Source organism: Blautia sp. OF03-13 (assembly GCF_003460685.1).
GTDB classification, from domain to species: Bacteria; Bacillota; Clostridia; order Lachnospirales; family Lachnospiraceae; genus Fusicatenibacter; species Fusicatenibacter saccharivorans.
Map to the genome: position 1 here is coordinate 173,015 of NZ_QTVR01000001.1, position 57,671 is coordinate 230,685.

Annotated in this window: 42 protein-coding genes and 7 pseudogenes (2 of these 49 running past the window's edge); 12 read left to right on the forward strand and 37 right to left on the reverse strand. The window is 48.6% G+C overall.

Features of this window, described 5'->3' with window-relative positions:
* A pseudogene (locus DXA55_RS19080) lies at nt 1–113 on the reverse strand (DUF6783 domain-containing protein) (its annotated part extends 7 nt beyond the left edge of the window); the annotation flags it as partial.
* Here DXA55_RS19080 and DXA55_RS19085 point away from each other — a divergent pair.
* A pseudogene (locus DXA55_RS19085) lies at nt 81–266 on the forward strand (DUF6783 domain-containing protein). The pseudogenes DXA55_RS19080 and DXA55_RS19085 overlap by 33 nt on opposite strands.
* A 140-nt stretch (nt 267–406) precedes the next feature.
* Here DXA55_RS19085 and DXA55_RS17445 read toward each other — a convergent pair.
* From DXA55_RS17445 to DXA55_RS00850, 10 genes and pseudogenes are all read right to left on the reverse strand, one after another.
* Complete coding sequence (locus tag DXA55_RS17445) at nt 407–616, reverse strand: hypothetical protein (RefSeq protein ID WP_242998324.1); 210 nt, start codon at nt 614–616, stop codon at nt 407–409.
* Nucleotides 574–1,431, reverse strand: a complete 858-nt coding sequence (locus DXA55_RS00815; RefSeq protein WP_242998325.1) for a U32 family peptidase — start codon at nt 1,429–1,431, stop codon at nt 574–576. The genes DXA55_RS17445 and DXA55_RS00815 overlap by 43 nt, the downstream gene beginning before the upstream one ends.
* Nucleotides 1,432–1,455: 24 nt before the next feature.
* On the reverse strand, nt 1,456–3,720 hold the full coding sequence (locus tag DXA55_RS00820; RefSeq protein WP_117812806.1) for a S8 family peptidase: 2,265 nt from the start codon (nt 3,718–3,720) through the stop codon (nt 1,456–1,458).
* Entirely contained in the window at nt 3,713–4,540 is an 828-nt protein-coding gene (locus DXA55_RS00825; RefSeq protein WP_278308995.1) for an ATP-binding protein, read from the reverse strand. Before DXA55_RS00825 ends, DXA55_RS00820 begins: the two co-directional genes overlap by 8 nt.
* A 14-nt stretch (nt 4,541–4,554) precedes the next feature.
* On the reverse strand, nt 4,555–4,761 hold the full coding sequence (locus DXA55_RS18020) for a hypothetical protein (protein WP_278308996.1): 207 nt from the start codon (nt 4,759–4,761) through the stop codon (nt 4,555–4,557).
* A gap of 117 nt (nt 4,762–4,878) precedes the next feature.
* Nucleotides 4,879–6,042: pseudogene (locus tag DXA55_RS00830) on the reverse strand (PD-(D/E)XK nuclease domain-containing protein); the annotation flags it as partial.
* A complete protein-coding gene (locus tag DXA55_RS00835) occupies nt 6,035–6,415 on the reverse strand; it encodes a hypothetical protein (RefSeq protein ID WP_199605731.1) in 381 nt (126 codons plus the stop codon). The pseudogene DXA55_RS00830 and the gene DXA55_RS00835, both read right to left, overlap by 8 nt.
* A gap of 306 nt (nt 6,416–6,721) precedes the next feature.
* Nucleotides 6,722–8,116, reverse strand: coding sequence for a hypothetical protein (locus DXA55_RS00840; protein ID WP_117812807.1), 1,395 nt, complete (start codon nt 8,114–8,116; stop codon nt 6,722–6,724).
* Nucleotides 8,117–8,421: 305 nt separating this feature from the next.
* Nucleotides 8,422–11,796 (reverse strand): TRAP transporter large permease subunit, encoded by a 3,375-nt coding sequence (locus tag DXA55_RS00845; RefSeq protein WP_117812808.1) that lies wholly within the window; start codon nt 11,794–11,796, stop codon nt 8,422–8,424.
* A complete protein-coding gene (locus tag DXA55_RS00850) occupies nt 11,793–12,293 on the reverse strand; it encodes a TRAP transporter small permease (RefSeq protein WP_117812851.1) in 501 nt (166 codons plus the stop codon). Before DXA55_RS00850 ends, DXA55_RS00845 begins: the two co-directional genes overlap by 4 nt.
* Before the next feature lie 684 nt (nt 12,294–12,977).
* Here DXA55_RS00850 and miaB point away from each other — a divergent pair.
* Nucleotides 12,978–14,417 (forward strand): tRNA (N6-isopentenyl adenosine(37)-C2)-methylthiotransferase MiaB, encoded by a 1,440-nt coding sequence (gene miaB / locus DXA55_RS00855; RefSeq protein ID WP_117812852.1) that lies wholly within the window; start codon nt 12,978–12,980, stop codon nt 14,415–14,417.
* Nucleotides 14,418–14,493: 76 nt separating this feature from the next.
* On the opposite strand, the gene DXA55_RS00860 is transcribed toward miaB, so the two are convergent.
* Nucleotides 14,494–15,795, reverse strand: a complete 1,302-nt coding sequence (locus DXA55_RS00860) for an MATE family efflux transporter (RefSeq protein ID WP_158565002.1) — start codon at nt 15,793–15,795, stop codon at nt 14,494–14,496.
* A 172-nt stretch (nt 15,796–15,967) separates the two neighbouring features.
* Here DXA55_RS00860 and DXA55_RS00865 point away from each other — a divergent pair, with 172 nt between their 5' ends.
* The gene (locus tag DXA55_RS00865) at nt 15,968–16,843 is read left to right on the forward strand and encodes an AraC family transcriptional regulator (protein WP_117812810.1); all 876 of its coding nucleotides are present in this window, start codon (nt 15,968–15,970) and stop codon (nt 16,841–16,843) included.
* Nucleotides 16,844–16,935: 92 nt separating this feature from the next.
* Here the strand turns inward: DXA55_RS00865 and DXA55_RS00870 are convergent, their stop codons facing one another.
* Nucleotides 16,936–19,665: a beta-mannosidase gene (locus DXA55_RS00870; RefSeq protein ID WP_158565003.1), complete on the reverse strand. Its 2,730-nt coding sequence runs from the start codon at nt 19,663–19,665 to the stop codon at nt 16,936–16,938.
* Nucleotides 19,666–19,952: 287 nt separating this feature from the next.
* On the opposite strand from DXA55_RS00870, the gene DXA55_RS00875 reads away from it, so the two are divergent.
* Nucleotides 19,953–21,740: an aminopeptidase P family protein gene (locus tag DXA55_RS00875; RefSeq protein WP_117812853.1), complete on the forward strand. Its 1,788-nt coding sequence runs from the start codon at nt 19,953–19,955 to the stop codon at nt 21,738–21,740.
* Nucleotides 21,741–21,819: 79 nt separating this feature from the next.
* Here the strand turns inward: DXA55_RS00875 and DXA55_RS00880 are convergent, their stop codons facing one another.
* The 16 genes and pseudogenes from DXA55_RS00880 to DXA55_RS00950 form a co-directional block, all read right to left on the reverse strand.
* Complete coding sequence (locus tag DXA55_RS00880; RefSeq protein ID WP_055217779.1) at nt 21,820–22,563, reverse strand: amino acid ABC transporter ATP-binding protein; 744 nt, start codon at nt 22,561–22,563, stop codon at nt 21,820–21,822.
* The gene (locus tag DXA55_RS00885) at nt 22,553–23,242 is read right to left on the reverse strand and encodes an amino acid ABC transporter permease (RefSeq protein WP_055217777.1); all 690 of its coding nucleotides are present in this window, start codon (nt 23,240–23,242) and stop codon (nt 22,553–22,555) included. The genes DXA55_RS00880 and DXA55_RS00885 overlap by 11 nt, the downstream gene beginning before the upstream one ends.
* Before the next feature lie 94 nt (nt 23,243–23,336).
* Nucleotides 23,337–24,137, reverse strand: a complete 801-nt coding sequence (locus tag DXA55_RS00890) for a transporter substrate-binding domain-containing protein (protein WP_306665737.1) — start codon at nt 24,135–24,137, stop codon at nt 23,337–23,339.
* 491 nt (nt 24,138–24,628) lie between these two features.
* Complete coding sequence (locus tag DXA55_RS16985; protein ID WP_158565004.1) at nt 24,629–24,778, reverse strand: hypothetical protein; 150 nt, start codon at nt 24,776–24,778, stop codon at nt 24,629–24,631.
* A 114-nt stretch (nt 24,779–24,892) separates the two neighbouring features.
* On the reverse strand, nt 24,893–25,105 hold the full coding sequence (locus DXA55_RS00900) for a DUF378 domain-containing protein (protein WP_055228257.1): 213 nt from the start codon (nt 25,103–25,105) through the stop codon (nt 24,893–24,895).
* 163 nt (nt 25,106–25,268) lie between these two features.
* Nucleotides 25,269–26,705, reverse strand: a complete 1,437-nt coding sequence (gatB, locus tag DXA55_RS00905; RefSeq protein WP_055217758.1) for an Asp-tRNA(Asn)/Glu-tRNA(Gln) amidotransferase subunit GatB — start codon at nt 26,703–26,705, stop codon at nt 25,269–25,271.
* 15 nt (nt 26,706–26,720) lie between these two features.
* The gene (gene gatA / locus DXA55_RS00910) at nt 26,721–28,181 is read right to left on the reverse strand and encodes an Asp-tRNA(Asn)/Glu-tRNA(Gln) amidotransferase subunit GatA (RefSeq protein WP_117812813.1); all 1,461 of its coding nucleotides are present in this window, start codon (nt 28,179–28,181) and stop codon (nt 26,721–26,723) included.
* 15 nt (nt 28,182–28,196) lie between these two features.
* Entirely contained in the window at nt 28,197–28,490 is a 294-nt protein-coding gene (gatC, locus tag DXA55_RS00915) for an Asp-tRNA(Asn)/Glu-tRNA(Gln) amidotransferase subunit GatC (RefSeq protein ID WP_022462350.1), read from the reverse strand.
* Between the two features lie 39 nt (nt 28,491–28,529).
* Nucleotides 28,530–29,858, reverse strand: a complete 1,329-nt coding sequence (aspS, locus tag DXA55_RS00920; RefSeq protein WP_117812814.1) for an aspartate--tRNA(Asn) ligase — start codon at nt 29,856–29,858, stop codon at nt 28,530–28,532.
* A gap of 194 nt (nt 29,859–30,052) precedes the next feature.
* On the reverse strand, nt 30,053–30,202 hold the full coding sequence (locus tag DXA55_RS16990; RefSeq protein WP_158555021.1) for a hypothetical protein: 150 nt from the start codon (nt 30,200–30,202) through the stop codon (nt 30,053–30,055).
* A gap of 166 nt (nt 30,203–30,368) precedes the next feature.
* Nucleotides 30,369–31,583, reverse strand: a complete 1,215-nt coding sequence (locus tag DXA55_RS00925; protein ID WP_055265995.1) for an LL-diaminopimelate aminotransferase — start codon at nt 31,581–31,583, stop codon at nt 30,369–30,371.
* A 27-nt stretch (nt 31,584–31,610) separates the two neighbouring features.
* Entirely contained in the window at nt 31,611–32,159 is a 549-nt protein-coding gene (locus DXA55_RS00930) for an ANTAR domain-containing response regulator (RefSeq protein WP_022462354.1), read from the reverse strand.
* Nucleotides 32,160–32,182: 23 nt separating this feature from the next.
* On the reverse strand, nt 32,183–33,514 hold the full coding sequence (glnA, locus tag DXA55_RS00935; protein ID WP_117761554.1) for a type I glutamate--ammonia ligase: 1,332 nt from the start codon (nt 33,512–33,514) through the stop codon (nt 32,183–32,185).
* Nucleotides 33,515–33,653: 139 nt separating this feature from the next.
* Complete coding sequence (locus tag DXA55_RS00940) at nt 33,654–35,138, reverse strand: glutamate synthase subunit beta (RefSeq protein WP_022462356.1); 1,485 nt, start codon at nt 35,136–35,138, stop codon at nt 33,654–33,656.
* Nucleotides 35,139–35,152: 14 nt separating this feature from the next.
* Nucleotides 35,153–39,666, reverse strand: a pseudogene (gene gltB / locus DXA55_RS19090) (glutamate synthase large subunit).
* 253 nt (nt 39,667–39,919) lie between these two features.
* Nucleotides 39,920–41,530 carry a CTP synthase gene (locus tag DXA55_RS00950; RefSeq protein WP_022462358.1) on the reverse strand — a complete coding sequence of 537 codons (1,611 nt, stop codon included), beginning with the start codon at nt 41,528–41,530 and terminating at the stop codon, nt 39,920–39,922.
* Nucleotides 41,531–41,993: 463 nt separating this feature from the next.
* Here DXA55_RS00950 and purF point away from each other — a divergent pair, with 463 nt between their 5' ends.
* The 4 genes from purF to DXA55_RS00970 all read left to right on the forward strand — a co-directional run bounded on the left by purF (nt 41,994) and on the right by DXA55_RS00970 (nt 46,017).
* Nucleotides 41,994–43,430, forward strand: coding sequence for an amidophosphoribosyltransferase (purF, locus tag DXA55_RS00955; protein ID WP_055228249.1), 1,437 nt, complete (start codon nt 41,994–41,996; stop codon nt 43,428–43,430).
* A 120-nt stretch (nt 43,431–43,550) separates the two neighbouring features.
* Nucleotides 43,551–45,251 (forward strand): S8 family peptidase, encoded by a 1,701-nt coding sequence (locus tag DXA55_RS00960; protein ID WP_158565005.1) that lies wholly within the window; start codon nt 43,551–43,553, stop codon nt 45,249–45,251.
* A gap of 146 nt (nt 45,252–45,397) precedes the next feature.
* A complete protein-coding gene (locus tag DXA55_RS00965) occupies nt 45,398–45,640 on the forward strand; it encodes a helix-turn-helix transcriptional regulator (RefSeq protein WP_022462361.1) in 243 nt (80 codons plus the stop codon).
* Nucleotides 45,641–45,732: 92 nt separating this feature from the next.
* Nucleotides 45,733–46,017, forward strand: a complete 285-nt coding sequence (locus DXA55_RS00970) for a hypothetical protein (RefSeq protein ID WP_055228247.1) — start codon at nt 45,733–45,735, stop codon at nt 46,015–46,017.
* Between the two features lie 88 nt (nt 46,018–46,105).
* On the opposite strand, the gene DXA55_RS17210 is transcribed toward DXA55_RS00970, so the two are convergent.
* Complete coding sequence (locus tag DXA55_RS17210) at nt 46,106–46,255, reverse strand: hypothetical protein (RefSeq protein ID WP_172680771.1); 150 nt, start codon at nt 46,253–46,255, stop codon at nt 46,106–46,108.
* Nucleotides 46,256–46,392: 137 nt separating this feature from the next.
* Here DXA55_RS17210 and DXA55_RS00980 point away from each other — a divergent pair, with 137 nt between their 5' ends.
* Together DXA55_RS00980 and DXA55_RS00985 are read left to right on the forward strand one after the other, a co-directional pair.
* Nucleotides 46,393–46,755 (forward strand): hypothetical protein, encoded by a 363-nt coding sequence (locus DXA55_RS00980; protein ID WP_055217741.1) that lies wholly within the window; start codon nt 46,393–46,395, stop codon nt 46,753–46,755.
* The gene (locus DXA55_RS00985; protein WP_022461427.1) at nt 46,752–47,051 is read left to right on the forward strand and encodes a hypothetical protein; all 300 of its coding nucleotides are present in this window, start codon (nt 46,752–46,754) and stop codon (nt 47,049–47,051) included. Before DXA55_RS00980 ends, DXA55_RS00985 begins: the two co-directional genes overlap by 4 nt.
* Before the next feature lie 76 nt (nt 47,052–47,127).
* Here the strand turns inward: DXA55_RS00985 and pgsA are convergent, their stop codons facing one another.
* Genes pgsA through DXA55_RS01010 form a run of 5 tightly spaced genes read right to left on the reverse strand, consistent with a single transcriptional unit; the run spans nt 47,128 to nt 50,167 of the window.
* Nucleotides 47,128–47,664 (reverse strand): CDP-diacylglycerol--glycerol-3-phosphate 3-phosphatidyltransferase, encoded by a 537-nt coding sequence (gene pgsA / locus DXA55_RS00990; protein WP_055228244.1) that lies wholly within the window; start codon nt 47,662–47,664, stop codon nt 47,128–47,130.
* Nucleotides 47,661–48,986, reverse strand: coding sequence for a 30S ribosomal protein S12 methylthiotransferase RimO (rimO, locus tag DXA55_RS00995; RefSeq protein WP_055217739.1), 1,326 nt, complete (start codon nt 48,984–48,986; stop codon nt 47,661–47,663). The genes pgsA and rimO overlap by 4 nt, the downstream gene beginning before the upstream one ends.
* A 1-nt stretch (nt 48,987) precedes the next feature.
* Nucleotides 48,988–49,266 (reverse strand): DNA-directed RNA polymerase subunit omega, encoded by a 279-nt coding sequence (gene rpoZ / locus DXA55_RS01000; RefSeq protein ID WP_022461424.1) that lies wholly within the window; start codon nt 49,264–49,266, stop codon nt 48,988–48,990.
* 15 nt (nt 49,267–49,281) lie between these two features.
* Entirely contained in the window at nt 49,282–49,896 is a 615-nt protein-coding gene (gmk, locus tag DXA55_RS01005) for a guanylate kinase (RefSeq protein WP_022461423.1), read from the reverse strand.
* Nucleotides 49,889–50,167, reverse strand: a complete 279-nt coding sequence (locus DXA55_RS01010; RefSeq protein WP_055218332.1) for a DUF370 domain-containing protein — start codon at nt 50,165–50,167, stop codon at nt 49,889–49,891. The genes gmk and DXA55_RS01010 overlap by 8 nt, the downstream gene beginning before the upstream one ends.
* Before the next feature lie 151 nt (nt 50,168–50,318).
* Between DXA55_RS01010 and DXA55_RS01015 the strand changes: the two are divergent.
* Nucleotides 50,319–52,060 (forward strand): annotated as a pseudogene (locus DXA55_RS01015) (Rqc2 family fibronectin-binding protein).
* A 215-nt stretch (nt 52,061–52,275) separates the two neighbouring features.
* A pseudogene (locus DXA55_RS19095) lies at nt 52,276–54,743 on the forward strand (cation-translocating P-type ATPase).
* 89 nt (nt 54,744–54,832) lie between these two features.
* Here the strand turns inward: DXA55_RS19095 and DXA55_RS01025 are convergent.
* Complete coding sequence (locus DXA55_RS01025) at nt 54,833–55,396, reverse strand: TIGR01440 family protein (protein ID WP_117812816.1); 564 nt, start codon at nt 55,394–55,396, stop codon at nt 54,833–54,835.
* A gap of 94 nt (nt 55,397–55,490) precedes the next feature.
* Nucleotides 55,491–57,671 (reverse strand): annotated as a pseudogene (gene leuS / locus DXA55_RS19100) (leucine--tRNA ligase) (it continues 222 nt past the right edge of the window).

Genomic DNA, 57,671 nt, shown 5'->3' on the forward strand with positions numbered 1-57,671 from the left:
AAGTTTGTGTGCAAAGCGCTAGAGTGTGTTTGAAAAAGGCTTTTCGTAGTCTGCATGTTCCAATTTGTGGGAGATTTTGTCTGAATGAAGGAGGCGTAGCGGGCTACGGCGACTGAATGAGGGCAAAATATACCGCAAAGCGGGGCGTGCAGGCTGCGGAAATGGTTTTTCAAACACACTCTAGTTTTTCAATCAGAAAAAGAGTTTGCTGCACGCGATCGCAATCGAAGCTACGGCCACGATCCGTTTCAGCAGCGTCTGGTTGATTTTCGTCGCATTTCGTAATTATTATAAATAATCACGCAGAAGACGATTCATCATTATGTCAATTATTAAAGCGTGCTGGGAAAACATTTCTCATTACGTTCTCCACTATCTCTTTAGATTCAGAAAGAATTGACATATTTTATCTGGCATAGCACATGTGACTGCATCCATTTGGAAAAAGCTCTGCTTTCATCGCTCGGATATATTCTTCTTCCGTAGAAGAATCCTCCAGAATCTCCAGTGTGCGGCGCAGATTTCGGATATCACGCTCCATAAAATCAGTATAATTTCCCCGGCCTACCAGCTTCAGATGAGTGATTCCGGCATCGGAAAGCGTTTTAATGTACACAGGCCGCAGCCGGTTGCGCCACAGAGGTAACCATCTTCCGATACAGGATTCGTCAGTTCTGATGCAGAATCCCATTCGGATATAGAAATATTTTCTCCCGGACGATTTTTTTCTTGTTTTTCTAATTTAGATTCTGAAAACGACATCGGTTTCTTCCAGTAAGGAACCCGGCAAAGATATCCCATTTCATCGCAGTGCAGGGAATTGCAGAAAGCACCACTGAACTGGCACAGTTCATTCAAAGCAAATGCCTCGAACTCCGTTGGATAAGTCCATTCTTTTCGAGCGGCTTCTTTCTGCGCAGTTATATGCCGAATCACTGCACGCATTTCCGAGATCGTATTTTTGCGCTGGAAAATGATCCTCTTCGGGTATTCTTTCGCAAAAACCTCTGTCATCGCAGAATTCACCGTTCCCAAATCCCCGCTCAGATGCACCTCACAGTCGATCTTTTCTTTTCGCAGGTACACAAGCAGCGCGGGATCCGCAAGAATATAACTGTCAAACCCTATGCTGCGGCACTGTTGGATGATCTGCGTGATTTCTTCATACTGCTCCGGCCGGTAATACAGTGAATTAAACGTCAAATGCACCGGCTTCTGATATTTCTGCACCATATTAGCCAGAATTTCCAGTTCACTGAACGATCCGATTTGTACATTATAGTTTAAGACCTCTCTCCGATTCAGCGGCAGAACCGTTCCGTATTTTTCTGACCAGGAAAACGGAACGTAACCGCAGAACAGCTCGTCTGCTCCAGCGCGGACGTAACGGGGATAGTCATCAATAGAGCCTAGGCCTGCTGTGATTTTCATAAGTTAAATCCTTTCGCTTGCGCCTCATTCAAATTCAATCTCTTCCTCCGCCTTAGCATACAAATCCAGCTGATTTTCAATATCAAGTCTCTGAACCAGCCAACCTCTTGCAAGACACATCTTCACAAAATCGTCTATACGATTTACTCCATTCATCTCTTTTAACGTTACAACCACACCAAACGGAAGAGAATCTTTTCTTTTCTGCAAGCGTTCTTTCGTATTAATCTTAAGTCCCCATAACCCAGAATCATAAGCCTTTCGGGGAACCCTTTTTTCTTTTATTTCTTCACTGATATGTTTCACATTATCCCATTTGCGATACATTTTTCTTGCATCTTCTTCGTACAAAGTAATCTGTTTCTCTTCAGACTGTCGATTGTCATCAATTGCTTTAATCATGGTTGACCCTCTTTTGGCAACAACTCTGCCAAAATGAATATCCATTTCTGTACTCGTATAGTCAACACCCTGTTTGCGATCGCACTGTGGAAAATATGCCAGGGTAGCTCTTGCATAAAACGGGTGCGCATGATCTACAACAGGCACTGGCAGATTATAAGTATAAGTTTCATATTCCTCCGATGCCCCTGTCATAATGAAACGTATTTCATCATCCGGTGTTTTTAAAACCTCATTAATATGCTTTGGCACAACACCATATCCGATTCTATGTGAAATATCATCTCTTCGATTCCATCCGGCAGCTGCATCAATCAGCAATGCTTTCGCCACTTCCCGGCTTAATCCCATAATATGAATCAAATATGCCAGTTTACGTGAAATCCATGGCGCTGCAAATGAAGTTCCCGCTACGTATGCTGCTCCCATATCGTCTTTGCATACCACCATTTTATCTGTATAGACCGTTCCATCACCACCATAATAACTGACATCCGGTTTATGAAAAAACGACAGAACAGGTCCAATCCTGGTATAAGAAGCAGAATTTCCTGCAAAATCCACAGCATTAACCACCATAGAATTCAGGGAATCTGCCGGAGATCCAATTCTCATATTCTTTTTGGTAACTCCTGCCGGAATATTTGTACCTGCTACCACAAAAATAACATCATATTCACTCTGAATACGATCCAGCTCTGCAGCCTCCGGCGAAATAAAATTTGGTTTGATTTCAAGCTTTGACCCCAGCGATAAATTCCAGATTTTAATATCTCGATTAGACGCAACAATATTTCGGATCATTTTCAGAACAGTAAAAGAACTAAATCCGTTATTTGTTGCCACGCCAAAATGTCTTACACGAAATCTGCCACAGCCATCCGCAAGCTCCGGGTTTCCCTGTGGACCATCTACGATAATATAGCTGACAGCTGTTCCGTGTTCATAATCTTTCCTGGACAGAGGAATATTAGGATCCAAAAGATTTTTATATTCAACCCACTCGTGAAAATACACTTTTTCATTGAACTGTGTATCTATCACACCTATGACCGGTTCGTTCTGTGGATGTGGGATTAATAATCCGGCCTCCTCTTCCATATCCTCATACGCATCTAACACATCGTCTCTTGAAATCTCAGAGAAGTCTGTAACTCCCATAGCGATCAGATACGACGCATTGTTATATAGCAATTTAACTTCGTCTGGATTCAGTCTTAAAGTAGTTCCGTCTATGATGCGATCATCTACAATATCAATTCCGAATTTTGAAAGAAGTCTTTTTGTATCCACCCCTGTCTGATAGATGGTAATGATTGCTTCTTCTGTTATTTCCTCTGTTGCTCTGTCAATATCAAATCGTTCCACATAAAAGCCGTCAACCACGGTTTTCAGAAAACTGGTTTTGGGTACTTCATTAAAATGATATTTTTCACCTAATTCTTCTATTACTTCACTAGGAACAGAACCTTTATAATACTGTTCTATGATGGACGCTGTCTTTTTTAAAACATCGATAGATTTTTCAATTGCCTGCAAGGAAACAAAATGCGTAAAAACATGTTTTTGCACTTCATTTCCTTTTTGATCTGGCTCCCAGACAAATTTGGCCCCTCGAATTGATTCTGTCGGCGATTTTCCATTTTCTGACAGTAGAATTTTCAACCGGTTGCTTTTGGCAACAATATGCTTATAATGTACACTTACCAGGGCACCACGAATATCCTTGTTTTCCGTCCAATATACAAGTATTCTTTCCAGCTGCTTTTCCAACTCACGTAAATGTGATGCAGAAACACTTTTCCCTTTTGGAAGCTTAGGTGATCCCGGTCTGGAACGATTTGATCTTTGTTCGAATCTTCCTTTTAACTGTAAAATACTATTCATCCCTTACACCTTCTTTTAAATCACGAGCCACGCTGCTTTTGGAACGTCCAACCAATATTTCCATTTCTCTCACTGTGAATTTCTGACTCTGCAGTTTTTTCAGATCGTCTGGTTTTTCATTACATACTGCATAGTATAACCGTCTAAAATAATCCATGCCGTCTTTCGGATTACTAAAGGCAACCGACGTCCTGATCAAATTTTTCAGTTCGCCTGGATATGGTAATTTGGACATCAATTTCATAATTTTCCGAAACAGGCGAATATCTCTATTTGCAAGTTTCAGCTTATCCAGATAACGATCCAGCATTTGCTCAGCAATAGAAAGAAGATCTTCCTGCGAATAGCGGTTAAAATCAATCACAGAATCAAACCTTCTTATCAATGCCCTGTCAAAATACTGGTAAAGATTTGTTGTTGCAATCAAAACAACATCTTCATTCATTCGGTCAAACTCTTTTAACATTGTTGATGTAGCCCGCCCCATTTCTCTTAAATCGTTTTGGTTCGTGCGATCCAATGCCAATGCATCGATTTCGTCAAATAGAACAATCACCTTATCCGGTTGAGCAAATTGGTTGATTTCTTTAAATAACATAGACAGATTCTTCTGTGTCTGACCAAGCTTACTATCTATAACAGAAGAAAAATCCACCATAAAAATCTCTCTGTTTAAGATTCTTGCCAATTGTTTTACTGCTTCCGTTTTTCCTGTTCCAGGCGCTCCCTGAAAAAGGAACTTATTAATTCCAATGTGATGATCAATTGCATTAACTATCCCTATTAAATCACCTGTAATTTCATCCGGAAGTAATAACATATCCGTATTCGCTTCTATTTTTCAAAAAAAGGAGAAACATTCTCTGATACCTGCGGCACAAACGTATTAGCATTTGATAATAATGACATAATATACTCAGCCAGTTGATAATCGCCGGATGCATCAAAATCCTTTGCTATTTCATAAGCTTCACTGCGAAAACCAACATCATTTTTTTCGGTATAATACTTAATTAAACTTATAACACTTTTCTTCTTCATACTATGCACCCCATTTTTATTCGCTGTCCTTTTTATATCACGTTGGGACAATTTTGTCAATATTGGGACAGTTTATCTTTTGTAACAAAAAAGCAGCCCCCATAGGCTACTTTTTGTTTATAGATTTTTAACCACCACTTTACACCGTTTCCTACAGAATGCAATTCCATACGCAAGAATGTCATTTCGTCCATCTTCGCGAAGTTCTGTATCGTATCTGCGATCCTCGATCTGTTCCAGCGCTCTTTCACACGCCTGATCGAGATCATTCAGAGAACGGACGTATTTCAATTCCACTATGATTCCCGCATCCGGATTTTTCGGTTTGAGCAGAATATCCGCAAAACCATCTCCGGATTCTCTGTTTGATTTCACAACCCAGCCAGAATAGTTCTTCAAAATGCCAAGCAAAATGCCGTGATAAAAAATTTCTTTTTCTTCGTTCCGTGCCTTTGTATCGAAAACACGGATCGTTTCTCCGAGAAACATCGTCAGTTCCTGCTGGATCGTCTCCGCCTCTCCTTCCAGAAATCTCTGATTGATTTTATCTGTAGATGCTCTGTTGTTCGCAACGATCTGATTAAACCATTCACGGATCTGCTGAACAAAAACTTCGCGGATTTCCTGATTCGGAATGATCAGCTTGTACACGCCATTGTCAGCTTTTCCAAGCCGTGTGAGATATCCGGTTGTGAAAAGCACACTCCATATGTTGTCGATGCTGTTATCAATTTTGTCATACGTCAAATCCGAACGAATTCTCTTTTCAACTGCATTTCCCGCAATCAACTGTTCGATTTCGTCTTTTGTCGTGATATCAGCCTGTTCAATAAAGCGTTTCACAAGATCATTTCCGCTGCTGTTGATCCAATAGGACTTAGGCTGTACATTTGGATCACTCAATAAATCGTCCACATAGTTAATCACATCCCAGGGACAATAGATATCTGCGCCGCCGAAATGATAACCGTCATACCACTCTTTCACTTTCTCGAAATGTTCCTGCAGATTGTAATTTGCAAGAAGTTTTTTTACCTCTTCATTCGTAAAGCCGAACTCTTCATCATAGCGAACGTCGTCTGCTGCATAAACTTTGAAGTTGTTCAATCCTGTAAAGATACTTTCTTTGGAAACCCGGAGACATCCTGTCAGTACAGCAAATTGCAGATCATCATTCGTCTTCAGCGCCTGTCCGAACAATCCACGAATCAGTGAAACCATTTCTTTATAGTATCCATGCTGAAACGCTTTGTCGAGAGGAACATCGTACTCATCAATCAAAAACGGTTGCATGTTTATACCAGCCAACTACATACGTTTCTTTTTCTATTGCATCCGGATACAATGCACAATATACGACAAGCACATCATCCACCGAAGTTTCCTCATTCATGCCCTCACAGTCATAAATCTTCTCAATTCTTAACTGATTTCGAGTTTCTTTATTGGTTGACTTTGTCTCCACAAAGCCAAGACAATATTCCCCTTTCGGATATCCGGATTCTTCTGTAAGCGGTATTGCTTCAAAATTGTATTTTTCATGTGCGTCAAGAGTTTCTTTTACATAGGAACCTCCATTTTGCGGTTCGTCTTTTCCCCATACAATTCCTTTATAATAATTCATCCATGCAATATTGCAAAATAGTATTCTCATAGGTATTAACCTTCTTCTTTGGAAAATAGATTCAAATCAGCATAAAAGAGACCCCACTCTCGCAAATGAAGCCTCATAAAATTTGATACATTCGTATTATACCGTTGCGTTCTCCATCATTTTCTGAAGCTGATCAACCGTCATTTTGGCATCAACTGCAGCACACTCAATTTTCCCATGTGCATACACCTCCTCAAAAATATTTCAGAGAAGTCTGCACCCTTCCTGTTGTTTTTCAACTTATCATGAATGGGCAGTTCTATCAAGTTGGAAATATGAACTGCGAACATGCTTCTTAAGATGTCACTATAACAAATTCACTACAATCCGGTCTATCCCACGCAGCCCATACATTTTCCCTATCGTCTCTGGATCCTGCAAAACGGTCAAATTCATTCCAAACAGTGAATTATATCTCCCAATCATCCGCAGATGCTCCGGATATAAAAACGCCTGTTTTTCGCAAAACCTCGGGCATTCCCGCACCGGCATCTGCGCGCTGCAGCTTCCTTTGGTGCACGCTGCGTACAGTGGACAGTACTGCGAGGTATTGGTCTGATAAAAGGGAAGATGCATACTGTTTTTTCCTTCCGGGAACTTCCCGGTACCGGTATTGCCGCAGCTCTCCCATTCATACCGCTCGATCTGGAATTCTGCTTTCAAATATTTACGGTAAAATGCCGCGTGGACGCTGTTTTTCTCAAATAGTGTGCGGTCTCCCAGCTTGTAGGCCATCCTGGGATCTTTTTTTCGCTTATTAAGCAGAATGCCTAGACAGATGGAAAACACAGGAAAATGAGCGGCCAGATGAGCGGTTCCCCAGTCATTTACAACAAGCTCAACGGCTTTATTCTTTCGTTCGCACCATTCAGCGAGACGCTGCAGCCGCTGCTGTGTTTCCGACAGATTTTCTTCCAGCAAAAATGGAAACGTAAGCGTAATTGAAAACGACTCCCGGCAGGCTTTATCCATCAGTGCGAACAGTTCCTCTTCCGTTGGTGCCAGATGCGGGCAGAAAGCATTTCCTATATAGAGCCGATCCGGGTGAAAAACCGGCGGATCTGCAATCTGGTTTCTCCGAAAATAAGCATCAAAAAACACCGCACTTTCCATCGAAAGATACGCCTTATACCATTCCGGCCGGTCCAGTTCGAGCGCCAGCTCAATCGGCTGCCCGGATCCGGCAGCACTATTTTGCAATGCCACAAAGGTTTCCTTCGTAATTCCGGAAAACCATACTTTTTTCTGCTCTTCCAGACTTTCCAGATGAAACGCGTCCTGCTCCGCAGGATATCCTGTCATCTCTTCTGCAAGCGCGGCATCATCGTCCTCCATTTTCCAGCGAATATACTGGCTGTATTGCAGGGCAAGGCGCTGTACCGCATTTTGATAATCTTCCTGTTCCGTGGCGAAGGTATAAACAACATCAAAATCTTCCTCTTTTTCCTGCAGAAAAGTCACATCACGAAGAAAAATCCGCTGGTAGGATGCCGTTTTCTGATCGTAAAATGCCAGTTCCCACGGTGCGTTTTTCTGCTCAACTGTGGCCGGTGCCGCAATGCGGGTCTGAAAGCCATATTCCGAAATTGCCGTGATCCGCACTTCCTTATCTCCCCAGTATCCCGCCAGGATTCCGAACGGCAGCATGGAAATCCATGGCCATTGATCAATTTCTGTTTCACATTGCTTTTTTTGTTTCATGTATTCAAATCTCCCATTTCCCGATATATTCCAGATAAAAAAATATTTCAATTACGATTTAGTATACCTGTTTTTCATTCAAACGCAATCCCGAAATACGATTCAAAAGCACAAGCATAATCTGCGATATCCTTTCCAAAATGCAATTCCCAATTATAGTAGAAAAAAATCCATCCATACCCAGGCGCAGTCTCATCAGAGACCTCCCAGTTATAGATGGATTTTTATTTTCTACCATATGTAGTCTGGCTGCATTATTTTTCCATCAGACCCGGCAAAGCCTGTAGAAACATCTGCGAACCTGCCTATTTTGTAAACGTCTCAATCAGCTCTTTGGCATCATCATATCCCTGTCCTTCCAGTTCTTTCTGATACCACTCGTCCACGCCGTCTACCGCCTGTTTGAAGGAATCGATGTCCATATCCTCAGAATTGGTAATGGTAACACCATTTTCATTCTGCCAGCGGTTCATGATTTCATCATCACCGGCGCGGTTGATTTCACGCTCGTACTGTGTTGCCAGACGTCCGCACTCATCGATCACTTCCTGCTGCTCCGGTGTCATGCTGTCGTAAATATCTCCGTTGATGCAGAAGAACAGACAGTCATAAATTGCATTCCACATCGAGCAGTACGGCTGTACTTCCTGTACGCTTGCTGCATCGATAGCCGGAAGCGGATTTTCCTGGCCTTCTACGGTTTTCTGCTGCAGGGCCGTGTAGGTCTCGGACCAGTTCATGTTGGTGGCATCGGCGCCCCAGCGTTTGTAACATTCCATCAGCAGGTTGCTTCCTGCCACACGGATTTTCAGGTTTTTCATGTCATCGACGGTTTTTACTTCCTGCTTGCTGTTGGTCAGCTGACGGAAACCGTTCTCAGCGATTCCCATGCAGTGCAGGCCGTACTCATCAAGGATCTCTTTTAATTTTTCGCCTGCCTCGCCGTCCAGTTTGGCATCCGCATCTTCTACGGAATCAAACAGGAACGGAAGGGATACGACGTTAAATCTCGGGTCAAAGGCAGAGTAAATCAGGTTGCTGTGCATTGAAATCTGTACCGGATCTCCATCGATCAGTGCCTGGATACCCTCGGACTGGTTTCCGTTGGTCAGCTGGTCTGCGGCATATACGTTGACTTTGATCTTGCCGCCGGTTGCTTTTTCAATCAGCTCACCGAACTTCCGGCCGCCTTCTGCCCAGGTACTGGTTTCTGTCGTGGAGCAGGTGAAGTTCCAGGTCTGCTCCGGCCAGTCGAGATCGCTTCTGTCTTCTACATCGTAGGTGCTTGCAGAAGATGTATCTTTCTTTGTAAAGGCTTCAATCAGATCTTTGGCATCGTCATAACCTGCGCTTTCCAGTTCCTTCTGATACCACTCATCCACGCCATCTACCGCCTGTTTAAAGGAATCGATGTCCATATCTTCGTATTTTGTGATCTTGACACCGTTCTCGTTCTGCCAGCGGTTCATGATCTCATCGTCACCGGCACGGTTGATCGCACGTTCGTAATCGACGGCTTTCTGTCCGGCCTCATCGACAACTTTCTGCTGTTCTGGAGTCAGATTGTTATAGATATCTCCGTTAATGCAGAAGAACAGGCAGTCATAAATCGCATTCCACATCGAGCAGTACGGCTGTACTTCCTGTACGCTGGCTGCGTCGATAGCCGGCAGCGGATTCTCCTGGCCTTCTACGGTTTTCTGCTGCAGGGCGGTGTAGGTCTCGGACCAGTTCATGTTGGTCGCATCGGCGCCCCAGCGTTTGTAGCACTCCATCAGCAGGTTACTTCCTGCTACACGGATTTTCAGGTTTTTCATATCATCGACGGTTTTTACTTCCTGCTTGCTGTTGGTCAGCTGGCGGAAACCGTTCTCGGCGATTCCCATGCAGTGCAGGCCGTACTCATCGAGGATTGCTTTTAATTTTTTGCCTGCCTCGCCGTCCAGTTTGGCATCCGCATCTTCTACCGAATCAAACAGGAACGGAAGAGATACGACGTTAAATCTCGGGTCAAACGCAGAGTAAATCAGGTTGCTGTGCATCGAAATCTGTACCGGGTCTCCGTTCATCAGTGCCTGGATTCCCTCAGACTGGTTTCCGTTGGTCAGCTGGTCTGCGGCGTATACATTGACTTTGATCTTGCCGCCGGTTGCTTTTTCCATGAGCTCGCCGAACTTGCGTCCGCCTTCTGCCCAGGTACTGTTCTCGGTGGTGGAGCAGGTAAAGTTCCAGGTCTGCTCTTCCCATCCAAGGTCACTGTAATCAGCGATATCATTGTAATCCTCATTGCCGGAGGAATTTCCTGCTGTGCTGCCATCCGCACCATCGCCACTGGAAGTATCGGAATTCGTTGCTGCAGCTACCGTTCCGGTATAAGCTCCGTCTTTTGCCAGTGCTTTTGGAAGGAACGTAGAAATCTGCGGAACATACGTAATCAGAAGCAGAACTGCTACCGATGCTGCGATCATTGGCATAACGGCTTTGGAAATCTGCTGAATGGTAACTTCCATTCCTTTTTTCAGTTTTACGGAAATGGCAACAAACAGGTTGACACCAACCGGCGGAGTTACCTGTCCGATGGCCAGGTTGACGGTTGCCACGATACCGAATGCTACCAGGTCATAGCCAAGGGCTTTGCAGACCGGAAGCATAATCGGGATGAAAATGTACATCGCAGAGTTTGCATCGATAAAGCATCCTGCAATCAGGAAAATGATATTGACAATCAGAAGGAATACAAACTGGTTATGAGCAACGCTTCCAAGAAGATCCGATGCTGCCTGCGCAATACCAAACTTTGTGCAGACAAAGGAGAACAGAGAAGCACTTGCGACGATCAGCATAATTCCACCGGTTGTTTTGGCAGAATCTACCATCAGATCCCACAGGTCTTTCAGTTTGATCTCTTTATAAATAAAGATTCCGACAAACAGACCGTATACAACGGAAACGGCAGCTGCCTCGGTCGGGGTGAAAACACTTCCATAGATACCGCCAAGGATGATGACCGGCATTAAGAATCCCCAGAAAGCATCTTTAAAGGCATCCCATCTTTCTTTGGCTGTTGCTTTTTTCTGGGTCGGCTGAATGTTGTGTTTCTTTGCCTCCAGAAGAACAACGATGACAAGGGCCACACCCATCAGAATACCAGGAACGATACCTGCTGTGAACATATCGGCAATGGATACGCCTGTGATGGATGCATAAACAACGAATGCAATACTCGGCGGTATGACGATCGCAATCGAACTTGCCGTCGCCATCAGGGCTGTGGAAAACGGAGCAGAAAATCCGCCTCGCTCAATCATGGCAGGGATCAGAACCATACCAAGTGCTGCTACGGTTGCCGGACCGGAACCGGAAATCGCGCCAAAGAAGCAGGCTACGATAACGCATACGATCGCGATACCGCCCTTTTTATGGCCGACGCAGGTGTCGACGAAACGAATCAGTCGTTTGGAAATGCCCGCTTTTGCCATAATGTTTCCGGACAGTACAAAGAACGGAATGGCAAGGAGCAAAAATTTACTGATACCGGAATACATATTGGTTGCTACGATGGTCAGGGATGTACCGGAGTACAGGATCGCGCAGATCGAAGACAGACCAAGGCAGATGCCAATCGGGATACCAAGGATCAGAAAAACAAAGAATGAAAGAAAAAGAATTGCACTGATCATTTTTTCTGTCCCTCCTCTTTTGCTTTTACGAATGTATCAATCAGATATTCGATCATGTGCAGCGTCATGCAGGCTGCGCCGATCGGTACGAAAGACCAGAAAATCCATTCCGGCCAGTTTAAAACGAACGTTCTCTTTCCGTTGGCAAGCTGGGTCAGAACCTTGTCCATGCCGTATTTAAACAGGACTGCGGTAAATGCAACACTGAAAGCTGTGTTGACCACCAGCAGAATTCTTCTCGCTTTTTCTGAAAGACGGTCCGGCAGTAAAGAAAGATTGACCAGCTCTCCGTCACGGGCAGCGAGCGCTGCTGCGAGAAGTGTAATCAGGACAAATACCGCAACAACGAGTTCCTCGGTAAATGACCAGGATTGATGCAGAATCTTACGGGACAGGACATTTCCGACCGTAAGCACAACAATCAGGATCGTGGACAGCACAAGAATCAATTTCTCGACAAATGCCACGCCGTTCATGATTTTTTTGTACACTTTCATATGTTTCCTCCCTTTTCCTGTCTGCGCGTGTTTTGCAGCAGGATTTGTTTCTTGCCAGGCTGTATTACCGGTATTTCTGCATAAAAAAAGCCGCCCCACGATAACCAGGGACGGACCATATTTTTTCCGCAAACCACCCTTGTCTCTCCTTTGAAACAAGTACGAATACACGCACAAGCATACGCGGTTTCTGTAACGGGAAACTCCCGTGAAAACCTACTGGAATCCTGTCTTTATCTTAATGAAACAATAAAAACAGTTCTTTGGGTTTCCCTTCTCCGAGATGATGTTCAATCCGGACACGCTGCTGTCTCGCACCTTCTCCGACAGCTCTCTGCAAACGCTTTTTCCGCATTTACTTTTTCTCTTCCCAGAATTTATCTTACACGATGGCTGTAATTTTAGCGCGATTTTTGTCATTTGTCAAGAATTGGTTCTGAAATTTTGTTATAATTTTGAAAAACCGTAAAATTTTCGGTTTGGTGTTCTGTTTCGATTGCAGCACCTTTTTTTCTTGCTATTTTCCCACAGATACGATAAAATAACAGACAGATAAGATCCGATGCGACGGGTCTTTTTTCTCGGCATTCTGCCACGATTTTTACTACCCAGAAAAGAGGAACAGCAACTATGAAAATAGATCTTAGAACGATTCCGGATGCAGAGGTTTCCGGCATCGACCTGATGGACGTTGATATCACACTCCCGGCTCCGGAAGCAGAACCGCAGCGCCAGTATTACTTTATGGCGCTCTTAAAACAGCAGCTCGTCCCAGAACGCGCGAAAAAAAACGGCAAAGAATTCCTGACTGCCTGTATCACAACATTCGGATGCCAGATGAACGCCCGCGATTCTGAAAAGCTCGAGGGAATCCTGGAAACCGTCGGCTACCACATTGTGGAGACCGAGGATGCTGACTTTGTCGTTTACAATACCTGTACCGTCCGTGAAAACGCCAATCTTCGCGTCTACGGCCGTCTCGGACAGCTTGGCAAATACAAAAAGAAAAATCCGGGCATGATCATCTCCCTCTGCGGATGCATGATGCAGGAGCCGCTCGTTGTCGAAAAGCTCAAAAAAAGCTATCATTTCGTTAACCTGATTTTCGGAACCCACAATATCTACCGCTTCGCTGAATACCTTGTCCGTTGTATGACCGAGGACCGCATGGTGATCGATATCTGGAAAGATACCGACAAGATCGTGGAAAATCTTCCGGTTGACCGGAAATATCCGTTCAAATCCGGTGTCAATATCATGTTCGGTTGCAACAACTTCTGCAGCTACTGTATCGTACCGTATGTGCGCGGCCGCGAGCGCAGCCGGAAGCCGGAGGAAATCGTTGCAGAGATCAAACGCCTCGTTGCAGACGGCGTTGTGGAGATCATGCTGCTCGGTCAGAACGTCAACTCTTACGGAAAGAATCTTGAGGAGCCGATGACGTTTGCCCAGCTTCTGCGCGAGGTTAATAAAATCGAAGGGCTGAAACGCATCCGTTTCATGACCTCCCACCCGAAGGATCTCTCTGAGGAGCTGATCGATGCGATGCGCGACTGCGAAAAGGTCTGCCTCCATCTTCATCTCCCGCTCCAGTCCGGAAGCAGCCGCATCTTAAAGCTGATGAACCGCCGCTACACGAAAGAGCAGTATCTTGACCTTGTTGACCGCATCCGCGCGAAAGTACCGGATGTCTCCCTGACAACCGATATCATCGTCGGTTTCCCTGGCGAGACAGAGGAAGATTTTCTCGAAACGATGGATGTGGTACGTAAGGTCCGCTACGACAGCGCCTTTACCTTCCAGTATTCCCGAAGAACAGGAACACCGGCTGCCGCTATGGAGGATCAGATTCCGGTCGATGTTGTGAAGGACCGTTTCGACCGTCTTCTTGCTGAAGTACAGGAAATCTCCCGTGAGGTAACGGCAAGACATACCCACACAGTTCAAGAAGTTCTCGTCGAGAGCATCAATGAACAGGATCCGTCCCTTGTGACCGGCCGTATGAGTAACAATACGCTCGTTCATTTCAAAGGTGATGCTTCCCTGATCGGCACGCTGCAGAATGTATATCTGGATGAGTGCCGCGGTTTCTATTACATGGGAACACCGGTGGAAAACAACTAAATCTTTCAAAAACAAAAATCCCGGATTTTCGGTTCCTGCTTTTACGGCAGGTATCCAGAATCCGGGATTTTTATTTTTACTTCGAAACACCTTTTGACAGCCGCACTTGATACACCAGATACGTAACCATCAGCATCGCTCCCGCGCCAATCCATGCGGAAATCTCAGCGAATGCGACACCGCGGAACGCAAAGTGCGGAACCGCAATCTGAACGATGCCGACACGCATCACAACTTCAACAACACCGGAAATCATCGGCAGTACCGTTTTTCCCATGCCCTGGCAGGCGTTTCGGAATACGAAAAGCCATCCAAGCGGAAACAATGCGATTCCGGTGAGCGGAAGAAAGATACAGGTGTAGGAAATGACGGTCGGATCGTTCAGCATCAGAGATGCCAGGAATTTCGGCGCGAAAATTTCCAGCGCCGCAAACGGCAGATTGACTAGACTCGACAGGATCACACCGGCCCATACGCCGCTCTTGATTCTGTCATACTTCTTTGCTCCATAGTTCTGTCCGGTAAAGGTCAGAAGCGCCAGTCCGACGGTCACACCCGGCTGCTCAAACAGACCGCAGACCTTCATGCATGCCGCATACGCAGCCACATAGGCGGTTCCCATCTGGTTGACAAAGACCTGAAGCACCATTCCTCCGATGGCAGTAACAGAATTCATCACTGCAACCGGAAGACCTTTTCCGGTCAGCGCGGCAAGAATTTTTCCATCCGCTTTCCAGTCCCCCTTCTGTGGAAGCAACTCCGGTGCACGGAGGATGTGCCAGAAGCAGTACAGCGCGGAAATCGCCTGCGCCAGAACCGTGGCAAGTGCTGCTCCAAATACACCCATGTGAAGCGGAAACACAAAGAGAAGATCCAGCACAATATTGGCAATGGCAGAAAGCACCATGGAGACGAGCGGAACCTTGCTGTTTCCGACCGAGCGGAGCAGTGTCATCACAAAGTTATTGAAAATCGTGATGGTGCTTCCGGCCAGGATTGTTCCGAAATACACGAGAGTATCCGTCATCATATCCTCCGGCGTCTGCAGAAAGATAAACAGCCGCCGCATCAGAAGCAGGCTGAACGTTGTGATCACGATTCCGATGGCAAGGCAGATATAGACCGACATGGCAATCTCTTTCCGCAGCTTTTTTGTATCGTTTGCACCAAAAGAATGTGAAATACAGATGCCAAGGCCACCCGTCAGTCCGACGGCAAAGCCGATAATCAGAAAATGAACGGAGCCTGTGTTTCCAACTGCGGCAAGCGCCGTATCTCCGATTCCTTTTCCGACAACCATGGAATCCACGAAGCTGTAAAGCTGTTGGAACAGATTTCCGATCAGAATGGGCAGGAAAAACTGAAAAATCAGTTTCATGCTGTTCCCTCTTGTCATATCATTTGTTGTGTTCTGCATGGTATTTTTTCTATCCTGTCCTTTCTCTTTTAGAATTTCCTGTTTCTTTATTGATTCCCCCTCGTCTTGTCAAGACCGCAAAATGCGGCTATAATAGAGCATAACTTAGACGAAAGGTTTTTACATCACTGGCATGAACAATTTATACGAATACATCGATCCAATTGCTTCCCCCTATGAGGCATTTCTTTCTGACAGCACCCGCGATCTCCTGCCGATTCCGGCGCACTGGCATTATTATGTAGAACTTCTCTACGTCCGCAAAGGCGAAATCGAAGTTTCCCTTGACAATGTCGTATCCACCTGCACGAAGGGCGCTGTCATTCTTTTTCCGCCCAAATGCGTCCACTCCATCGCTCTTGCGAGAGGTTCTTCTCCAGTTCAGTACGATGTGATCAAATTCGATCCCAATCTTCTGCCGTCCTGCAAAACGGATGAAATCGATCTGCGCGCCATGCTGCATGGGATTCACGCCTACCGCTGTCCCTGTATCTTTTCTCCGGAAGAGGCGGCCCAAATGAATCTTTTTCCGCTTTTTTCCGATATTCTTTCCGAATATCAGAATAAAGAATTCGGTTATTCGATGGTATTAACTGCCGATCTTCGGAAAATCGTCACCAAATTTGCGCGGATCTGGCAGAAAAATGGTGATTTCTTTCTAGCTCCTGGCGTTCATCCTTCTTATGAAATCAGGTTTGACCTGATTTCCGAATACATCGATTCCCACTACTTTGAGGAGCTGACCGTAGAAAAACTGGCCGCGATGTGCAATATGTCGCACTCCACCTTTTCCATGAATTTCTACCGCCGGTACAATATGACCTGCAAGGAATACATTACAGCAACCCGGATCAATGCAGCCGAAAATATGCTTTTGTTTTCCAGCCACGACATCTCGTTTATCGCGCGGGAGGTCGGTTATACGGACTGCAGTTACTTTATCCGCTGCTACAAAAAACTGAAAGGCGTCACGCCGAAGCAGGCACGAAAACTCCAGCTTGGACGGTAACGATCATCTGTTTTCGAATTTTTTCATAGAAAGAACGCACAGGCATTTGCTGCACGCTCTTTCTTTTTTATGTATTTCTTTAAACTTTTTCCCTATCTCTCTGCAGTCTCATAAACGCTTCTTACGCGGTATGCGCCCGATACGCCGGTTCCCTCTGCGGTGAAGTCTGCGGTCGGCAGAATGCGGAAGGTCTTTGTTCCGGCTTCCATATCCACAAAGTTATCGTCCAGACGAAGCACACCGTTCTCAGTCTCTACGCTGACAGATTTTGCAAAGTTCTCTGCGGTTACGGTTACGGTATCGCCGTCTACTGATACAGAAAGCTTCGGATCTGCAAAATGGTAATGCTTCGGTGCACAGAACAGAGTTGATCCGGAAGATACTACGTTTCCATCAACAACCAGCTCATAGGTCAGATGAACTTCCAGCGGATCCTGATCGTTGAAATCAAGATGCGGCATCCACTGTCCGCCGTAAGCCGGTGCATTCACCTCGAAAGCCCCCTCTTTGACTACGGAAGAATCCGGACGGCACAGGGACCATTTTACGGTTCCGACGATCGGCTCACCGGTCTCATTGGCAACATGAAGGTCTGCACTGACATCAATCGGATGCGGCAGTGTGTTGACAAACGGTTTCTGATCGATCTCTCCGTGCTCCTCGCAGGAAAGCAGGACCGGTGCAAACATCTTCTTCTCTGCGTACTGCAGGGCTTTCCAGTTTCCATAGTAGTCCACGCTTGCCCAGGATGCTACCGGCCAGATATCGTTCAGCTGCCATACAACAGCACCCATGCAGGTACCGCGGAAGCGGCGGAAATGCTCAACGCCGTAACGGATCGCATCGGCCTGAAGAAGCTGTGAGCAGTACAGAAGCTCGTCAAAGTTCTTCGGATACAGGTATGTCTGTGAAATGTAGTTCAGGATCTTTCCGTTGGCAGCCGTATTTCTCTGGTGCATTTCCATGACACGGGAGAAGATGTTGCGGTCGCCGTCTTCGGTAAACCGTTTTACAGTCTGCAGTGCCGGGAAGGACTGGAATCCGAACTCGGACAGGAAACGGTAATGGTGGGAACGATAAGCGGTGAACGGCTCGCTTCCGTGCCATACACCCCAGTAATGGGTATCGCCGACGTTCTCTGCATTGCTGTTTTCGTAATTTCCGCCTGAAGACGGGGATGACGGCCAGTAGAATTTCTCCGGATCCTCTTCTTTGACGATTTTCGGAATGATGTACTCATACAGATGGATGTAATCATACGTCTGTTTCTTAGATTTCTGCCATGCCAGCGTTTCGTACTGGGTTTCCATCTCGTTGTTTCCGCACCATAGAGCAATACTTGCATGGGAACGGAGTCTGCGCATATTCTGACGGATCTCCGCGGAGATATTCTCTTCGAAGTCATCTGTCAGCTCGTAGGATGCGCAGGCAAACATAAAGTCATGCCAGATGAGGAGTCCTCTCTCATCGCAGACATCATAGAAAAAGTCATCGAGGAAGTATCCGCCTCCCCATACACGCAAGGAGTTAAAGTTTGCCTCCTGTGCGGATTTCAGCAGCAGATCGGTACGCTCTCTCGTCTGACGGGTTAAGATATTGTCCTCCGGAATGTAGTCAGCGCCCATCGCGAAGATCTGCAGTCCGTTGATTTCATACGCAAAGTTACGGCCCTTTACGGTCTTTGCAGGTTTATCGGTGATGATGATTTTTTTCTCACCGTTGGTCATGATCATGTTGTCGCCGTCATCGTAATCCGGTGACTGGCCGGTCATGTGCTCATCAAAGACTTCATCTTCCATCACGTCAGTATTTACGGTGATGGTACGAAGACCCATCTTCTTCTCCCAGGTATCCAGGATATCGTCTGCAACGAGCTCTACCTTTACCTGATACAGTGCCTGTGCACCATAGCCGTTCGGCCACCACAGCTCCGGATTTTCTACGGTAAGGGAAGCCTGTACATGATTGCTGCGAAGATCACAGGTAAGTCCGGTCAGATTCTTTGCCGGTGCAGAATTGGTCAGCGGATCCATTGTGCCGCTTTCTACGGTCAGAACGGTTTTTCCATCCGGGGAAGTAACGGTCATTACGATCTTTACTTTACCGTCGGTTACACCCGGCATCCACTCGATTTCAGCATCTGCGGTCAGGCGGACGAAGTCAACCACATTTCCATGAACGTTTTTTCCAGTTACATGATGCTCCTGTCCTACAAATACCTGTGCCAGACGGGCAGTTTTTACTGCGAGAACAGAAGCCTCACGGAACAGTCCTGCATCTGGAAGACGCGGACCCCAGTCCCAGCCGTACATGCAGGCTGCTTTACGAATATGCGGGAATCCCGGCATTGCATCGGATGCTGATCCAACCGGGCATTTTGCTTCTTCTTCTGCGATGAATTTTGTCGGGGAATGCAGAACCACTTTTACCTGATATACGGTATCGGCTGCATCACCTGCAACAAGATCGGTAATATCATACTCCCAGACACGGTTCATGTTGTCTGCGGAGCCGATTTTCTCTCCGTTCAGATAAACATCTGCGATGGTATCAATTCCGTCGAAGTGTAAAAACAGACGGTCCGCTTTTCTGTCTTCCTCACTGATCACGATCGTTGTCTCGTATGCGAAATCGTTCTCCATCAATTTCAGTGCATCGAGCTCATTGTCACGATAAAATGGATCCGGGATCAGGCCTTTCTCCAAAAGGGTGCCGTAAACGGTAGACGGTACCTTCGTTTCAATTGGAGTTTTCGGAATATCGTAAACATTTTTTCCGAGGACAGTTAATGTCCAGTTGTCTTTCAGACATATTGTATGCATTACAGTATGTCCCCCTTTCTTCATAGTTTCTGCTTTTTCGCGTAGTTTCGCCACGCTTTTCACTTTATTTTTATCTTACTGCTTTTTTAACCAAAATGGTACAAAAAAGCTCTTGAAAAATAGGAAAAATCTCCAAATGCGAAACGATTTTAGAAAATTTCGGAAACAGTGAGACAAATTCTCAATCATCACTTTGACAGATCTGGAAAATGTGATAGAATAAAAATGTCGGCATCCTGAAAAAAATGCCGGCAGTATTTTTCGAAAAGAAAGATGAGGAAAAAATTATGATACCAGAAAGATTAGCTGCTCTCCGCGAAAAAATGAGAGCATACGGCGTGGACGCTTATCTGGTTCCGACCGCCGATTATCATGAATCCGAATATGTAGGAACTTACTTTAAAGCAAGAACGTATATTACCGGTTTTACCGGTTCTGCCGGAACTGCTGTGATTACGCAGGACGAAGCGTGCCTCTGGACCGATGGCCGCTACTTCGTACAGGCAGCCAAAGAACTTGCCGGAACCGGCGTTACCTTAATGAAAATGGGCCAGGAAGGCGTTCCGACGGTAGAGGAATACCTGGCGGCAAATACAAAAGAGGGCATGACCATTGGTTTTGACGGCCGCGTTGTCAATGAAATGCTCGGCGAAGCACTGGAGAAAACACTTCCGGAGCGTTTTCTTTCCTATCGAAGCGACCTGATCGGTGAGATCTGGTCGGACCGCCCGGCACTTTCCGCAGAACCCGTGTGGATCCTTGATGCAAAATATACCGGTGAATCCGCTGCGGAGCGTCTTGCAAAAGTACGCGAAAAGATGAAAGAGAACGGTGCCGAAGTGCATATTCTGACTGCACTGGATGATATCGCCTGGATGCTGAATATCCGTGGAAACGATATTCCATGCAACCCGGTTGTCCTCTCCTATCTCGTACTGACAGAAACCGAGAGTCATCTGTTCATTCAGGAAGAAACCTTAAATGAGAAAGTAAAACAGTATCTTGCTGATCTTGACATTTCCCTTCATCCATACGATGCTGTTTATGATTTTGTTTCCGGCATCACAGGAAAAACCATTCTTCTGGAGAAAGCCAAAGTCAACTACACGATCTGCCAGAGTGTCATGGGCAGCAATACGATTGTCAATGTCATGAACCCGGCTTCTTCTTTAAAAGCAGTCAAAACACCGATTGAGATGGAAAACATCCGAAAAGCCCACATCAAAGACGGCGTTGCCGTTACCCGTTTCGTATACTGGTTAAAGAAGAATATCGGTAAGATCCCAATGAATGAGGTTTCCGTTGCTGAAAAACTGGAATCCTTCCGGAAGGAGCAGGAAGGCTTTATTGAGCCAAGCTTCGGAACGATTTCCGCTTACGGCCCGAATGCTGCTATGTGCCATTATCAGGCAACGAAAGACGATTTCTCTATTCTGCAGCCAAAAGGCATGTACCTGGTGGACTCCGGCGGACAGTATTATGAGGGAACGACCGATATTACCAGAACAATCGTAGTTGGACCGCTGACCGAGGAAGAAAAAGAACATTTCACCATCACTGCGATGGGAACCCTTCGTCTTGGAAATGCAAAATTCCTCCACGGCTGCATCGGTATCAACCTTGATTACCTTGCAAGACAGGCATTCTGGGAGAGAGGTCTTGACTTCAATCACGGAACCGGCCACGGCGTCGGCTATCTTTTAAATGTCCATGAGCGTCCAAACGGTTTCCGCTGGAAAATGGTTCCGGAGCGCATGGAAAATGCCGTTCTCGAGGAAGGTATGCTGACCTCCGACGAACCAGGTATCTATATTGAAGGAAGCCACGGTATCCGTACCGAGAACCTGATGCTCTGCCGCAAAGCAGAAAAGAACATGTATGGCCAGTTCATGCGCTTTGAGTTCGTTACCATGGTTCCGATCGACCTCGACGGTATCGATACGCAGTATATGACGGAGAAAGATGTCGAGCTGCTGAATAATTACCACAAAGAAGTGTATGAGAAGATTTCTCCTTATCTGGAAGGGGACGAAAAAGAGTGGCTGAAAGAAGCTACCCGCCCGATTTCCAAATAAGTTCTTTCTATAACATCAAAAAACCGATGTTCTGTGCGTGTTATTTTCACAGAACATCGGTTTTTCTCATTTCTTTTCCTTATAATACTTTCGATAAAAATTCTCTCAGGCGCGGGTGCTGCGGATTTGCGAAGAATTCCTGCGGCGTATTCTCCTCCTGAATATTTCCCTCGTTGATAAAGACGACGCGGGTTGCCACCTCTCTGGCAAAACCCATCTCGTGTGTAACAACGACCATGGTCATGCCCGATTCGGCAAGCTCTTTCATAATTTCCAGAACCTCTCCTACCATCTCCGGATCGAGTGCAGAAGTCGGTTCGTCAAACAGCATGACATCCGGATTCATCGCAAGGGCGCGCGCGATGGCGATTCGCTGCTTCTGTCCGCCGGAAAGGCTTCCCGGATAGGCATCTGCTTTGTCCGGCAGTCCGACACGGGTCAGAAGCTCCATCGCTTTTTTCTCTGCTTCTTCCGGTGTCATTAGTTTTAATGTCACCGGAGCGAGCAAGATATTTTCCTTAACGGTTTTGTGCGGAAACAGATTGAACTGCTGGAATACCATTCCGATCTTCTGACGCACATGGTCAATGTCAGTTTCCGGCGCCGTGATGTCAACGCCCTCGAAGTAAATTTTTCCGCCGGTTGGAATTTCCAGACGGTTTAAGGAGCGCAGAAACGTCGATTTTCCGGAACCGGAAGGACCGATAACGGCGACAACTTCTCCCTGACGGATCTCTGTGCTGATTCCGTCTAAAACTTTATTATCCTCGAAGCTCTTCTGCAGATTTTCAACTTTAATTAATACTTTTTCGTTAGTGGTCACTCTTACGCAGTCTCCTTTCCAGTTTGCCCATGAAATAGGTCAGAATCATAACAAGAATCAGATAAAAGATCGCTGCGGAGAGAAGCGGAACCAGCGCATCGTACGTACGGCTCTGTACCAGGGTTGCTGCTTTTGTAATATCGATGGTTCCAATATAGCCGATGATAGCGGTCTCTTTCAACAGCACGATCATCTCGTTGATCAGCGCCGGAAGAACATTTTTAAACGCCTGCGGAATGATAATCAGACGCATGGTCTGTGCCGAATTTAAACCAAGGCTTCGTCCCGCTTCCGTCTGTCCTTTATCCACAGACATGATTCCGGAACGGAAGATCTCGGCAACGTACGCACCGGAGTTAATACCGAATGCAATTCCGCCGATCACGATATTGTTCAGGTTTACGGTTGCAAAAATAACGGAATAGAAAAACAGAATCTGAATCATGGACGGCGTTCCGCGGATAATCGTCAGATAGACGCGTGCCACAATGTTCAGAAGTTTTAATTTACCGGTCTGCTCGTGTGTCGAACGGATCAGTGCGATAAGAAGTCCGAGCACAACACCGATGCACAGTGCAATTACCGTGACAAGCAGCGTCGTCTTCAGACCGGTCAGCCACCACTCTGTAGCACCGTTGTCTACAAAGTAGCGGTTAAACTGATGCTGTAAATTTTCCATAGAATACATCTCTCCTTTGTGGTTTCATTTCCTGCAAAAAGAGCGGCTGCACCATTTTGCCTGGCGGACAGCCGCTCTTTTTCCTCTTATTAGATTACTTTCTTACAATAACAACCTGCGTTGCATTTGCGTAAGTATCGGTGAAATCAACACTCTCCTCACGCTCCGGAGTAACGGTCATTCCGGCTGCGCCGAAGTCTGCTTTTCCACTGTTGACAGATGCAAGGATGGTTTCAAATGACATATCCTCGATTTTCAGCTCATAACCAAGCTTGTCGCAGATTGCCTTGGAAATGTCGGCATCGATACCAACGATATCATTTCCCTCTTTGTACTCCCACGGCTCGAACTCTGCGTTGGTTGCCATGGTAAGCGTTCCCTTGGAGTGGTCTGCGTCTGCCGGGGATTCATACGGATGCTGTCCGACTTCATCACCAATGTAGTTGCTCATGATCTCATCAAGAGTTCCGTCCTCTTTCAGCTCTGCCAATGCAGTGTTGAACTCGTCTCTTAACTCATTTCCTTTTTTGAAGCACATCGCGTACTCTTCGGTATCAAAAATGCCTTCTACAATTTTCAGATCATCGTTTGCTGCAACGAATTTTTCTGCCGGCAGGGAATCGATGACAACACAGTCAATCTTTCCGTTTTTCAGTGCCTGAATAGCATCGGCGCCTTTGTTGTAACGCTGCATCTGGGAATCTGCATTAACGGCATCGCTCGCCTGAGAATCACCTGTTGTTCCGGTCTGTACACCAATCTTCAGATCTGCCAGATCCTCTACGGATGTTACTTCTACTTTCTTTGCGGTAGATGCAGAACTTCCGCATCCTGCCATCGAAACAGCAAACAAAACGGACATTGCAAGTGCTGTTGCTTTTTTTGCAAAATTCATTTTCATAATAATCTCCTTCTCTCCTCATGTAATGTATATTTATTCACTTTCCCTTATTATAACAGCATCTTTCTGAAATGCAAGGAAAAACGGAAAAAAAAGCAACAGAAATACAAAAGACAGCCCGGGGGTTCTTCCATGGCTGTCTTTCCGTTTTTGTATTCAGTCCGTATTTTTTCCGTCTGCTGCTGTGCAGCGCAGGATCCGCTGAATGCTCTTTTCCGATAAAGCATATTCCTCTGCGAGTTCGGAAACTCTGCTTCCGTTTTGATGTTTCTCGCAAATTTCTCGGTTTCTTTTTTCATAATGATTCTTTTTAAGATTTTCTTCATCGCCGTCTTTTTCTTGCAGACCACGCTTTGTGGAAACAGAGTGTCACCATCCTGTTCCAGCACAACGAAACAATCCAGATCCGTTGCATAAAATACCTGTTCCAAACCAGCTGATAAAAATTGCTGCAAGGGCAATCCATTCAGCAAGATCTATCACATTCAAACCAGATAGTTACTCACATACACAATACCTCTTTCCAGACTCCCCGGACTTCCGCGGAATGCCCACGCTGCGGCATCACTCGCCAGAAGAACGGCACAGGAAAGCTGCATCAGAAGTATCCGGTATTTTTTCTTTTTCTGATCCATATCCCTGCTCAAAACCATACAGAGGGCCGCAATATTTGTTTTGTCCTTCCTAAAACAGCAAAAGAAAACCCTCTCATACCGCCTTTCTCTGCGTATATGAGAGGGTTCCTGTTCTTACGCCTGTCCCAGTACGTGGTCGGAAATTCTTCCGTAGACGGAGATCAGGTAGAGGCCGCAGATGCCGACAACCGCGTAGATGATGCGGCTCAGCCACGTCATGTTTCCGAAGATCAGGGCGACGAGGTCGAGGCGGAAGAATCCGATCAAGCCCCAGTTGACGGCTCCGATGATTGCAACGGTGAGTGCGGTGTAATCCAGTCCTTTCATGTAAAGAAACCTCCTTTTTCCGGATTTTGTATCGTCTTTTTATCTCTTCCGGTTTCTTTATAAAGAATTTCCCAAAAGGAGGCAGATTATGCATTTTCTTTGATTTTTCGGGCTGAAAAATGGAGACCATTTCCAGGCCTCCATTCGTGCAATTTTGTTTTCTTTATTCAGACAGCAGCTTCTGCAGCAGCTCTCCTGCTGCTGCCGGGTTGGCTTTGCCTTTCATTTCTTTCATGACCTGGCCGACCAGAAATCCGAGGACTTTTGTCTTTCCGGATTTGTACTGCTCTACCGGGCCAGGGTTGTTTTCCAGAACTTTTCTCGCAGTTTCTTCCAGAAGGCCGGTGTCGTTTACGGTTTTCAGTCCGTGCTCCTCGACGTATGCTTCCGGATCGACATCCTCTGCAAAGATCTGCTCAAATACCTCTTTTGCCACCTGGTTGTTGACCGATCCGGCTTCTGCCAGTTCGATCAGGGATGCCAGATGCTTCGGTGAAAACTGCAGATCCTCCGGCTCCTGGCCGTTCTCCTTTAAGAGACGTAAGGTCTCGCCCATCAGCCAGTTTGCCACTTTTTTCGGTTTGCCGCAGAGCGCCGTCGTCTCCTCAAAGAGATCGGACAGCTTCTTGGAACCGGTCAGGATGCCCGCATCGTACTGCGGCAATCCGTACTGCTCCACGTAGCGTGCCTGTTTTTCCGGCTGGAATTCCGGCATGGATTTCACAATGCGGTCGATCCACTCGTCGGAAATGTGCACCGGCGGCAGATCCGGGTCCGGGAAGTAGCGGTAATCCTTCGCATCCTCTTTCGAACGCATCGCGTAGGAATACTCTTTGTTGTCGTCCCAGCGGCGGGTCTCCTGGACAACGGCTTTTCCTTCCTCGATCAGCTCGATCTGTCTTGCACGCTCTCCCTCGATCGCTCTTCCGATTGCCTTAAAGGAGTTCAGGTTCTTCATCTCGGTACGTGTTCCGAATTTCTCACTTCCAACCTCACGGACCGAAAGGTTGACATCGGCACGCATCGAGCCCTCCTGCAGTTTGCAGTCGGATGCGCCGAGATACTGAATCATCATACGCAGTTTTTCCAGATAAGCGATAACCTCTTCCGCAGAGCGCATATCCGGCTCGGATACAATCTCGATCAGCGGAACGCCGCTTCGGTTATAGTCGACGAGCGAGCAATCCTCCCACTCATCGTGGATCAGCTTTCCGGCATCTTCTTCCATATGGATCTCATGAATGCCGATTTTCTTCTTTCCCGCTGCGGTGTCAATCTCGACATATCCATCGTGGCAGATCGGCAGATACAGCTGGGAAATCTGATAGTTCTGCGGGTTGTCCGGGTAGAAATAGTTCTTCCGGTCGAATTTGCAGAGCTGGTTGATTTTGCAGTTTGCAGCCAGTCCGACGCGCAGGGCGTAATCGACAACCTTCTTATTTAATACTGGAAGGGATCCCGGCATACCGGTGCAGACCGGGCAGGTGTGGGTGTTCGGCGCACCGCCGAATGCGGTAGAGCAGCCGCAGAAAATTTTTGTTCTCGTCGCAAGCTCCACATGTACTTCAAGTCCGATGACGGTTTCATACTGTTTTGACATTGTTTTGCTTCCTCCTTACCATTTTTCTGGCTGCCCGAATGCACCGCGTGCCTGCTCATAGGTGTACGCTGCACGGAACAGTTTTTTCTCTGAGAAACAGTCTCCGATAAGCTGCATGCCGATCGGAAGCCCCTTGTCATCCATACCGCACGGAACGGTGATGCCCGGAAGGCCGGCGAGGTTGACGGATACGGTGTAAATATCGCCCAGATACATCTGCAGCGGATCGGAAAGCGATTCCCCGAGACGCGGTGCGGTCGATGGTGCTGCCGGGCTTAAAATCATATCGTATTTTTCAAATGCGCGGTCAAACTCTTTTTTAATCAGGGCTTTCGTGCGCAGTGCTTTCAGATAATACGCATCGTAGTAACCGGAGCTTAAGACGAAGCTTCCCAGCATAATCCGTCGTTTCACCTCTGGACCGAAGCCCTCAGAACGGCTCTTCTTATACATATCGTGGAGTCCTTCGTACTCTTTGGCACGGAAACCGTATTTCACGCCGTCGAAGCGTTCCAGGTTGGAGCTTGCCTCAGCGGATGCAATAACGTAGTAAGCCGGAATGGCATAATCAATGAGGTCGAGCTCGAAATACTCTACTTCTGCTCCGCGTGCCTTCAGGACATCGGCAGCTTTTAAAATGGATTCCTTCACCTGCGGATCCAGGCCTTCGCCGAAGCAGCTGTTCGGAATACCGATTTTCAGATCGGAGACATCTTCTTTTAAAGCGCTCATGAAATCGTAATCGTCGCGTTTCATCGATGTCGCATCTTTTGCATCATACGAAGCGACCGTCTGCAGCAGTGCTGCACAGTCTGTCACATCCTTTGCGACCGGTCCGATCTGGTCAAGGGAGGAACCATAAGCGATCAGTCCGTAACGGGAAACGGTGCCGTACGTCGGTTTCATGCCGGTTACGCCGCAGAAGGAACTCGGCTGACGGATCGATCCGCCGGTATCGGAGCCAAGTGCCATCGGTACTTCTCCTGCTGCAACGGCTGCGCAGGAACCGCCTGAGGAACCACCTGGAACGTGTTCGGTGTTCCATGGATTTTTCGTCACGCCGTACGCGGAAGTCTCTGTCGTACTTCCCATCGCAAACTCATCCATGTTTGTCTTTCCGATGATAACGGCTCCCGCCTCTTCGAGCCGTGTGATAACCTCTGCATCGTACGTCGGAACAAAGTTCTGCAGGATCTTTGACGCACACGTCGTCGCAAGACCTTTCGTACAGATGTTGTCCTTGACCGCAATCGGAACGCCGGCCAGCGGACCGGTGAGCTCTCCTGCGTCAATTTTCTTCTGCACTTCGGCCGCGCGTGCTCTTGCACCCTCTTCATCCACAAGAAGGAATGCGTGAATTGATTCTTCCGATGCTTTGACTGCCGCAAGTGACGCTTCTACAGCGTCCGCTACAGTGATCTTTCCTTCTTTGATTGCGGCAGAAAGCTGTACTGCTGTCATATCTTTGATTTCCATATCAATCTCCTCCTGCTATTCTACCGTTTTCGGAACCTTGTACTGGCCCTCTTTGACTTCCGGTGCATTGGCAAGCATTGCATCGCGGTCGTCGCCATTGGTTACTTCATCCTCGCGGAATACATTTCCCATCTCGAAAATGTGGGTCATCGGCTCGACCTTGCTGGTGTCGAGCTCGTTTAATTTATCTACATAATCCAGCATTTTCTGCATATCCTGCCGTGCGGATTCTTTTTCCTCATCCTTTAATTCCAGCTTTGCCAGGATGCCGACATATTCCATCGTTTCATCTGAAATCACATTTGCCATTTCACTCATTCTCCTTTTTTATTTTCCAGCAGGATCTGCTTACGGCTCCAGTCTTGTAAGATCACGCGGGAACAGCGTTGTCTCGCGGACGTTGTCCTCACCGATCAGCTTCATGGTCAGACGCTCCAGACCGATGCCAAGACCTCCGTGCGGCGGCATACCGTGTTTGAAAGCACTCAAGTACTGCTCCATGCCCTCTTCTGTCATGCCGCGGGCTGCGATCTTTTCAGAAAGCATCTTGTAATCGTGGATACGCTGGCCTCCGGTTGTAATCTCCAGACCGTGGAACAGCAGGTCGAAGCTCTTTGTGTATCTCTTATCCTCCGGGTCGTCCATCGCATAGAACGGTCTCTTTTTCGACGGATATTCGCTGACGAATACAAAGTCTGCGTCGTACTCCTCTTTGAAATACTGGCCGATCAGAAGCTCCTCCTCTGGCTCAAGGTCGAACGGGTTGCGGATCTTTCGGTTGTATTTCTCGGCTACCAGCTCTTTCGCTTTCGTGAACGGTACAGTTGGGATTTCTTCTGTCTTTGGAAGCATAACTTTCAGGATCTCCAGCTCTTTTGCGTAATCCTCTTTAAGAAGCTCCACCATGTACTGTAAAAATCCGGTTTCCATTGCCATGATGTCGGTGTAATCCTCGATGTAGCCCATCTCAAAGTCAAGGCTGGTATACTCGTTCAGATGACGTTTCGTGTTGTGTTTCTCTGCACGGAAAACCGGTCCGACTTCAAAGACACGGTCAAACACGCCGACGAGCATCTGTTTGTAGAACTGCGGGCTCTGTGCCAGGACAGCCGGGCGGTGGAAATATTCCAGCTTGAAGATGTTTGCGCCGCCCTCAGCGCCTTTCGCGCCGATCTTCGGTGTATGGATTTCGGTGAATCCCTGGGAATGAAGAAAATCACGGAACGCCCGTACCACGCCTTCCTGAATACGGAATTTTGCACGCTCTCTGACATTTCGAAGAGCAATCGGCCGCATGTTCAGCATTGCTTCGAGGGAGGTGTTCATTTTCCATTTGTTGACTGCGAGCGGCATTGGCTCGGTCGGCTCGGAAAGAACGGTGATGGTCTGCAGCCTGACTTCGACGCCGCCCGGTGCGCGGTCCTCTTTTTTGACCGTTCCGGTTACGGCAACTGCCGATTCCTCTTTCAGATCTTTCAGCGGGAAGTCAACACTTCCTTCTTCGTACACACACTGAACGAGTCCCTCGCTCTTTCTTAAGATGACAAAGGCAACCTCGCCCATGTCACGGATGATGTGTACGGCTCCTTCGAGTTTTACTTCTGTGCCTTCCGGTGTCTCCAGCAGAGTTTTTACGGAGATGTCTTCTTTTTTCTTTACGCCTGTCATAAATTCCATGTCTTGTTCTCCTCTCTTTCTCGCCTGTCCCGGATTGCTTTTTCAAATAAAAAAGTCCCGGAACAGTTTTTTAACTACTGTTCCGGGACGGGATATTTTATGTTCCCGCGGTACCACCCGCATTGCGTTTTTCTCTCCGGTTTTCCGGGGGAAAACGCCCACTCATTTATACTTAACGCGTATCACGGATCTGCCTACTTGATTTCCTGTTCGGATCTCATGTTCAGCAGACCGGCTCCGGAATGTTCCCCATTGTATGTTTCCTCCATGCTGATGCTCTCAGTCGGTGACATCGGCTTCCTGTCAGATTCCGCATACGGAGTTTCCTTCACTGCCTTTTTCATACTGTGCATTATAGCACAGCAGTTTTGCATTTGTAAACACCTAATTTTTACGGATTTCATATAAATTCTAATACATTTTTCGTGAATTTTATCTATACAAAATTATTTTTTCGCGTGTTTATAAAATTGCGCAGAAATTCTGTTTTATTGGTATTTCGCACACAATTTACAGTTTTTTGATTCTCTCCACTGCCTCTACTGTATTCTCATACGTACCGAATGCAGTCAGACGGAAGTAGCCTTCTCCGCTCGGGCCGAAGCCTGATCCTGGTGTTCCGACTACGTTTGCGTCTGCAAGCAGGTGATCAAAGAACTCCCAGGAAGTCATATTTCCCGGTGTTTTCAGCCAGATATACGGAGCGTTGACGCCGCCGGATACGGTGTAGCCTGCGCCCTTTAATCCGTCGTAGATGACTTTTGCGTTCTTCATGTAGTAAGCAACCTGCTCTTTTAACTGTGCTTTTCCTTCCGGAGAGTAAACAGCCTCGCCGGCTCTCTGGATGATGTACGGAGCTCCGTTGTATTTCGTTCCGTGACGGCGTGCCCACAGGCTGTGCAGAGTCACATCGCCGGATTTGATGTCTTTCGGGATAACGGTGAATCCAAGACGCATACCGGTAAAGCCTGCGTTCTTGGAGAAGCTGCGCATTTCGATGGCACATGTTCTTGCACCCTCGCACTCATAGATGGAATGCGGAATGTCTTTTTCTGAGATATATGCCTCGTATGCAGCATCATACAGGATGATGGCTCCTACTTTATTTGCATAATCAACCCATTTCTGCAGCTCGGCTTTGGAAACCATAGCGCCGGTCGGGTTGTTAGGGAAGCACAGATAAATCAGATCCGGGGTTTCTTTCGGGAGATCCGGGGTGAAGTTGTTTTCTGCAGTACACGGCATGTAAATCACATTCGTGAAACGCTCGGTTGCTGCGTCGTAGTCACCGGCACGGCCTGCCATTACGTTGGAGTCTACATAAACCGGATAAACCGGGTCGCATACAGCGATCTTGTTGTCCAGGCTGAAGATCTCCTGAATGTTGCTGCAGTCGCATTTTGCGCCGTCCGATACAAAAATTTCATCAGATGAGATATCGCATCCTCTGTCCCGATAATCATTTTTTGCGATGGTATCGCGAAGGAAAGCATATCCAAGATCTGGTGCATATCCGTGGAAGGTCTCTGCGTGTCCCATCTCATCCACTGCTCCGTGCAGCTTTTCAATGATCGCCGGTGCGATCGGCTGGGTTACGTCGCCGATTCCAAGACGGATGATTTTCGCGTCCGGATTTGCCTCGGTGTAAGCTGCAACTTTTTTTGCAATGGTGGAAAACAGATAGCTTCCCGGCAATTTCAGATAATTGTCATTGATTTTGAACATTATTATGTCGCTCCTTTTCACTTTTTCTTACTCTGTCAAAAGCGTCAGCACCATCTGTGCCGTTTCAACCAGATTGGTGCCGCTGTCCATGCTGCATTTCTGCATGTAGCGATGGGCCTCCGACTCGGTCATGTGATTTCGTTCGATCAGAAGGCTTTTTGCACGATCGATGATGTGCTGTTCCTCGGCGCTGCGCACCTTGGGCTTTGCACGCTCTTTCTTTCTGCGCCGTGCCGCACTCTGCAGCATCATCTCCAGTGTATTGACCAGCTCGTACACGGAAAGCGGCATCGTAACCGCCATGATTCCGGTTCCCTCCACCGCACTTAATGCGCGGCTCGATGCAATCAGAAGCATCTGGAAGCCGGACGGCATACACTCATTCAGATCCGTAAAAAACATATCCGGAAGCTTGTAGCCGCAGATGACGATACCGCCGTTTAAGTTGTTCATCTCTCCGAGCGCCGCTGCCGCTGTCGAACAGACAGCATCGATTTCATATCCTCTTTTTGCCAGAATATCCCGGATGCGCTTTCCATCTTCTATTTTGGGAAGTACTATCACTATGCTGCTCATGCATTTTCAGGCCCCTTCGTCGTCTAAATACGGTACAGATATTTCTCGGTCTCCCAGTCGGATACCTGGCGGAGATACTCATGCCACTCTTCTTCTTTGGCATTGATATATCCATCCACAAATTCCTGGCCGAGTACCTGACACAGAAAATCGTCTTTCTTTAACTCTGCGACCGCTTCTCCAAGGCTTCCCGGGAGAAGGGTGATCTGCATCGCGTTTCGTTCTTCTTCTGTCAGATCGGAAATATTGCGGTCCACCGGGGACGGCGGAACGATTTTCTGTTTGATACCGTCAAGTCCTGCTGCCATGCAGACAGCAAGTGCCAGGTACGGATTGGCTGCCGAATCCGGGCATCGAAGCTCAATGGCCATGATACCGTCTCCCGTCAGCGGAATGCGGATCAGCGGGCTTCTGTTCTTTGCAGACCATGCCACGTAGATCGGTGCACCGTATCCCGGTGTCAGACGTTTGTAGGAGTTTACAAGCGGATTGGTAATCGCTGCGATTCCGCTGATGTGTTTCATCAGTCCGCCCATAAAGTAATATGCCTCTTTGCTGAGCCCGTATTCATCGGATTTGTCGGCAAACACATCTTTTCCCTCCTGAAACAGGGAGAAGGAAAGATGAAGACCCGATCCGTGAACTCCGGTTTTTGGTTTTGGCATAAAGGTTGCGTGAAGGCCATGACGTTTTGCAATCGTACGGATAGCAAATTTGGCAGTCATCAGCTGATCTGCCGTCCGAAGTGCTGCAGCCGGACAGAAATCCAGTTCGTGCTGGCCTGCCGCTACCTCGTGGAAGGAAGACTCAACGTCGATTCCCATTTCTTCGAGAGTCAGCACCATATCGCGCCGCGCGTTTTCTCCCAGGTCCAGCGGTCCAAGATCCAGATAACCGCCTTTGTCGTGCGTTACACTCGTTGCTCCGCCGTCCTCATCGGTGTGGAACAGGAAAAATTCACACTCCGGTGAGATTTCAAACTCATAGCCCATCGCTTTCGCTTCGGAAATTACCTTCTGAAGGATGGTTCGGGAACTCTTTGCATAAAGATTCCCCTCTCTATCATACACATCACAGATCAATCTTGCAACCTTTCCTTGCTGCGGACGCCACGGAAGTATTGCAAAGGTGTCGAGATCCGGGTGCAGAAACATGTCTGCTTCCTCGATGGTGACAAATCCTTCGAACGAAGAGCCATCGAAAACGCACTGATTATTCAGGGCTTTTTCCAGCTGTCCGGCGGTGATGGCCATATTTTTCATCATTCCAAACATATCGGTAAACTGCAGGCGGATAAATTCAACATCTTCTTCCTCCGCCATCTGAAGGATCGCTTCCTTCGTATACTTTGCCATATCGATTCTCTCCTTTATCAAAGACGATTCTAAACGAAAAGGGTGCTTTCACGCGGCAGGGCAGAAAGACACCTTGCGTAAAAACACCCTTGTTTTGGGCATATTATAGCAGTTTTTCGCGTGTTTTGTCAAGAAAAACTTAGAGATTCGTGTATCCCATCAGGGATTCATCGACTGCCTTTGCTGCCTCGCGTCCCTCGCGGATCGCCCATACGACCAGGGACTGGCCGCGGTGCATATCGCCTGCGGTGAAGACATTTTCTTTTGTTGTCTGGTATTTTCCGTCATCTGTCTTCACGTTGGTGCGCTGGTTGACTTCCACTTTAAATGCATCGGTCACATATTTCTGGGATCCTAAAAAGCCTGCTGCAATAAGAACGAGATCTGCCGGGAGAATCTCTTCGGTTCCCTCAACCGGAACCATCATCATGCGGCCGGATTTCTCATCTTTTTTCGGTGTCAGTTTTACGGTCTTGATCTGGCAGACTTCACCTTTTTTGTTTTTGATAAATTCCGTTACGGTTGTCTGGTAAATCCGCGGATCATGGCCGAATACGGCGATTGCCTCTTCCTGGCCGTAATCCGTCTTGCAGATCTTCGGCCACTCCGGCCACGGATTGTTCTCGGCACGCTGATCCGGTGCTTTCGGCATCATCTCAAGCTGTGTCACAGATTTGGCACCGAGACGGATGGAAGTTCCGACACAGTCATTACCGGTGTCGCCGCCTCCGATGACAACAACGTGTTTGCCCTTGGCATCGATGTAGGCATGATCCTCAAAATTGGAATCCAGAAGACTCTTCGTTACGGAAGTCAGGAAATCGACAGCAAAGTAGATGCCCTTTGCATCTCTTCCCTCTGCCTTGATATCTCTTGGATTTGCCGCACCGCAGCAGAGCAGGACACGGTCAAATTCTTTTAAGAGTTTGTCAGCTTTTACATCTTTTCCGATATCAGCATTCGTCACAAACTCGATGCCCTCGGCCTTCATCAGATCCACACGGCGGTCGATGACGCTCTTATCGAGTTTCATGTTCGGAATACCGTAGCGTAAAAGTCCGCCCACGCGGTCGCGGCGTTCAAAGACCGTAACAGAATGGCCGCGGCGGTTGAGCTGCATCGCTGCTGCAAGGCCGGAAGGACCGCTTCCTACAACGGCAACGCGTTTTCCGGTGCGCACTTTCGGCGGCTGCGGCGTAATCAGGCCGGTTGCCCATGCGTTTTCGATGATCGCGCGTTCATTTTCCTTCGTGCAGACCGGGTCTCCGTTTACGTTGCATGTACAGGCTGCTTCGCAGAGTGCCGGGCAGACACGGGAGGTAAATTCCGGAAAACAGTTTGTCTTGGTGAGGCGGCGGTATGCCTGCTCATAGTTTCCAAGATACACAAGGTCATTCCACTCCGGAACGAGGTTCTGCAGCGGACAGCCGGAGGCCATTCCCGCAATCATGGTTCCCGCCTGGCAGAACGGTACACCGCATGCCATACAGCGGGCAGCCTGCATCTGCTGTTCCTTTTTCGGGAGCTGCAGATGAAATTCCTTAAAGTTTTTGATACGCTCAAGCGGGGCAACGGTGTTTCCCGTCTTGCGCTGATATTCCATAAATCCAGTTGGCTTACCCATAATTCTTCTTCCTCCTACTTACGCATGCTTTCGTAAAATGCTTCAATCTGTGCCTGTTCGCTGCTAAGGCCCTTGTCTTCCATCTGGGCACTCAGCATCATCATGCGCTTATAGTCATTCGGAATGATCTTCTTGAATTTCGGCAGATATTCGTCAAAGTGTGTGAGAATTTCTTTACCTTTTTCAGAGCCGGTGTGTGCGACGTGTTTTTCAATCATGTTTTTCAGCTCTGCAATATCGTATTTGCTTTCTACCAGTTCAATCGAAATCATTTCCTTGTTCAAATTGCGGTACAGGTTGCTCTTTTCATCCAGGACATAAGCGATACCGCCGCTCATGCCGGCTGCAAAGTTCTTTCCGGTTGCGCCGAGGACAACGACACGGCCGCCGGTCATATACTCGCATCCATGCTCACCGACACCCTCGACAACGGCGTAAGCACCGGAGTTTCTGACACAGAAACGCTCTCCTGCGATACCGTTGATGTACGCCTCACCGCTCGTTGCGCCGTAGAGGGCAACGTTTCCGACGATGATGTTTTCTTCCGGTTTATACTTTCTTGCTTTCGGCGGGTAGACAACCAGTTTTCCGCCAGAGAGGCCTTTTCCGAAGTAATCGTTCGAATCGCCCTCAAGTTCCAGGGTCAGTCCTTTTGGAATAAATGCTCCGAAGCTCTGTCCGCCGGCACCCTTGCACTGTACGGTGTACGTATCCGGCTCCAGAGAGGTGCCGAATTTTCTGGTGATCTCGGCACCAAGAATCGTTCCCACGGTACGATCGGTGTTGGTGATCTCGACTTTGACGGTCTTCTTCTCTTTCTTATCCATTGCCGGACCGAATTTCTTTAAGAGTACCTTCTCATCCAGGGTTGCGCCAAGTTTGAAGTCGTAAACATCTTTCGGATCGAACGTTACCTTCTCGCCTGCTTTTGCAAACGGATTGTTCAGGATCTGGCTTAAGTCTACGCGGTCTGCGTGCTCGTTCGTCACTTTATCATTTCTCTTTAAGAGGTCGGAACGGCCGACCATCTCGTCAACGGTGCGGAAGCCAAGTTTTGCCATGTATTCCCGCATCTCTTCTGCGATGAAGTGCATGAAGTTGATGACGTACTCCGGTTTGCCGCGGAAACGTTTGCGCAGCTCCGGGTTCTGGGTTGCAATACCCATCGGGCAGGTATCGAGGTTGCAGACACGCATCATAACGCATCCCATCGTTACAAGCGGTGCGGTCGCAAAACCGAATTCCTCGGCGCCAAGGAGTGCTGCAATCACAACGTCACGGCCGCTCATCAGCTTACCATCGGTCTCGATCATGACACGGTTACGGAGGCCGTTTTTGATCAGCGTCTGATGGGTCTCGGCAAGGCCTAACTCCCATGGAAGTCCTGCATTGTGGATGGAACTTCTCGGTGCTGCTCCCGTTCCTCCATCATATCCGGAAATCAGGATAACCTGTGCTCCGGCTTTTGCAACACCGGCTGCGACAGTACCAACACCTGCTTCGGATACCAGTTTAACGGAGATTCTTGCATTCACATTCGAGTTTTTCAGGTCATAAATCAGCTGTGCAAGGTCCTCGATGGAGTAGATGTCGTGGTGCGGCGGCGGGGAAATCAGGGATACACCCGGTGTGGAGTGACGTGTTTTTGCAATCCACGGGTAAACCTTTCCGGCCGGTAAGTGGCCGCCCTCGCCCGGTTTTGCACCCTGGGCCATCTTGATCTGGATCTCTTTTGCACTGACAAGGTATTTGCTGGTAACGCCGAATCTTCCCGATGCTACCTGTTTGATCGCGGAGCATCTCTCCGGGGATTCGAGACGGTCATCACTCTCACCGCCCTCACCAGTGTGGATTTTCCATGCAGACGGTTCATGGCAATTGCCAGTGTCTCATGTGCCTCCTGGGAAATAGAACCGTAGGACATCGCACCTGTTTTGAATCGTTTTACGATAGAATCTACGCTCTCAACTTCTTCGAGCGGAACGCCCTGCTCCGGATAATCGAAGTCCATCAGGCTCCGCAGATAGCCGCTCTCCTCGCTGTCGACCATTGCTGTGTACTCTTTGAACATCTTGTAGTCGCCGCGTCTTGTGGACTCCTGCAGTGTATGAATGGTGCGCGGATTGTAGCGGTGCTCCTCGCCCTGGCTTCTCGATTTATGACGGCCGATACTGTCCAGTGTCAGATCGGTAGACAGCTCCAGCGGATCGAATGCCTGGGAATGACGCTCATCGACATCTTTTGCAATGTCTTCCAGGGTAATACCGCCGACACGGCTGACCGTACCGGTGAAGTATTTGTCGATGACATCTGCTGAGATACCGATGGCCTCGAAGATCTGGGAACCCTGATACGACTGGATCGTGGAGATACCCATCTTCGCTGCGATTTTTACGATACCAGAGATGACTGCGTGGTTGTAATCTTCAACGGCTGCGTAGTAATCTTTCTTGATCATGCCCTCTTCGATCAGCTCATGGATCGTGTCGAGTGCCAGATACGGGTTGATTGCGCAGGCACCGTAGCCGAGCAGTGTTGCGAAATGGTGCACCTCGCGCGGCTCGCCGGACTCCAGAATAATCGCAAGAGAAGTTCTCTTTTTCGTTTTTACCAGATGCTGATGAACCGCAGATACAGCCAGGAGGGATGGAATCGCCACATGGTTCTCATCGACACCGCGGTCAGAGAGAATCAGGATGTTGGCTCCTGCCCGGTGTGCACGGTCAACCTCGACGAAAAGGCGGTCCATCGCACGGTCAAGCGGTGCGCTCTTGTAGTAGGTGATCGGAACGGTCACTGCCTTGAAGCCTTCGACTTTCATGTTCTTGATCTTCAGCATATCGGTATTGGTCAGGATCGGATTGTTGATCTTTAATACCTGGCAGTTCTTCGGCTCCTCCTCAAGCAGGTTTCCGTCACGTCCGACGTAAACGCTTGTGGAAGTTACGATCTCCTCACGGATGCAGTCGATCGGCGGGTTCGTTACCTGTGCGAAGAGCTGTTTGAAATAGTTGAACAGCGGCTGATGCTCATGGGAGAGAACGGCAAGCGGGGTATCGATACCCATCGAAGCGGTTGCCTCGACACCGTTTAATGCCATCTTTCCGATGGAGGAACGGTACTCCTCGTAGGTGTAGCCGAACGCTTTCTGCAGGCGCATCCGCTCTTCTTTCGTGTACTCTTCGACCGGCAGATTCGGGATTTTGATATCCTTTAACTGTACCAGATAACTGTCGAGCCATTCGCCGTACGGCTGTTTCTTTGCGTAATATTCTTTGACTTCCTCATCGTTTAAGACTTTTCCCTGTACGGTGTTGACGAGAAGCATCTTGCCCGGATGGAGACGCTCTTTTAAGACGATTTTTTCTTCCGGAACTTCCAGAACACCGACCTCAGAGGAGAGGATCAGAAATCCATCGTTAGTGATGTAGTAACGGGAAGGACGAAGACCGTTGCGGTCGAGCACTGCTCCCATCACATCTCCGTCGGAGAACAGGATCGATGCCGGTCCGTCCCACGGCTCCATCATCGTTGCATAATACTGATAGAAATCACGTTTCTCCTGGGAAATCGTATCGTTGTTTGCCCACGGCTCCGGGATCGTGATCATGACAGCCAGCGGAAGATCCATACCGCTCATGGTCAGGAACTCGAGTGTGTTGTCGAGCATTGCAGAGTCAGAACCCTGGGTGTTGACAACCGGCAGAACCTTGTGCAGTTCATCCTGCAGCATCGGGGAGGACATCGTCTCCTCACGGGCCAGCATCTTGTCGGCGTTTCCGCGGATGGTGTTGATCTCGCCGTTGTGTACGATGAAACGGTTCGGATGGGCTCTCTCCCAGCTTGGGTTCGTGTTCGTGCTGAACCGGGAATGCACCATGGCGATTGCAGATTCATAATCGACATCCTGCAGATCGCGGAAGAAGGTGCGGAGCTGTCCTACGAGGAACATACCTTTGTATACGATGGTACGGCTGGAAAGGGATGGCACGTAGGTGTTGTCGTTGCTCTGTTCGAAAACACGGCGTACGACGTACAGACGACGGTCGAAAGCGATTCCCTTTTCCACATCCTCCGGTTTTTTGATGAATGCCTGCATGATGTAAGGCATACACTCTCTTGCCTTATGGCCGAGAACTTCCGGAACGGTCGGCACGGTTCTCCATCCAAGGAGTTCCAGTCCCTCTTTTTCCACGATGATCTCAAACATCTTTTTTGCCTGGTTCCGTTTCAGCTCATTTTGTGGGAAGAAGAATACGCCGACGCCGTATTCCCGTTCTCCGCCTAATGAAAAACCGAGGGTCGAACAGGCTTTGGAAAAGAATTTGTGCGATATCTGCAACAAGATTCCTACTCCGTCTCCTGTTTTACCCTCGGCGTCTTTGCCGGCTCTATGTTCAAGATTTTCTACGATTTTTAATGCGTTTTCTACGGTCGCATGGGATTTTTCACCTTTGATATTCACGACGGCTCCGATACCGCAGTTGTCGTGTTCAAAGGAAGAACGGTACAGCCCTTCTTCTCCCATGACACGCTCTTTGCTCTGTGTCATACGGCTTCCCTTCCTTTACTTTCCTTATTTTCGGTTATCCTTTGTCTTTTCTGAAAAGAATGGAGGGGAATCTTTTGTTCCCCGCCGTTCTTTCTGGATTGCCCTTACTATACTCTATTTTTTTCGTCCTGTAAAGAGCAAATTTAATTTTTATATAATTTTTTATATTTTTTCTTAACTTTCTTAGGTTATTACTGCATTTTACCTAATTTTTCATACCATTTATCGATTATTTTGCCGCATGGTACTCGGCTGCTGCTGCGATCAGGCCGCGGAACAGCGGATGCGGACGGTTTGGACGGGATTTGAACTCCGGATGTGCCTGCGTTGCGATGTAGAACGGATGATCTGAAAGTTCTACCATCTCAACGATTCTTCCGTCCGGAGAAACACCGGAGAGAACCATGCCGTTTTCGGTCAGTGCTTTCCGGAAATCGTTGTTTACTTCATAGCGGTGGCGGTGACGCTCGGAAATCTCTTTCTCACCGTACAGCTCCTGTGCTTTCGATCCGTCTGCCAGGACGCATGGATATGCGCCGAGACGTAACGTACCGCCGATATCCTCGATTCCATCCTGATCCGGCATCAGTGCGATCACCGGGTGCATGGTGTTCGGGTTCATCTCGATGCTGTGTGCGTCGTGGTAACCGAGAACGTTTCTTGCATATTCAACAATCGTCAGCTGCATGCCGAGGCAGAGGCCGAGGAACGGAATCTTGTTCTCTCTTGCATATCGAATCGCTGTGATCATGCCTTCGATACCGCGGTTTCCGAATCCGCCCGGTACCAGAACACCGTCCACATCGCTCAGATACTCTGCCACGTTCTCCTCGGTTACCAGCTCGGAATCCACCCATTTCAGGTGTACGTTTGCATGGCTTGCAATTCCGCCGTGTTTTAATGCCTCAACAACGCTCAGGTATGCATCATGCAGCTGGATATACTTTCCGACGAGCGCAATCGTCACCTCTTTGTTCGGATGGCGGAGTGCTTCTACCATATGGGTCCAGTCGGACAGATCCGGTTCCGGGCATGGAAGGTGAAGGCTCTCGCAGACAACCTGCGCCAGGTTCTCTTTCTCCATGGCAAGCGGAGCTTCATACAGATACTCCACGTCCAGGTTCTGCAGAACATGGCTTGACGGAACGTTGCAGAACAGAGCAATTTTATCTTTGATCTCGGTGGTCAGCGGATGCTCGGACCGACATACGATGACATCCGGCTGAATACCGATTCCCTGCAGCTCTTTTACGCTCGCCTGCGTCGGTTTTGTTTTCATTTCACCGGAAGCTTTCAGATATGGAATCAGGGTAACGTGGATCAGAATGGCGTTCTCGTGTCCGACGTCATGCTGGAACTGGCGGATTGCCTCCAAAAACGGCTGGCTCTCGATATCGCCGACGGTTCCGCCGACCTCAATGATGGCAATACGCTCCTCGTCTACTTCTTTTCCGCGGTAGAAACGGCTCTTGATTTCGTTTGTAATGTGCGGAATGACCTGTACGGTGCCTCCGCCGAAATCACCGTGGCGTTCTTTCTGCAGAACAGACCAGTATACTTTTCCAGTCGTCACGTTGGAATTTTTATCCAGGCTCTCGTCGATGAAACGCTCGTAGTGGCCGAGATCGAGGTCTGTCTCTGTGCCGTCATCGGTAACGAAAACCTCGCCGTGCTGAATCGGGTTCATCGTACCCGGGTCAACGTTGATGTACGGGTCAAATTTCTGCATCGTCACTTTGTATCCTCGGGCTTTTAAAAGCCGTCCAAGGGACGCCGCCGTGATTCCCTTTCCAAGGCCGGAGACTACTCCGCCTGTCACAAAGACATATTTTACTGCCATATTGATTTCCTCCTGCTTTTCTCTTCTGATATTTTCTTTTCCGTCACAAGTTTCTCTAAAAGGAAATGTCGCCTGCCGGCGACATCTCTATGATGAAAGCCAGTTACTCCGCGCCTGCGTCGCTCCCGTAACTGCTGACAACATTCGTAATCCGGGCTATCGCCTACTTACTCATGTCGTCTTGCCCGGCCAATATCTATGAATTCGCTCATGCAAGCATGGCTCATCCATAGCTGCTGTCCGGGGCTTTCATTCAAAATCAAAAACGATTATAACACATCTCGAATTTCCTGCAACTTTTTTTTACTATTTTTTATTATTTTCGACATTTTCCACGAAATCCTAAATTTCTGCACCATATTTTATACATATCACGATTTTCTTGACATCATCCGCAAAAATGAGTATGATAATCAATGTTTTTAAAACATGCAGGTCTACAACTGAAAAAAGGAGAATACCTATGCAGCCATCGTCAAACAATTGTTATGATACCGGTCTCCGGGAGGAATGTGGTGTTTTCGGCATTTACGATCTGGATGGTGCCGACGTCAGTCCTTCGATCTACTATGGCCTTTCCGCCCTGCAGCACAGAGGACAGGAGTCCTGCGGAATTGCCGTCTCTGACACCAGCGGTCCAAAGGGCCATGTGAAATCCTACAAAGGCCTTGGCCTTGTCAACGAAGTTTTCAAAGAATCCAAATTAGAAGAGCTGTCCGGCAATATCGGCATCGGCCATGTCCGGTACTCTACCACCGGTTCCACTACCGTAGAGAATGCACAGCCGCTCGTTCTGAATTATCTGAAAGGCTCCCTCGCCCTTGCGCACAACGGAAATCTGGTCAACGCTATGGAACTGCGCGAGCAGATGGAAAACACCGGCGCAATTTTTCACACTTCGATTGACTCTGAAATCATCGCCTACGGCATTGCGCGGGAACGCGTTCATTCCAAAACGGTAGAAGAAGCGATTCTGCGCACGGTAAAAGAAATCCGCGGCGCCTATGCCCTTGTCATCATGAGCCCGAGAAAACTCATCGGCGTGCGCGACCCATATGGCTTAAAACCGCTCTGCATCGGAAAGCGGGACAACGCCTGGGTTCTCGCCTCAGAAAGCTGCGCCCTCACTTCGATCGGCGCCGAATTCGTCCGCGATGTCGCTCCGGGAGAAATTGTAACGTTTGACAAAACCGGAAATCTGAAATCCGAATTTATGCCGGTTGACGTAAAAAAAGCGCATTGTATTTTTGAATATATTTATTTTGCCCGCCTCGACAGCAAAATAGACAATATCAGTGTCTACGAAGCCAGAATCCGCGGCGGTGCAACGCTTGCAAAGACCTATCCGGTTGACGCAGATCTTGTCTGCGGCGTTCCGGACTCCGGACTTGCCTCCGCAAAAGGCTATTCCGAAGAATCCGGCATTCCGTTCGGTCTTGCCTTCCACAAAAACAGCTATGTCGGCCGTACCTTTATCAAACCGACACAAAAGGAACGGGAATCCAGCGTAAAAATCAAGCTGAGTGTTCTGGAATCCGTCGTAAAAGGAAAACGAATTGTCCTCGTTGACGATTCCATTGTCCGCGGAACAACGATTTCGAATCTGATTACGATGCTACGAAAAGCCGGTGCGACCGAGGTTCATGTCCGTATCAGTTCCCCGCCGTTCCTGTATCCATGCTATTTTGGAACCGATGTGCCTTCCAACAAGCAGTTGATCGCAAGCTCCCATTCCACCGAGGAAATCCGCCAGCAGATCGGAGCGGACTCCCTGGGCTACATGCCGATCGAAGAGCTCCAGAACATGGTCGGTGACCTGCCGATCTGTCGTGCATGCTTCGACAGTCATTATCCGATGGAAGTACCAAAGCAGGATATCAGCGCTCTTCTGGAAAGCTGATTTCGTTTTCTTTCCCCTTACCGTGCAGATCTTGCACCCGGTAGGGGGATTTCTTTTTTGAGCATGCATACTTTTCTGTATGGTTTGCATACAATACCTTCAAAAACAAAGGATCTCTTTATGGATCTTACGGACATCATCTATTCCAACGATTACATCAACATTCTGATTCAGAATTACGTGGCACAGTCCGAGCGGTACCAGATGCTCTTTCCGGAATCCAGTGCCCTTCTTACACTGAATTCGCAGTATTCCGTTCTCTTTCTCGAGCGCAGCCTGCTCCCGGAAAATCTCTTTGGTGAAATTCTTTTTACCGGACTCCCGAAACTTTTCACGCCGCTTTCCACCCTCTCTTTAGAAGTCTCCGGCATTGTACAGACGCAGAATCTCTACGGCGGCGGGTATACCGGCAAAAATGTAATCCTGGGTTTTCTGGACACCGGCATCGATTACCGCCACCCCGCCTTTCTGCGCAGCAACGGCCAGAGCCGGATTCTTTCCATCTGGGATCAGACCGACCGCACAGGCACACCGCCGCAGCAGTTTCCCTATGGCAGTCTCTACGAAAAGTCAGACCTTGACGATGCGCTTCGAAGCAGGGATCCTCTTTCTGTCGTTCCGGTCACGGATCCGGACGGACACGGAACATACGTCGCCGGAGTCGCTGGCGGTACTCCGAATGCGTCCGCCGGCTTTCTCGGTGCTGCACCGGAAGCCGATTTCGCTGTTGTTAAGTTAAAACCGGCGAAACAGAATCTGAAAGACTTTTATCTTGTCTCCACCAATGCTCCCGTCTTTGAAGAAGATGATCTTCTCTCTGCGATGCGTTTTCTAAACGAAGTCGCAGCCAGGGAGGGAAAACCACTGGTCATCTGTCTGGCACTTGGAACAAATCAGGGAAGTCATTCCGGAACCCTTCCCATCGCTCTGACGCTGGCGCGCTACGGAAATACGCCGGGCATTATTCCGGTCTGCGCCACCGGCAACGAGGGAAACGCCGCTCACCATTATTATGGCTCCGTATCCGAAAATGACTCCCCGAAAAATGTAGAGTTTCTCGTTTCCGAAGGCAGCCGCGGTTTTGTCCTGGAGTTCTGGGGACAGGTTCCGCAGCTTTTTTCCGTCGGATTCCGCTCTCCCGGCGGAGAAACGATTCCGCGGATTCCCGTCTCTTTGACTCAGGAACAGAGGATCACCTTTGTTCTGGAACGCACCGTCATCTACGTCAACTACGAAGTCGTTCAGACGACGACCGGCAGCCAGCTCATCCTGATCCGCATGCTGGATCCGACGCCCGGCATCTGGACACTTCAGGTTTACCGCGCCTTTCCTTCCCCTCCCGATTTCCACGTCTGGCTTCCGATTACCGGATTTTCCACTTCCGATGTGATCTTTCTGGAACCCGACCCGTACACGACACTGACGACACCCTCCGCCACCATTCCCGTTCTGTCTCCCTCCACCTATCAGGCATCCAATAACAGTTTTTCACCGGAATCCGGACGCGGCTTTACCCGGCTTGGTGAAATCAAACCCGATTTTGCTTCCCCCGGGATTTCCGTCACCGGACCGGGACCGGCAGGCTCCTACGAAAACCGGAGCGGCGCAAGCGCGTCCGCTGCCATTACATCCGGTGCTGCCGCTCTCTTCCTGCAATGGGGCATTCAACGCACCCCATCCCGCTATTTTACGGCGCAGGAGCTGAAAAACTATCTGATCCGCGGCGCTGGCCGAACTGATACCATTACTTATCCAAGCCGCGAGTGGGGATACGGAAGATTGCAGTTATATCAGAGCTTTCTAAGCCTTATGACAAACTGATTTTCCCGCTCACAGGTTTGCTTCTATGGTATATCCGTTTGTTGATGCAAACTTTTAATGTGCAAGTGCCTTGTTTTTGATTGTTTTCCGTTGTATCATTACGTATTATCATTATATTTATAAAACTAAAAGGGGGATTCCTGACTATGAATTACGAACGCTTGAACGATCTTCGCCTTCTTGGACTTACGATTGCCTACTACCGAAGAGCAAAAGGAATGACGCAGGCCGAACTTGCCGAGGCGGTACATATCAGTCGTACCCATATGAGCAACATCGAAGCGCCAAATACAAAAACCTCTATTTCGTTGAATCTTCTGTTCGATATCGCTGAGGCACTTGACATTCCGGTGAAAGAGCTTTTTGATTTTCAGGGACGCAGTCTGTAGGGTCTTTGAATTTTTCTCTTTAAGAGTAACCCCGCCCGGCAGTTTTTCATATCATGAATTGTAAGCAAAATGATTCCTTTGGAGGAACAAACATGAGTGATTTAGCTGCTACAAACTGTGGATGCGGATGTGACAACGGCTGTGGCTGCGATAATGGATGCGGTGTTTCCAACAACAACCTGTTCGGAAACAATGGCTGCAGTATTATCTGGATTCTGCTTCTCCTCTCCTGCTGCGGCGGATGTGGATGCGGAAACAACAACAATGGCTGCAATTCCGACTGCTGGCTCGTTCTGATTCTTCTGTTCTGCTGCGGCGGATGGAACAACAACGGCTGTGGATGCGGCAACAGCAATAACTGTGGATGCGGCTGCTGACCTTTTTTCAGTCCTCCCAGATGTTCGGGCAGAAAAAGCCCCGGGTGCGGATCAACCGCCCCGGGGCTTTTTTCACCAGAATTCTCTTTCAGCGAAACCGTTTCGGTTTCCGTGCTTCTCTTTCCCGCTTTTCCATCTCTTCTCTTTTTTCTTTTTTTCTCATACATTCCAGATCTATTTCATAAAAGGCATTCCCTTCGAGTACCTGTTTTCTTTTTGCTGTTTCTTTTCCATCCATTTTCCGGCGGTCTCCTTTTTCTTTCTTCCTCTTATCATATGTTTTTTCCCGCCTTCTGTCATTTTTTCCGGCCTGGAACATAAGATAAAGAGAAATAAAAAGACAAATGCAGGAATGCTGCCAGGAAGGATCTTAATTTGAATCAGGAACAGGAACAAAATGTGGAACAGATGACACCGCTGGACCAGATGATCGCACAGGATCAGCTTCAGATGCTGAAGGCTGCCATTCCCTACGCCTCCTTCGGCCTGCAGCCCTCCCTTGCGATTTTGAGCAAATGGCTCGAGCTCCAGCGGACCATTCAGCTTTTTTCCCGTCCGGCCGACCTTTCCATGATGTCTGTTGATGCCCCGCACGTCTCTCCGCTTGAGATGCTGCAGGATATTTCCCGTTTTGCCGCCGGTCCACAGCGGGATCTTCTCTCCCAGATGTTTCAGACCATGCAGATGGTCCAGATGCTTCAGAATATAAATCCCGGAAATGAGGAGGATCTGCTATGAGTTCGGATGATAAGCAAAACGACTGGTCGCAGGACCCCTCTCTTTCCGGAATTGACTTTGCCCGGCTTCAGGCACTGCAGCAGATGGCCTCTCAGAGCCGTGGAAAATCCCAGGCGGAAATGATGCCGTTTCTTCTCTCCCTGATGCAGGGAAATCAGGGCGGCGCACAGTTTTCCGCCTCCGAGGCGGACCTGATCATCTCTGCCATCAAAGCCGGAAAATCCAAACAGGAAGCGGCAAAAATTGACCAGATGGTACGCCTCTTCCGCTCCGCTGCTTCCGGGAAAAAACGCTGAAAAACTACAAACCAAAAAACGCTGCCGGTCTGGAATCCCAAACCGGTCAGCGTTTTTATTCTGTGCTTTTTCCTGCCTAGTTCTGCATGGAAAGCACGTTTTTATTTTTTACCAGGTAATCAATCAGAGAAACAACGGTCAGAATCAGTGCAACCCAGATCAGCACGGTATTCAGCACGGAAAGTGCCGGAATGTCGGCGATCAGAAGAATGATCATAATCATCTGGCTGATTGTTTTCGATTTTCCCCACCAGCTTGCTGCGATGACAATTCCATTGTCCGAAGCAACCAGGCGGAAACCGCTGATGATAAATTCTCTTGCGATGATAATAATAACCATCCACGCCGGAAGCTTGTCCAGCTCTACAAAGCAGATCAGTGCAGAGCATACCAGCAGCTTATCTGCCAGCGGATCCATAAACTTTCCGAAATCGGTAATCAGATTGTCACGTCTTGCAATGTAGCCGTCCAGCGTATCCGTGATGCTGGCAGCGGCAAAGATTACCAGTGCAATCCATTTGGACGCGCTTCCGCCCACGCCAGACAGCAGGAAGAACACGAAAAACGGAATCATAATTACCCGCAGAATCGTTAATTTGTTTGGTAAATTCATTGACTTATCTCTCCTATCAGATCATATTCCAGAGCACCGGTAATTTTCACTCTTACGAAGTCGCCGGATACGAGTGTTTCCGGTGTATTGACAAATACATAGCCGTCTACACCCGGTGCGTCCGCCTGGCTTCTGCCCACATAGGCATCCTCATCCGCCACTTTGCCCTCGATCATAACAAGAAGCTCCTGGCCGATCCTGCGCTCGCCGAGTTCTGCAGAGATATCCTGCTGCAGCTCCATCAGTTCTGCCTGACGGTCCAGTTTTACCTCCTCGTCGATCTGATGCTCCATCGCAGCAGCCGGTGTTCCCTCCTCCGGAGAGTAGGTGAATACGCCGAGACGGTCGAACTCCATGTCGTTGATAAACTCGAGGAGTTCTTTGTGCTGCTCTTTTGTCTCTCCCGGGAATCCTGTGATCAGCGTGGTGCGCAGTGTGATATCCGGCATCTCGCTTCTCAGGAAATCAATTTTGTCGATCAGCTCCTGTTTGGATGTTCTGCGACCCATGCGGCGCAGGATCTCATCGTTGGCATGCTGAATCGGCAGATCCAGGTAGTGACAGACTTTCGGCTCTTCCTTCATCGTCTGAACGAGTTCCGGATAGATGTCCTCCGGATAGCAGTACAGAATCCGGATCCAGTAGAGCTCCTGAATTTTGCAGAGCTCTTTTAACAGAAGGTGGAGAGACGGCTTTCCGTACAGATCGATACCATAAATGGTTGTCTCCTGCGCAACGAGAACGAGCTCTTTGACACCCTGTTCTGCCATCGTCTTCGCTTCTGCTATCAGTTCCTCCATCGGAACGGAGCGGTACGGTCCGCGCAGCTTCGGAATGATGCAGTAGGTACAGTGCTTGTCACAGCCCTCTGCAATTTTCAGATATTCGTAATGGCCGCCTGTCGTTACAACGCGCTGTGCGTCAATTTTCGGCAGTCCTTTCAGATCGGCATACTCCTGGAAGCGGTCGCCGCCGAGGACATCCTGAATGGCATCCAGGATTTTGTCATAGCTGTTCGTTCCAAGTACGGCGTCAACCTCCGGAATCTCCTCAATGATTTCATCGCGGTAGCGCTCTGCCATACAGCCCGTTACCAGAAGAACCTTACAGCTTCCCGCTGTACGGTATTTCGCCATTTCAAGAATATTTTGAATGCTTTCTTCTTTGGCGTCGTGGATAAAGCAGCATGTGTTTATCACGATAACCTCTGCATCTTCCTCGGAATCGGTGATCTCGAAGCCATGCTCTACCAGAAGACCCAGCATATGCTCGGAATCTACCAGGTTTTTATCGCATCCAAGGGAAATAAACAGAATTTTCATATTATTCAATTACTGGCTCCTCTTTTGTTTCCTCTTCCGCTTCAACTTCAGATTCCGGAAGGATTGTAACCTCTCCTTTGTACATCTCCTCTACGGCGATGGAGAGCGGTTTCATGCCTTTTTTCACTTTTACAAGCGGTTCAGCTCCGCCAATGATCTGTCTTGCACGTTTGCTTGTTGCAAGTACCAGAGAGTAACGGCTGCTGACAACCGGTGCCTCGTCCAGATCCTGGCCCTCGTTAATAGTTGCAATCAGTTCCTGATAAGATGGATGAATCATAATAAATGCTCCTTTCTATTTTTCCAGACTTTTTTTCATCTGTTCGATAAAGTCTTTCTGGTTGCTGCTCATGAAATGCTGGCTCTGAATGGTCTCATGCATCTGTTTTACGCAGGTTTCGAGGTCGTCGTTGATCAGGACATAATCGTACTGGTCCATGCCCTGTGCTTCCTCTTTTGCACGCTCCATTCTGCCTTTGATAACTTCTTCTGTTTCCGTTCCGCGTCCCCGGAGGCGTCGTTCCAGCTCCTCGGCGGTCGGCGGTGTGATGAACACAAGAAGGGTGTCCGGACGTTTTTCCTTGACCTGAAGTGCTCCCTGGATTTCAATCTCAAGCAGAACATCTTTTCCGGCATCCAGCTGCTCCTCTACGTATGCCTTCGGCGTTCCGTAGGAATGTTTTACGTAACGCGCATACTCGAGGAAGGCATCCTCTTCTACCATGCGGTCAAACTCTTCTTCTGTACGGAAAAAGTACGATACGCCGTCTTCCTCGCCCGGACGCGGGTCTCTTGTGGTGACGGAGATGGACAGCGCATAGTTGTCGTACTCCTCCATCAGGCGTTTCATCAGTGTTCCTTTTCCTGCTCCGGAAAAACCGGATACTACAGTAAGTATTCCTCTACTCATTTTCAGATTCCCCTCGCTCTTTTTCTGTTTCCCAGCCGCCGTTGAATCTGCGGCTGATCGTTTCCGGCTGCAAAGCCGAAAGGATGATAAATTCTTCTCCGGTGATGAGCACTGCTTTCGTGCGTCTTCCCTGCGTCGCATCGATGATGCGGTTGCTTTCCTTTGCACGCTGCACCATACGCTTGACGGGTGCCGCCTCGGGACTCACCACTGCTATTATTTTATCCGAATTTACGACATTGCCGAATCCGATGTTGATCAGTTTTGCCACAATCCGTCCTTTCCTGTACCTTCTGAAGTCTTTTTCAGAAAATACATCTACCCATACAGATTTATTATAATTCATTCAGAAAGCCTAGTCAAATCTTTTTTTCTGTATTATAATGAAAATACCAGAATTTCAAACAAAGGAGATATTTTCTATGGCTTTTGATGGAATTACCATTGCAAATATTGCACAGGAACTGAATCAGACCATCGTCGGCGGAAAGATCAACAAGATCGCACAGCCGGAAAACGACGAGCTGATGATTACAATAAAAAACAACCGTACCGTTTACCGTCTTCTCCTCTCGGCAAGTGCTTCGCTTCCGCTGATCTACCTGACGGACAACAATAAGCCCGGCCCGATGACCGCACCGAATTTCTGTATGCTGCTCCGCAAACACATCGGCAGCGCCCGCATTCTCTCCGTTACCCAGCCGGGACTCGAGCGTATTCTTATTTTTGAGCTCGAGCATTTGAACGAACTCGGCGATATCTGCCGCAAGAAGCTGATTGTGGAGATCATGGGAAAACACAGCAACCTGATCTTCTGTCAGGAGGACAATACGATCCTTGACAGTATCAAACATATTTCCGCCAACATGAGTTCTGTCCGTGAGGTTCTTCCGGGCCGCACCTGGTTCATTCCGCACACGCAGGATAAGAAAGATCCGCTCACGATCACAGAAGAAGAATTTTTCGATTTCGTCTGCACGAAACCAATGGCTGCCGCAAAGGCAATCTACACTTCCCTTACCGGCTTCAGCCCGCTGATGGCGGAGGAAGTCTGCTGCCGCGCCGGCATCGACGGCGGATTTGCGGTCAATGCACTCGAAGAAAATGCAAAGCTTCATCTGTTCCGCACCTTCTCTTATCTGATTGAGGATATCAAAAACGGCGCATTTACGCCGAACATCGTATACCAGGCGATGAGCCGAAAGAATTTTCCGCACTGAAACTGACGCAGTATCAGGATTTGCGGGAGGAAACATACGATTCGATCTCCGGTGTACTGGAAACATACTATGCCATGAAAAACCGCATCACCCGCATCCGTCAGAAATCTTCCGATCTGCGCCGTGTCGTCAATACCGCACTCGAACGGAATGTCAAAAAATACGACCTGCAGCAGAAACAGTTAAAAGACACCGACAAGCGGGAAAAATACCGGATTTACGGTGAGCTTTTAAATACGTACGGCTACAGCTGCCAGCCGGGCGATACTTCGCTGAAAGCCGTCAATTACTATAACGGCGAGGAAATCACGATTCCGCTCGACGGAACGCTCTCTGCCGGCGAAAATGCGAAAAAATACTTCGACCGCTACGGAAAGCTGAAGCGGACCCGTGAGGCACTCGAAGAACTTCTTGTCGAGACGAAAGAGGAAATCGACCATCTCGAATCCATCAGCACGGCGCTTGATATTGCGCTCGATGAGGCGGATCTGGTGCAGTTAAAAGAAGAGCTGATCGAGTACGGCTACATCCGCCGCAAGGGACCGACAGGGAAAAAGCAGAAAATCACCTCCCATCCGTTCCACTACCGCTCTTCCGAGGGCTTTGACATTTATGTCGGCAAGAACAACTTCCAGAACGAGGAACTTTCGTTTAAATTCGCCTCCGGCAACGACTGGTGGTTCCACGCGAAAGGCCAGCCGGGCAGCCATGTCATCGTAAAGACGAACGGTAAAGAGCTGCCGGATTCCGTCTACGAAGAGGCCGCTGCTCTCGCCGCCTATTACTCGAAAGGCAGACAGGCACCGAAGGTGGAAATCGACTACACCTTAAAGAAAAACCTGCGCAAACCAAACGGAAGCAAACCGGGTTTCGTTGTTTATTACACCAATTACTCCATGATGGCGGAGCCGAACATCCGCAATCTTCAGGAAATACAGGACTGAATTCAGAATACAAAAGACTTTTCGCACATTCCTATCTGTTCCTCTTTGCGAAAAGTCTTTTTTTCGTAAAATTTAATACTTCCTTCATTTCTTTTTCGATGCTCTATGGTATACTTCTTAGTATGGAAAAAGATTCCAGACGTGATCTTTTTCAACCAAACCACAGTGAGGCTGTCTCTTCTTTATCAGGACAGCCGGAGAGGAATATAACTGTTATGAACAAAACAATTCCCGAAATCATTCACCGCCGTGTTCCAACGACGCGCTATGAGGCAGACCCTTCCAAAGGCCTTTCCGCCGAGCAGGTTGCCGAGTACCGCGAGAACGGCTGGACCAACTGCGCGGTGGAACCTCCGTCCAAGACAACGGCCGAGATCGTAAAGAGCAATGTCTGTACGTATTTCAACCTGATTTTTCTGATTATTGCCATCTTTCTGATCCTTGCCGGTTCGTTCCGGGATCTTACGTTTCTGCCGGTCATCATCGCGAACACGCTGATCGGCATTGTACAGGAAATCAAGGCGAAAAAGACGCTGGAAAAGCTGTCTGTTTTAAACGCGCCGAAGGCTACTGCGATCCGTGACGGTGCTGAGGTAACACTCGCCGCGGAGGATCTCGTACTCGATGATATTGTTGTATTTACCGCAGGAAAACAGATCTGCGCTGATGCTGTCGTGCTTGAAGGTGAGGTACAGGTCAACGAATCGCTGCTTACCGGTGAATCCGATGAGATTACCAAGCGCCCGGGCGACGAGCTGATGTCCGGAAGTTTTATCGTCTCCGGAAGCTGCAAGAGCCGTCTGACCCAGGTCGGTGAAGATTCCTACATTTCCCGTCTGACCCTCGAGGCAAAGGCCATGAAAGAGGGCGAACAGTCCGAGATGATCCGCTCCCTCAACAAGCTGGTAAAGGTTGTCGGCATTCTGATCATTCCGATCGGTCTTCTGCTCTTCGGCCAGCAGTTTTTCGTCTCCCACGAAGCGTTCCGTGAGAGCATTACCTCGATGGTGGCCGCCGTGCTCGGCATGATCCCAGAAGGTCTTTACCTGCTTGCGAGCGTTGCCCTTGCCGTCAGCGTTATGCGTCTGGCTTCGCAGAAGGTTCTCGTGCATGATATGAAATGTATCGAGACGCTGGCTCGCGTCAACGTGCTCTGTGTCGATAAGACGGGAACCATCACCGAGACAAATATGAAAGTACATGACCTGATTCTGGTCGGCTCCAGTTCAGTCCCTGATACAGAATCCGGCGAAAATGCTCCCGCACCGCAGAAAGAAGAGCTTTCCCTTGCGGTCGGTGATTTCGCATCTGCCATGTCAAACGACAACATTACTATGGCGGCACTGAAAGAATATTTTAAAGACAACAACGGCAGAACTGCCGTTTCGATGACTTCGTTCTCCTCGGAATTCAAGTATTCCAGTGTGACATTTTCGGATGTCTCCTACGTGCTCGGTGCCCCGGAGTTCGTTCTCCGCGATGATTTCGCACGCTATCAGAGTGAAATTGAAGCGTATACCTCAAAGGGATTCCGTCTCCTCGTCTTCGGCACATCCGAAACTGTACCGAATGGAAAAGCACTCTCCGGCCGTGTCACGCCGCTTGGCTACGTGCTTCTCTCCAATCCGATCCGAAAAGAAGCACCGGAAACGTTCCGCTACTTCGAAGATCAGGGTGTCCATGTCAAGGTCATCTCCGGTGATACTCCGGTAACGGTATCTGAGGTTGCCGCCAGGCGGGGATTGCACACGCAGAGGATTATATTGATGCTTCCACTCTAAAGACACCGGAAGAGCTCGAAGAAGCAATCCTGAAATACACCGTGTTCGGCCGTGTCACACCAGACCAAAAACGCCAGTTTGTCCAGGCTTTAAAGAAAAACGGCAAGACCGTTGCGATGACCGGCGATGGTGTCAACGATGTGCTCGCATTAAAGGATGCCGACTGCTCCGTTGCGATGGCATCCGGAAGTGACGCTGCCGCACAGGCTGCACAGCTCGTTCTGCTGGACAACGACTTTTCGAAGATGCCTTCTGTCGTACTGGAAGGCCGCCGCGTTGTCAACAACCTGCAGCGCTCGGGAACGCTGTTCCTGGTAAAGAACATTTTCTCGTTCCTGCTGTCCATCTTCTCACTGATCTCGATGGTGACGTATCCGCTGGAGCCGTCCCAGATCTCGCTGATCAGTATGTTTACGATCGGTATTCCAGGCTTCCTGCTCTCGCTAATGCCGAACAAAAACCGGATCGAGGGCCACTTTATCACGAACATTCTGACACGGGCCCTGCCTGCGGCGCTGACCGACTTTTTGATGGTCGCAACACTCGTCGTCTTCGGCCAGGAATTTGCGGTCGGCTCGGAAGATATTTCGACCGCTGCCACCGTACTGCTCGCCATTGTCGGTTTTATGATTCTCTACCGGATCAGCAAGCCGCTCAACTGGATGCGCTGGACGATCCTGATCGGCTCGATTATTGCCTTCATTTTCTGCAGTACCTATCTGAACCAGCTGTTCGCCATTTCTGATATGTCCAGAAAATGTATCATGCTGCTGGTCGTATTCTCTGTCGCAACAGAGCCGGTTCTGCGATATTTGAGCATCCTCGTGGATTCCATTTCCTCTTTTTACCGGAAGCAGAAAATTTTCTTCCTGCGAAAACGGGAAGCGAGAAAAGCGAAATAAAACGTAAAACCAAACATCAAAAATGCCGTACAGCGTTGGAAATTTTTCTCCGCCTGTACGGCATTTTTTGATTTACCAATCACAGTTTCTTACTTTCTCATCTCCGGATCTTCCGCGTAATGCGTCCGCTCGCCGCCGATGTATTTCGGTCTTGTCCGCGCGCAGACAACGTGCGCATCTCCGATCATTTTCTGCGATACCCGGACCGGAACGGCTACTGCCTTCAGCTGCATGCCGATCAGCACATCACCGATATCAATACCTGCATGCGCCTGCACACGCTCTACGGTGACAGCGTCCTCCAATCCATAGTATGCCGCCATCGCAAACGATCCGCCGCCATGCAGCCACGGTACCGCGCAGACCGGCTCGTAACCATATTTTTCTGCCGCCGCACGCTCCAGAACAACCGCACGGTTCAGATGCTCACAGCACTGCGCCGCCAGATACAGCCCGTGCTCCTTCGTACACGCACACAGCGCCTCAAACACCGCCTGCCCGATCTCCTGGCTGGAATCCGTTCCGAGCTTACTGTTGTGAATTTCACTCGAAGAACATCCCACTACCAGAATCTGTCCCGGTTTCATCTGCGCTGTCGTAATCAGCTCCTCTGCGACGGCACGCGCTTCCTGTCTGATTGTTTCAAGATCCATTTTGTATCCCTCCTTGCTAAACAGCAATATTTGTGCAAAAGGAGACTGACTCTTTTTCCAAGAATCAGCCTCCTTTCTTCAGCTTACATAATTATTATTTCTGAACGATATTCACAATTCTTCCCGGTACGTAAATTTCTTTTACGATGTTTCCGGTCAGTTTGTCTGCAACTGCCTCTTTTGCAGCGGCGATTGCGGTCTCTTTATCTGCGTCTTTGGCGATTTTGATCGTTCCGCGCATTTTGCCGTTGATCTGAACAGCGATCTCGGCTACTGCCTCTACGGTCTTCTCCTCGTCAAACTCCGGCCATGCGGTCTGATACAAACGGCCTTCGTATCCAAGGTCTGCCCACAGCTCCTCGGTCATATGCGGTGCAACCGGATTCAGCAGGATCAGAAGGGTTTCGAACTCTTTTCTCGTTACTTTTCCGGCTTTGTAGAACTCGTTGACCAGGGTCATCATGGCTGCGATCGCTGTGTTGTATTTCAGGGACTCATAGTCGCTGGATACTTTCTTGATGGTCTGGTGCATTTTGGACTCCAGCTCTTTGGAGTAGGATCTCCGTCTACCAGGCTGTCCTGCAGTTTCCATACACGTTCGAGGAAACGACGGCATCCTTTTACGCCTTCCTGAGACCAGGATGCACTTAAGTCGAAGGCACCGATGAACATCTCGTACGTACGCAGGGTATCTGCACCGAACTCAGCTACGATATCATCCGGGTTGACAACGTTTCCACGGGATTTACTCATCTTCTCGCCGTTCTCGCCGAGGATCATTCCGTGGGAAGTACGTTTCTGATACGGTTCCGGGCAGGTGACTACGCCTGATCGTACAGGAATTTATGCCAGAAACGGGAATACAGAAGGTGAAGGGTGGTGTGCTCCATTCCTCCGTTGTACCAGTCAACCGGCAGCCAGTATTTCATAGCTTCTTTGCTTGCCAGAGCCTCTTTGTTCTTCGGATCGGTATAGCGGATGTAATACCAGGAAGAACCAGCCCACTGCGGCATGGTATCGGTCTCACGTTTTGCAGGTCCTCCGCAGCACGGGCAGGTGGTGTTGACCCAGTCTGTCATGGCAGCCAGCGGAGACTCGCCGTTATCGGTCGGCATGTAGCTCTCTACATCCGGCAGCTCCAGCGGAAGAGATTCTTCCGGAACCGGAACGTAACCGCATTTGTCGCAGTGTACGATCGGAATCGGCTCACCCCAGTAACGCTGACGGGAGAATACCCAGTCACGCAGCTTATAGTTTGTTTTTGCTTTTCCAACGTGGTTCTCTTCGAGCCACTCAAGAATTTTCTTTTTTGCTTCCGCAACGGAAAGTCCGTTCAGGAACCGGAGTTGACAAGAGTTCCCTCTGCAACGTCGGTGTAAACTTCGTTCTGTACGTCGCCGCCTGCAACGACCTCGATGATCGGCATGTTGAATTTCTTTGCGAACTCCCAGTCACGCTCATCGTGTGCCGGTACTGCCATGATGGCGCCGGTGCCGTAGCTCATCAGTACATAATCGGAAATCCAGATCGGGATCTCTTTTCCATTAACCGGGTTGACTGCGGAAAGTCCGTCGATCATGACACCGGTCTTGTCTTTTGCAAGCTCGGAACGCTCGAAATCGGATTTTCTGGCTGCCATCTCACGGTATGCGCAGACCTCATCCCAGTTCTTGATCTCATCTTTGTACTGGTCGATGTACGGATGCTCCGGGGAGAGTACCATGTACGTAACACCGAACAGGGTATCCGGGCGTGTGGTGTAGATAGTCAGCTTCTCCGGTTTATCTTTCAGGGAGAAGTCAACCTCTGCTCCGTGGGAACGTCCGATCCAGTTTTTCTGGGAAGTTTTGACACGCTCAATATAGTCAACGCCGTCCAGACCGTCAATCAGCTTGTCTGCATACTCGGTAATCTTCAGCATCCACTCGCTCTTTACTTTGCGGACAACCGGGCTTCCGCAGCGCTCGCACACGCCGTTTACAACTTCCTCGTTTGCAAGGCCTACCTTACAGGAAGTACACCAGTTGATCGGCATCTCTTTTTTATATGCCAGTCCGGCTTTGAAAAGTTTCAGGAAAATCCACTGGGTCCAGTGATAGTATTCCGGATCCGTCGTGTTGATCTCTCTGTCCCAGTCGAAGGAATATCCAAGAGACTGAAGCTGGTCTTTGAAGTGATGTACGTTGTTTTTGGTAACGATCTTCGGATGGATGTGGTTCTTGATCGCATAGTTCTCAGTCGGAAGACCAAATGCATCCCATCCCATCGGATACAG

Excerpts from the sequence above, each read along its gene's own strand:
- DXA55_RS00815 (WP_242998325.1), bottom strand. The coding sequence starts at position 1,431 with ATGAAAATCACAGCAGGCCTAGGCTCTATTGATGACTATCCCCGTTAC.
- DXA55_RS00820 (WP_117812806.1), bottom strand. The coding sequence starts at position 3,720 with ATGAATAGTATTTTACAGTTAAAAGGAAGATTCGAACAAAGATCAAAT.
- DXA55_RS00825 (WP_278308995.1), bottom strand. The coding sequence starts at position 4,540 with ATGTTATTACTTCCGGATGAAATTACAGGTGATTTAATAGGGATAGTT.
- DXA55_RS18020 (WP_278308996.1), bottom strand. The coding sequence starts at position 4,761 with ATGAAGAAGAAAAGTGTTATAAGTTTAATTAAGTATTATACCGAAAAA.
- DXA55_RS00835 (WP_199605731.1), bottom strand. The coding sequence starts at position 6,415 with ATGAGAATACTATTTTGCAATATTGCATGGATGAATTATTATAAAGGA.
- DXA55_RS00840 (WP_117812807.1), bottom strand. The coding sequence starts at position 8,116 with ATGAAACAAAAAAAGCAATGTGAAACAGAAATTGATCAATGGCCATGG.
- DXA55_RS00845 (WP_117812808.1), bottom strand. The coding sequence starts at position 11,796 with ATGATCAGTGCAATTCTTTTTCTTTCATTCTTTGTTTTTCTGATCCTT.
- DXA55_RS00850 (WP_117812851.1), bottom strand. The coding sequence starts at position 12,293 with ATGAAAGTGTACAAAAAAATCATGAACGGCGTGGCATTTGTCGAGAAA.
- miaB (WP_117812852.1), top strand. The coding sequence starts at position 12,978 with ATGGACGTTGATATCACACTCCCGGCTCCGGAAGCAGAACCGCAGCGC.
- DXA55_RS00860 (WP_158565002.1), bottom strand. The coding sequence starts at position 15,795 with ATGAAACTGATTTTTCAGTTTTTCCTGCCCATTCTGATCGGAAATCTG.
- DXA55_RS00865 (WP_117812810.1), top strand. The coding sequence starts at position 15,968 with ATGAACAATTTATACGAATACATCGATCCAATTGCTTCCCCCTATGAG.
- DXA55_RS00870 (WP_158565003.1), bottom strand. The coding sequence starts at position 19,665 with ATGCATACAATATGTCTGAAAGACAACTGGACATTAACTGTCCTCGGA.
- DXA55_RS00875 (WP_117812853.1), top strand. The coding sequence starts at position 19,953 with ATGATACCAGAAAGATTAGCTGCTCTCCGCGAAAAAATGAGAGCATAC.
- DXA55_RS00885 (WP_055217777.1), bottom strand. The coding sequence starts at position 23,242 with ATGGAAAATTTACAGCATCAGTTTAACCGCTACTTTGTAGACAACGGT.
- DXA55_RS00890 (WP_306665737.1), bottom strand. The coding sequence starts at position 24,137 with ATGAATTTTGCAAAAAAAGCAACAGCACTTGCAATGTCCGTTTTGTTT.
- DXA55_RS16985 (WP_158565004.1), bottom strand. The coding sequence starts at position 24,778 with ATGGATCAGAAAAAGAAAAAATACCGGATACTTCTGATGCAGCTTTCC.
- DXA55_RS00900 (WP_055228257.1), bottom strand. The coding sequence starts at position 25,105 with ATGAAAGGACTGGATTACACCGCACTCACCGTTGCAATCATCGGAGCC.
- gatB (WP_055217758.1), bottom strand. The coding sequence starts at position 26,705 with ATGTCAAAACAGTATGAAACCGTCATCGGACTTGAAGTACATGTGGAG.
- gatA (WP_117812813.1), bottom strand. The coding sequence starts at position 28,181 with ATGGAAATCAAAGATATGACAGCAGTACAGCTTTCTGCCGCAATCAAA.
- gatC (WP_022462350.1), bottom strand. The coding sequence starts at position 28,490 with ATGGCAAATGTGATTTCAGATGAAACGATGGAATATGTCGGCATCCTG.
- aspS (WP_117812814.1), bottom strand. The coding sequence starts at position 29,858 with ATGGAATTTATGACAGGCGTAAAGAAAAAAGAAGACATCTCCGTAAAA.
- DXA55_RS16990 (WP_158555021.1), bottom strand. The coding sequence starts at position 30,202 with ATGAAAAAGGCAGTGAAGGAAACTCCGTATGCGGAATCTGACAGGAAG.
- DXA55_RS00925 (WP_055265995.1), bottom strand. The coding sequence starts at position 31,583 with ATGTTCAAAATCAATGACAATTATCTGAAATTGCCGGGAAGCTATCTG.
- DXA55_RS00930 (WP_022462354.1), bottom strand. The coding sequence starts at position 32,159 with ATGAGCAGCATAGTGATAGTACTTCCCAAAATAGAAGATGGAAAGCGC.
- glnA (WP_117761554.1), bottom strand. The coding sequence starts at position 33,514 with ATGGCAAAGTATACGAAGGAAGCGATCCTTCAGATGGCGGAGGAAGAA.
- DXA55_RS00940 (WP_022462356.1), bottom strand. The coding sequence starts at position 35,138 with ATGGGTAAGCCAACTGGATTTATGGAATATCAGCGCAAGACGGGAAAC.
- DXA55_RS00950 (WP_022462358.1), bottom strand. The coding sequence starts at position 41,530 with ATGGCAGTAAAATATGTCTTTGTGACAGGCGGAGTAGTCTCCGGCCTT.
- purF (WP_055228249.1), top strand. The coding sequence starts at position 41,994 with ATGCAGCCATCGTCAAACAATTGTTATGATACCGGTCTCCGGGAGGAA.
- DXA55_RS00960 (WP_158565005.1), top strand. The coding sequence starts at position 43,551 with ATGGATCTTACGGACATCATCTATTCCAACGATTACATCAACATTCTG.
- DXA55_RS00965 (WP_022462361.1), top strand. The coding sequence starts at position 45,398 with ATGAATTACGAACGCTTGAACGATCTTCGCCTTCTTGGACTTACGATT.
- DXA55_RS00970 (WP_055228247.1), top strand. The coding sequence starts at position 45,733 with ATGAGTGATTTAGCTGCTACAAACTGTGGATGCGGATGTGACAACGGC.
- DXA55_RS17210 (WP_172680771.1), bottom strand. The coding sequence starts at position 46,255 with ATGGATGGAAAAGAAACAGCAAAAAGAAAACAGGTACTCGAAGGGAAT.
- DXA55_RS00985 (WP_022461427.1), top strand. The coding sequence starts at position 46,752 with ATGAGTTCGGATGATAAGCAAAACGACTGGTCGCAGGACCCCTCTCTT.
- pgsA (WP_055228244.1), bottom strand. The coding sequence starts at position 47,664 with ATGAATTTACCAAACAAATTAACGATTCTGCGGGTAATTATGATTCCG.
- rimO (WP_055217739.1), bottom strand. The coding sequence starts at position 48,986 with ATGAAAATTCTGTTTATTTCCCTTGGATGCGATAAAAACCTGGTAGAT.
- rpoZ (WP_022461424.1), bottom strand. The coding sequence starts at position 49,266 with ATGATTCATCCATCTTATCAGGAACTGATTGCAACTATTAACGAGGGC.
- gmk (WP_022461423.1), bottom strand. The coding sequence starts at position 49,896 with ATGAGTAGAGGAATACTTACTGTAGTATCCGGTTTTTCCGGAGCAGGA.
- DXA55_RS01025 (WP_117812816.1), bottom strand. The coding sequence starts at position 55,396 with ATGGATCTTGAAACAATCAGACAGGAAGCGCGTGCCGTCGCAGAGGAG.